The sequence below is a fragment of the Salinarimonas soli genome, assembly GCF_008386575.1.
Lineage (GTDB): Bacteria > Pseudomonadota > Alphaproteobacteria > Rhizobiales > Beijerinckiaceae > Salinarimonas_A > Salinarimonas_A soli.
The window spans coordinates 1-55,747 of record NZ_VUOA01000035.1; the positions used below are offsets into that span (position 1 = coordinate 1).

54 protein-coding genes and 1 pseudogene (1 of these 55 cut by a window edge) are annotated in these 55,747 nt (G+C 71.5%); 35 read left to right on the top strand and 20 right to left on the bottom strand.

What is annotated here, in order from left to right; all coding sequences use genetic code 11:
* From F0L46_RS19455 to F0L46_RS19500, 10 genes are all read left to right on the top strand, one after another.
* Window positions 1-312, top strand: a 312-nt coding sequence (locus F0L46_RS19455; RefSeq protein ID WP_149820651.1) for an ATP-binding cassette domain-containing protein, incomplete at its 5' end; no start/stop codon positions are given.
* A gap of 113 nt (window positions 313-425) precedes the next feature.
* The gene (locus tag F0L46_RS19460) at window positions 426-2,456 is read left to right on the top strand and encodes a hydantoinase/oxoprolinase family protein (protein WP_188312049.1); all 2,031 of its coding nucleotides are present in this window, start codon (window positions 426-428) and stop codon (window positions 2,454-2,456) included.
* 11 nt (window positions 2,457-2,467) lie between these two features.
* On the top strand, window positions 2,468-4,153 hold the full coding sequence (locus tag F0L46_RS19465; RefSeq protein ID WP_149820653.1) for a hydantoinase B/oxoprolinase family protein: 1,686 nt from the start codon (window positions 2,468-2,470) through the stop codon (window positions 4,151-4,153).
* The gene (locus F0L46_RS19470; RefSeq protein WP_149820655.1) at window positions 4,153-5,007 is read left to right on the top strand and encodes an FAD binding domain-containing protein; all 855 of its coding nucleotides are present in this window, start codon (window positions 4,153-4,155) and stop codon (window positions 5,005-5,007) included. Before F0L46_RS19465 ends, F0L46_RS19470 begins: the two co-directional genes overlap by 1 nt.
* A 270-nt stretch (window positions 5,008-5,277) precedes the next feature.
* Window positions 5,278-8,022: a molybdopterin-dependent oxidoreductase gene (locus F0L46_RS19475; RefSeq protein ID WP_149820657.1), complete on the top strand. Its 2,745-nt coding sequence runs from the start codon at window positions 5,278-5,280 to the stop codon at window positions 8,020-8,022.
* 259 nt (window positions 8,023-8,281) lie between these two features.
* Complete coding sequence (locus F0L46_RS19480) at window positions 8,282-9,784, top strand: 6-hydroxynicotinate reductase (RefSeq protein ID WP_149820659.1); 1,503 nt, start codon at window positions 8,282-8,284, stop codon at window positions 9,782-9,784.
* Complete coding sequence (locus tag F0L46_RS19485; RefSeq protein ID WP_149820661.1) at window positions 9,781-10,248, top strand: MarR family winged helix-turn-helix transcriptional regulator; 468 nt, start codon at window positions 9,781-9,783, stop codon at window positions 10,246-10,248. Before F0L46_RS19480 ends, F0L46_RS19485 begins: the two co-directional genes overlap by 4 nt.
* Before the next feature lie 187 nt (window positions 10,249-10,435).
* Window positions 10,436-11,311 carry a UPF0280 family protein gene (locus tag F0L46_RS19490; protein ID WP_149820663.1) on the top strand — a complete coding sequence of 292 codons (876 nt, stop codon included), beginning with the start codon at window positions 10,436-10,438 and terminating at the stop codon, window positions 11,309-11,311.
* Window positions 11,308-11,889: an amino acid synthesis family protein gene (locus F0L46_RS19495; RefSeq protein WP_149820665.1), complete on the top strand. Its 582-nt coding sequence runs from the start codon at window positions 11,308-11,310 to the stop codon at window positions 11,887-11,889. Before F0L46_RS19490 ends, F0L46_RS19495 begins: the two co-directional genes overlap by 4 nt.
* 80 nt (window positions 11,890-11,969) lie before the next feature.
* A complete protein-coding gene (locus tag F0L46_RS19500; RefSeq protein ID WP_149820667.1) occupies window positions 11,970-12,296 on the top strand; it encodes a hypothetical protein in 327 nt (108 codons plus the stop codon).
* A gap of 9 nt (window positions 12,297-12,305) precedes the next feature.
* Here the strand turns inward: F0L46_RS19500 and F0L46_RS19505 are convergent, their stop codons facing one another.
* The gene (locus F0L46_RS19505) at window positions 12,306-12,551 is read right to left on the bottom strand and encodes a glutaredoxin family protein (RefSeq protein ID WP_149820669.1); all 246 of its coding nucleotides are present in this window, start codon (window positions 12,549-12,551) and stop codon (window positions 12,306-12,308) included.
* Window positions 12,552-12,770: 219 nt separating this feature from the next.
* Between F0L46_RS19505 and F0L46_RS19510 the strand changes: the two genes are divergently transcribed.
* Window positions 12,771-13,040, top strand: coding sequence for a hypothetical protein (locus F0L46_RS19510; protein WP_149820671.1), 270 nt, complete (start codon window positions 12,771-12,773; stop codon window positions 13,038-13,040).
* A 254-nt stretch (window positions 13,041-13,294) separates the two neighbouring features.
* Here F0L46_RS19510 and F0L46_RS19515 read toward each other — a convergent pair whose 3' ends face one another.
* The 3 genes from F0L46_RS19515 to F0L46_RS19525 all read right to left on the bottom strand — a co-directional run bounded on the left by F0L46_RS19515 (window position 13,295) and on the right by F0L46_RS19525 (window position 15,262).
* Complete coding sequence (locus F0L46_RS19515) at window positions 13,295-13,504, bottom strand: NepR family anti-sigma factor (RefSeq protein ID WP_149820673.1); 210 nt, start codon at window positions 13,502-13,504, stop codon at window positions 13,295-13,297.
* A 126-nt stretch (window positions 13,505-13,630) separates the two neighbouring features.
* A complete protein-coding gene (locus F0L46_RS19520) occupies window positions 13,631-14,413 on the bottom strand; it encodes a hypothetical protein (RefSeq protein ID WP_149820674.1) in 783 nt (260 codons plus the stop codon).
* Window positions 14,414-14,659: 246 nt separating this feature from the next.
* Entirely contained in the window at window positions 14,660-15,262 is a 603-nt protein-coding gene (locus tag F0L46_RS19525; RefSeq protein ID WP_149820676.1) for a hypothetical protein, read from the bottom strand.
* 332 nt (window positions 15,263-15,594) lie between these two features.
* On the opposite strand from F0L46_RS19525, the gene F0L46_RS19530 reads away from it, so the two are divergent.
* Window positions 15,595-16,335, top strand: a complete 741-nt coding sequence (locus F0L46_RS19530) for a class I SAM-dependent methyltransferase (RefSeq protein WP_149820678.1) — start codon at window positions 15,595-15,597, stop codon at window positions 16,333-16,335.
* 242 nt (window positions 16,336-16,577) lie between these two features.
* Here F0L46_RS19530 and F0L46_RS19535 read toward each other — a convergent pair whose 3' ends face one another.
* Both F0L46_RS19535 and ampC read right to left on the bottom strand, forming a co-directional pair.
* Entirely contained in the window at window positions 16,578-18,110 is a 1,533-nt protein-coding gene (locus tag F0L46_RS19535; protein ID WP_188312050.1) for a phospholipase D-like domain-containing protein, read from the bottom strand.
* 132 nt (window positions 18,111-18,242) lie between these two features.
* The gene (gene ampC, locus F0L46_RS19540) at window positions 18,243-19,418 is read right to left on the bottom strand and encodes a class C beta-lactamase (protein WP_149820680.1); all 1,176 of its coding nucleotides are present in this window, start codon (window positions 19,416-19,418) and stop codon (window positions 18,243-18,245) included.
* A gap of 99 nt (window positions 19,419-19,517) precedes the next feature.
* On the opposite strand from ampC, the gene F0L46_RS19545 reads away from it, so the two are divergent.
* Together F0L46_RS19545 and F0L46_RS19550 are read left to right on the top strand one after the other, a co-directional pair.
* Window positions 19,518-20,396 (top strand): LysR family transcriptional regulator, encoded by an 879-nt coding sequence (locus F0L46_RS19545; protein ID WP_149820682.1) that lies wholly within the window; start codon window positions 19,518-19,520, stop codon window positions 20,394-20,396.
* A gap of 66 nt (window positions 20,397-20,462) precedes the next feature.
* Window positions 20,463-21,044 carry an LOG family protein gene (locus F0L46_RS19550; protein WP_149820684.1) on the top strand — a complete coding sequence of 194 codons (582 nt, stop codon included), beginning with the start codon at window positions 20,463-20,465 and terminating at the stop codon, window positions 21,042-21,044.
* Between the two features lie 196 nt (window positions 21,045-21,240).
* On the opposite strand, the gene F0L46_RS19555 is transcribed toward F0L46_RS19550, so the two are convergent.
* The 8 genes from F0L46_RS19555 to F0L46_RS19590 all read right to left on the bottom strand — a co-directional run bounded on the left by F0L46_RS19555 (window position 21,241) and on the right by F0L46_RS19590 (window position 29,992).
* Window positions 21,241-22,302, bottom strand: a complete 1,062-nt coding sequence (locus F0L46_RS19555) for an alcohol dehydrogenase (protein ID WP_188312051.1) — start codon at window positions 22,300-22,302, stop codon at window positions 21,241-21,243.
* Between the two features lie 154 nt (window positions 22,303-22,456).
* Entirely contained in the window at window positions 22,457-23,347 is an 891-nt protein-coding gene (locus F0L46_RS19560) for a glycine betaine ABC transporter substrate-binding protein (RefSeq protein WP_240540070.1), read from the bottom strand.
* 159 nt (window positions 23,348-23,506) lie between these two features.
* Window positions 23,507-24,706 (bottom strand): Na+/H+ antiporter NhaA, encoded by a 1,200-nt coding sequence (nhaA, locus tag F0L46_RS19565; protein ID WP_149820793.1) that lies wholly within the window; start codon window positions 24,704-24,706, stop codon window positions 23,507-23,509.
* Window positions 24,707-24,861: 155 nt separating this feature from the next.
* Complete coding sequence (locus F0L46_RS19570; protein ID WP_149820688.1) at window positions 24,862-26,505, bottom strand: MFS transporter; 1,644 nt, start codon at window positions 26,503-26,505, stop codon at window positions 24,862-24,864.
* Complete coding sequence (locus F0L46_RS19575; RefSeq protein ID WP_149820690.1) at window positions 26,502-26,960, bottom strand: DoxX family protein; 459 nt, start codon at window positions 26,958-26,960, stop codon at window positions 26,502-26,504. Before F0L46_RS19575 ends, F0L46_RS19570 begins: the two co-directional genes overlap by 4 nt.
* A 24-nt stretch (window positions 26,961-26,984) precedes the next feature.
* Window positions 26,985-28,979, bottom strand: a complete 1,995-nt coding sequence (locus tag F0L46_RS19580) for an amidohydrolase (RefSeq protein ID WP_438646696.1) — start codon at window positions 28,977-28,979, stop codon at window positions 26,985-26,987.
* On the bottom strand, window positions 28,976-29,236 hold the full coding sequence (locus F0L46_RS19585; protein ID WP_149820692.1) for a DUF1427 family protein: 261 nt from the start codon (window positions 29,234-29,236) through the stop codon (window positions 28,976-28,978). Before F0L46_RS19585 ends, F0L46_RS19580 begins: the two co-directional genes overlap by 4 nt.
* Before the next feature lie 87 nt (window positions 29,237-29,323).
* Entirely contained in the window at window positions 29,324-29,992 is a 669-nt protein-coding gene (locus tag F0L46_RS19590; protein ID WP_240540071.1) for a hydrolase, read from the bottom strand.
* 382 nt (window positions 29,993-30,374) lie between these two features.
* On the opposite strand from F0L46_RS19590, the gene F0L46_RS19595 reads away from it, so the two are divergent.
* From F0L46_RS19595 to zwf, 6 genes are all read left to right on the top strand, one after another.
* Entirely contained in the window at window positions 30,375-30,632 is a 258-nt protein-coding gene (locus F0L46_RS19595) for a DUF2171 domain-containing protein (protein ID WP_149820694.1), read from the top strand.
* Between the two features lie 269 nt (window positions 30,633-30,901).
* Window positions 30,902-31,864, top strand: a complete 963-nt coding sequence (locus F0L46_RS19600; RefSeq protein WP_149820696.1) for an alpha/beta fold hydrolase — start codon at window positions 30,902-30,904, stop codon at window positions 31,862-31,864.
* Between the two features lie 196 nt (window positions 31,865-32,060).
* Window positions 32,061-34,127 carry a transketolase gene (gene tkt, locus F0L46_RS19605; protein ID WP_149820698.1) on the top strand — a complete coding sequence of 689 codons (2,067 nt, stop codon included), beginning with the start codon at window positions 32,061-32,063 and terminating at the stop codon, window positions 34,125-34,127.
* Window positions 34,124-34,261 carry a hypothetical protein gene (locus F0L46_RS26280; RefSeq protein WP_188312053.1) on the top strand — a complete coding sequence of 46 codons (138 nt, stop codon included), beginning with the start codon at window positions 34,124-34,126 and terminating at the stop codon, window positions 34,259-34,261. The genes tkt and F0L46_RS26280 overlap by 4 nt, the downstream gene beginning before the upstream one ends.
* A 14-nt stretch (window positions 34,262-34,275) precedes the next feature.
* On the top strand, window positions 34,276-35,256 hold the full coding sequence (gene gnd / locus F0L46_RS19610) for a phosphogluconate dehydrogenase (NAD(+)-dependent, decarboxylating) (RefSeq protein WP_149820700.1): 981 nt from the start codon (window positions 34,276-34,278) through the stop codon (window positions 35,254-35,256).
* Between the two features lie 53 nt (window positions 35,257-35,309).
* Window positions 35,310-36,857: a glucose-6-phosphate dehydrogenase gene (zwf, locus tag F0L46_RS19615; protein WP_149820709.1), complete on the top strand. Its 1,548-nt coding sequence runs from the start codon at window positions 35,310-35,312 to the stop codon at window positions 36,855-36,857.
* A 67-nt stretch (window positions 36,858-36,924) separates the two neighbouring features.
* Here zwf and F0L46_RS19620 read toward each other — a convergent pair whose 3' ends face one another.
* The 6 genes from F0L46_RS19620 to F0L46_RS19645 all read right to left on the bottom strand — a co-directional run bounded on the left by F0L46_RS19620 (window position 36,925) and on the right by F0L46_RS19645 (window position 42,930).
* On the bottom strand, window positions 36,925-37,992 hold the full coding sequence (locus F0L46_RS19620) for a DUF5996 family protein (protein WP_306461779.1): 1,068 nt from the start codon (window positions 37,990-37,992) through the stop codon (window positions 36,925-36,927).
* A 601-nt stretch (window positions 37,993-38,593) separates the two neighbouring features.
* Window positions 38,594-39,394, bottom strand: coding sequence for a DUF1932 domain-containing protein (locus F0L46_RS19625; RefSeq protein ID WP_188312054.1), 801 nt, complete (start codon window positions 39,392-39,394; stop codon window positions 38,594-38,596).
* A gap of 4 nt (window positions 39,395-39,398) precedes the next feature.
* Window positions 39,399-40,091: a 4-carboxy-4-hydroxy-2-oxoadipate aldolase/oxaloacetate decarboxylase gene (locus tag F0L46_RS19630; RefSeq protein ID WP_149820713.1), complete on the bottom strand. Its 693-nt coding sequence runs from the start codon at window positions 40,089-40,091 to the stop codon at window positions 39,399-39,401.
* Entirely contained in the window at window positions 40,088-40,804 is a 717-nt protein-coding gene (locus tag F0L46_RS19635; protein WP_149820715.1) for a PIG-L deacetylase family protein, read from the bottom strand. The genes F0L46_RS19630 and F0L46_RS19635 overlap by 4 nt, the downstream gene beginning before the upstream one ends.
* Before the next feature lie 26 nt (window positions 40,805-40,830).
* The gene (locus F0L46_RS19640; protein WP_149820718.1) at window positions 40,831-41,886 is read right to left on the bottom strand and encodes a 4-oxalomesaconate tautomerase; all 1,056 of its coding nucleotides are present in this window, start codon (window positions 41,884-41,886) and stop codon (window positions 40,831-40,833) included.
* Window positions 41,887-42,024: 138 nt separating this feature from the next.
* Entirely contained in the window at window positions 42,025-42,930 is a 906-nt protein-coding gene (locus F0L46_RS19645; protein WP_149820720.1) for a LysR family transcriptional regulator, read from the bottom strand.
* 123 nt (window positions 42,931-43,053) lie between these two features.
* Here F0L46_RS19645 and F0L46_RS26945 point away from each other — a divergent pair, with 123 nt between their 5' ends.
* The 15 genes and pseudogenes from F0L46_RS26945 to F0L46_RS19720 form a co-directional block, all read left to right on the top strand.
* Window positions 43,054-44,103: an alpha/beta fold hydrolase gene (locus F0L46_RS26945; RefSeq protein WP_240540072.1), complete on the top strand. Its 1,050-nt coding sequence runs from the start codon at window positions 43,054-43,056 to the stop codon at window positions 44,101-44,103.
* The gene (locus F0L46_RS19655) at window positions 44,104-44,970 is read left to right on the top strand and encodes a class III extradiol dioxygenase family protein (RefSeq protein ID WP_149820723.1); all 867 of its coding nucleotides are present in this window, start codon (window positions 44,104-44,106) and stop codon (window positions 44,968-44,970) included.
* A 4-nt stretch (window positions 44,971-44,974) separates the two neighbouring features.
* Window positions 44,975-45,319: a YciI family protein gene (locus F0L46_RS19660; protein WP_149820725.1), complete on the top strand. Its 345-nt coding sequence runs from the start codon at window positions 44,975-44,977 to the stop codon at window positions 45,317-45,319.
* 107 nt (window positions 45,320-45,426) lie between these two features.
* The gene (locus F0L46_RS19665) at window positions 45,427-46,503 is read left to right on the top strand and encodes an aromatic ring-hydroxylating dioxygenase subunit alpha (RefSeq protein WP_149820727.1); all 1,077 of its coding nucleotides are present in this window, start codon (window positions 45,427-45,429) and stop codon (window positions 46,501-46,503) included.
* A gap of 6 nt (window positions 46,504-46,509) precedes the next feature.
* Window positions 46,510-47,484, top strand: coding sequence for a PDR/VanB family oxidoreductase (locus F0L46_RS19670; RefSeq protein WP_149820728.1), 975 nt, complete (start codon window positions 46,510-46,512; stop codon window positions 47,482-47,484).
* On the top strand, window positions 47,481-48,254 hold the full coding sequence (locus F0L46_RS19675) for a GntR family transcriptional regulator (RefSeq protein WP_149820729.1): 774 nt from the start codon (window positions 47,481-47,483) through the stop codon (window positions 48,252-48,254). The genes F0L46_RS19670 and F0L46_RS19675 overlap by 4 nt, the downstream gene beginning before the upstream one ends.
* Window positions 48,255-48,295: 41 nt before the next feature.
* Window positions 48,296-49,477, top strand: a complete 1,182-nt coding sequence (locus tag F0L46_RS19680) for an ABC transporter substrate-binding protein (RefSeq protein ID WP_149820731.1) — start codon at window positions 48,296-48,298, stop codon at window positions 49,475-49,477.
* Between the two features lie 73 nt (window positions 49,478-49,550).
* A complete protein-coding gene (locus tag F0L46_RS19685; RefSeq protein WP_149820733.1) occupies window positions 49,551-50,405 on the top strand; it encodes a branched-chain amino acid ABC transporter permease in 855 nt (284 codons plus the stop codon).
* Window positions 50,406-50,416: 11 nt separating this feature from the next.
* Complete coding sequence (locus F0L46_RS19690; protein ID WP_149820735.1) at window positions 50,417-51,448, top strand: branched-chain amino acid ABC transporter permease; 1,032 nt, start codon at window positions 50,417-50,419, stop codon at window positions 51,446-51,448.
* A gap of 1 nt (window position 51,449) precedes the next feature.
* On the top strand, window positions 51,450-52,202 hold the full coding sequence (locus tag F0L46_RS19695; RefSeq protein WP_149820736.1) for an ABC transporter ATP-binding protein: 753 nt from the start codon (window positions 51,450-51,452) through the stop codon (window positions 52,200-52,202).
* The gene (locus F0L46_RS19700) at window positions 52,195-52,917 is read left to right on the top strand and encodes an ABC transporter ATP-binding protein (RefSeq protein WP_149820738.1); all 723 of its coding nucleotides are present in this window, start codon (window positions 52,195-52,197) and stop codon (window positions 52,915-52,917) included. The genes F0L46_RS19695 and F0L46_RS19700 overlap by 8 nt, the downstream gene beginning before the upstream one ends.
* 19 nt (window positions 52,918-52,936) lie before the next feature.
* Window positions 52,937-54,076 (top strand): 5-methyltetrahydropteroyltriglutamate--homocysteine S-methyltransferase, encoded by a 1,140-nt coding sequence (locus F0L46_RS19705; RefSeq protein WP_149820740.1) that lies wholly within the window; start codon window positions 52,937-52,939, stop codon window positions 54,074-54,076.
* A gap of 62 nt (window positions 54,077-54,138) precedes the next feature.
* Window positions 54,139-54,864, top strand: a complete 726-nt coding sequence (gene pcaH / locus F0L46_RS19710; protein ID WP_149820742.1) for a protocatechuate 3,4-dioxygenase subunit beta — start codon at window positions 54,139-54,141, stop codon at window positions 54,862-54,864.
* Window positions 54,865-54,868: 4 nt separating this feature from the next.
* Window positions 54,869-55,486, top strand: coding sequence for a protocatechuate 3,4-dioxygenase subunit alpha (gene pcaG / locus F0L46_RS19715; protein ID WP_149820744.1), 618 nt, complete (start codon window positions 54,869-54,871; stop codon window positions 55,484-55,486).
* Window positions 55,487-55,494: 8 nt separating this feature from the next.
* Window positions 55,495-55,747: pseudogene (locus tag F0L46_RS19720) on the top strand (3-keto-5-aminohexanoate cleavage protein) (its annotated part continues 149 nt past the right edge of the window); the annotation flags it as partial.

Below are 55,747 nucleotides of genomic sequence, written 5' to 3' on the forward strand. Positions count from 1 at the left end.
GCCTCGGCCATGTCGGGGGGCGAGCAGCAGATGCTCACCATCGCCCGCACCCTCATGGGCAACCCCCACGCCGTGCTCCTCGACGAGCCCTCGGAGGGGCTCGCCCCCGTCATCGTCGAGCAGATGGCGGAGGCGGTGCTGCGCATGAAGACCGAGGGCATCGCGGTGCTCCTCTCCGAGCAGAACCTCTACTTCGCCTCCGCCGTCTCCGACCGCGCCTACGTCATCGAGAAGGGCGTCATCCGCTACGAGGGCACGACGGCGGAGCTGGAGGAGAACGACGAGGTGCGGGAGACCTACCTGACGGTCTAGGCCCCCTCTCCCTTGCGGGGAGGGGAAACGGCCTTGCCGCCTGCCTCAAACTCCTCTTCACAAGCGCGCCGTTTCGACGGAGACTGTTCGTAGACGAACGATCGGAGTCGACCGTGCGGCGCGTGGCGGGGATCGACGTGGGCGGGACCTTCACCGACCTGCTCCTCACGGAGACGGGGCCGGAGGGCGTCGCGGTTCGCTTCGCCAAGGTGCCGACCACGATCGCCAACCAGGCGCACGGCGTCGTGGCGGCGATCGAGGCCGCCGGCATCGCGCCCGCCGATCTCGACCTCGTCATCCACGGCACCACGGCCACCACGAACGCCGTGCTGGAGCGAAAGGTCGCCCGGGTCGGGCTGATCACGACGGAGGGCTTCCGCGACGTCCTGGAGCTCGGCCGCCGCACCCGCCCGAACGCCTATGGTCTGTTCGGCACCTTCGACCCCCTGATCCCCCGCGAGCTGCGCCGCGAGGTGCCTGAGCGCATGACCGCCGCCGGCACCGTGCGCACGTCCCTCGACGAGGGCGCCGTGGAGGCGGCCGTGCGGGCGCTCGTCGAGGACGGGTGCGAGGCGCTGGTCATCCACTTCCTGCATTCTTATGCCAACCCGGCGCACGAGATCCGGGCGGGCGAGATCGCCCGGGCGCTGTGGCCCAACGACTACGTCACGCTGGGCCACGCCCTCCTCTCCGAGTTCCGGGAATACGAGCGCGGCACCACGGCCGCCGTGAACGCCGCCGTCCAGCCCATCCTCGACCGCTACGTGCGCCGGCTCCAGGCCGACCTCAGCGCCAGGGGCTTCGCCCGCGACCTCCTCGTCATGAACGGCAACGGCGGCACGGTGCCGGCGGGCCATGTGGCGCAGGAGGCGGCGAAGACCGTGATGTCCGGCCCCGCCTCGGGCGTGATGGCCGCAGCCGCGACGCTCGCCCAATCGGGCCTGACCAACGCCATCACGTACGACATGGGCGGCACCTCGACCGACGTGGCGCTGATCGCGGGCGGCATCCCGGAGGTCTCCGCGGAGCTCACCCTTGCCTATGGCCTGCCGATCCACCTGCCCATGGTGGATGTCCGCACGGTGGGCGCCGGCGGCGGCTCCATCGCGGGCGTCGACCGGGCCGGCATGCTGCGCGTCGGCCCCGAGAGCGCGGGCTCCGAGCCCGGCCCCATCGGCTATGGCCGGGGCGGCACCCGCCCCACCATCACGGACGCCAACCTGATGCTCGGCCGCCTCGACCCGGCCCGCCTCAACGCCGTGACGGCGGGGGTGGGTCTCGACACCATCCGCGAGGCCTTCACCCGCGACATCGCGGGGCCCCTGGGGCTCACGGTCGAGGAGGCGGCGGCCGCCGTGATCCGGCTCGGCAACGTGCACATGAGCGGGGCGATCCGCATGGTATCCCTGTCGCGGGGCTACGATCCGCGCGATTTCGTGCTCTTCGCCTTCGGCGGCGCCGGCCCGCTCCACGCGGTGGCGCTCGCCCGCGAGCTCGGCATCCCGGAGGTCCTGGTGCCGGCGCGCCCAGGGCTCACGAACGCGCTGGGCTGCCTCGTCGCGGACCTGCGCCAGGACCGGGTCAACACGGTGAACCGCTCCCTCGACGGGCTCGACATGGAATCGGTCCACGCGCTGCTCGGCGCGCAGGCCGAGAGCGCGCTGGCCGTGGTGAGCGAGGAGCGGGCGGAGATCGAGGAGGTCGCCGTCATCCAGGGCGCCGACATGCAGTTTCGCGGCCAGACCCACCTCATCCGCGTCGCCCTCCCCCACGCGCGGGTGAGCCGCGAGGAGCTGCAGGCCCTGTTCGAGGCGGCCTATTTCAAGCGCTTTCAGGTGCGGCTGCCGGAGATCCGGGCGGTGCTCGTGAATCTCGTCACCTCCGTGATCGGCCGGCGCAAGCCCTTCCCGCTCGCGGCCCTCCTCGAGCCCGGCCCGGATCTGGACGCCGCGCGGCTCGGCACCCGGCAGGTCTACGCTGACGGCATCTGGCACGACGCCGCGATCTTCTCCCGCGAGGCGCTGCCCATCGGCGCCCGCATCGAGGGCCCCGCGGTGGTGCAGCAGCTCGACGCCACGACATTGATCGAGCCCGGCGCGGTGGCAACCGTGGACGCGATCGGGAACCTGAGGGTGCGGGTATGAGGAGCGCACCCATGACCCTCGATCCCATCACGCTGGCCGTCATCGGAGCGGGCCTGCAGCAGGTCTGCAACGAGATGGACATCGCGTTCTCCCGCTCGGCCTTCTCCCCCGTGATCGCCGAGGCCGACGACCGCTCGGACGGGATCTACGACCGCGAGACGGGCGCGCTCATCGCGCAAGGCGAGCTCGGCCTTCCCGTCTTCGTCGGCACGATGCAATATTCCACGGGCGAGCTCATCCGCCTCATCAGCGAGGGGCGGGCCGGGGCGCCCGAGCCCGGCGACGTCTACATCGTCAACGATCCGTATCTTGGCGGCACGCACCTCATGGACGTGCGCTTCGTGAAGCCCGTCTTCGTCGAGGGCGAGCTGTTCTGCTGGCTCCAGAACACCGGCCACTGGCCCGATATCGGCGGCATGGTGCCGGGCGGCTTCTCGGCGCACGCCACGGAGGTGGAGCAGGAGGGCCTGCGGCTGCCGCCGGTGAAGCTGTTCAAGCGCGGCGTGCTCGACGCGGAAATCCTCGCGATCATCCAGTCCAACATCCGCGTTGCCGACCAGCGCATCGGGGACATCAAGGCGCAAGGAGCGGCGCTTGCCATCGGCGAGAGCCGGCTCATGGACATGATCGCGCGCTATGGCCGCGAGACCCTGGACGCCGCCATCGCCGAGATCCGCGCCCGCTCGGCCGAGCGCATGCGCGCCGAGATCCGCACCCTGCCGGACGGCGTCTACCACTCGGAAGCCTTTGTCGACTCGGACGGCGTGGTGGACGAGCCCCTGCGCATCGCGCTCACCGTCACGAAGGCCGGCGACGGGCTCACCTTCGACTTCACGGGCTCCTCACCCCCCTGCCGGGGCCCGATGAACTCGGTGGTCGCGACCACCTATTCGGCGGTCTACCTCGCCGTGAAGCACATCTTCCCCGACGTGCCGATCAACGCGGGCACCTTCGAGCCGCTCACCATCCTGCGCCCCGAGGGCACCTTCCTCGACGCGCGCTATCCCCGGCCCGTCTCGGGCTGCGCCGCGGAGGTGAGCCAGCGCATCGCGGAGGCCGTGTTCCTCGCCCTCGTCGAGGCGGCGCCCGACCGCGTGACGGCGGCGCCTGCCGGCACCTCGGGCAACTTCGCGCTCGGCGGCTTCGACCCGGAGCGGGGCACGTCTTATGTCATGTACCAGATCACCGGCGGCGGCTATGGCGGCAACGCCAGCCACGACGGCCTCACCAACGGCTGCTCCACCATCGGCATCTCCAAGACCGCGCCCGTGGAGGTGATGGAACAGTACTACCCCGTCCTGTTCCGGCGCTTCGCCCTGCGCGAGGGCTCGGGGGGCGCGGGCGAGCATCGGGGCGGGTTCGGCGTGCACTACGAGGTGGAGCTCCTGCGCGGCGAGGCGCGCGCCTCCTTCGTCATGGACCACGGGCGCTTCGGGCCGCCAGGCGTGCTCGGCGGGTGTGAGGGCGCGCGCAACGTGGTGCGCATCCACCGCGACGGCGAGAGCTTCACCCCGCCCCATCTGTCGAAGGACCAGAACATCGCGATCCGCGCCGGCGACCGGGTCGAGGTCATGACGCCCGGCGGCGGCGGCTACGGCGATCCGGCCCGGCGCGACGAGGCCGCCATCGCCCGCGATCTCAAGCGCGGCTACTACACGCCGGACGCGGCCGGGACATTGTGGGGGACGCGGGCCTGATGCGCTATTTCCAGCCCGCCACCCTCGACGAAGCCCTCGCCATCCGCCGCGGGAATGACGTCGTGCCCCTGGCCGGGGCCACGGACGTCTACCCGGCCCGCGCCGGCCGGCGCGCCTGGGGCGACCCGACCCACAAGGACGTGCTCGACCTCTCCCGCATTGAGGCCCTGCGCGGCATCGAGGACCGGGGCGACCACGTCCGCATCGGGGCGCTCGCCACCTGGACGGACCTGATCCGCGCCGATCTCCCGCCCCTGTTCGACGGCATGAAGCGCGCCGCGCGCGAGGTGGGCGGGGTGCAGGTGCAGAACCGGGGCACGGTGGTGGGCAACGCCTGCACGGCCTCCCCCGCCGGCGACGGCATCCCCAACCTCCTCGCGCTCGACGCCGCCTTCGAGATCGAGGGCCCCTCTCCTCGCCTCGTTCCGGCGGAGGCGTTCTTCACGGGCTACCGCGCCACGGCCTGCGGCCCCCACGACATCGTCGCCGCCATCCGCATCCCCAAGCGCGAGGGCCGGGGCCATTTCGTGAAGCTCGGCGCCCGGCGCTACCTCGTGATCTCCATCGCCATGGTGGCGGCGGCGCTCGAGACCGACGCCGCCGGCCGCATCGTAAGCGCGCGCATCGCGGTGGGCGCCTGCTCGGCCGCGGCCGGGCGGCTGCCGCTCCTCGAAGCCGCGCTGCCGGGCGCGCCCCTCACCGACGCGCCGGCCCTCGTCGAGCCGCGCCACCTGGCGCACCTCACCCCCATCGACGACATCCGCGCCAGCGCCGGCTACCGCATGGCCGCCGCGTTGGCGCTGGTGGGCGACGCGCTCGCCGACCTGAGCCGCCCCGCCGCGAGGGTTGCCTGATGGGCTCGCCGGTCGCCGCCCCCGGACGCTCGAGCGCCCTCCTCTCCCCGCCTGCGGGGAGAGGGCCTCAAGCCCCCTTGCCGGGGCTTGAGGCGAGCGCAGCGAAGGTGAGGGGGTCTCCCCGCGATCGCTCGACCGTCCAGACCCCCTCACCCCCGCTCCGCCTTCGGCTCCGCTCGCCGCGCCTGCCGGTCCGCAGGCGCGGCCCTCTCCCCGCCCGGCGGGGAGAGGTGACGGGCGCCCCGTCACGCCAACGATGAGCGCCGCCCCATGACCCGGACCCTCACCCTCATCGTCAACGGCGAGCCCCGCACGCTCCAGGCCGCCCCCTTCGCGAGCCTTGCCGACACCTTGCGCGAGGGCCTGCACCTCACCGGCACCAAGGTGGGCTGCGACGCGGGCGATTGCGGCGCCTGCACGGTGCTCCTCGACGGGGAGCAGGTCTGCGCCTGCCTCGTGCCCACCGCTCAGGCCGAGGGACGGGCGATCACCACCATCGAGGGCGCGGGGCCGGCGGGCCTCGTCGACCGGCTGCGCGAGAGCTTTCTCGCCCACGGCGCGGCCCAGTGCGGCATCTGCACGCCTGGCATGATCATGGCGGCCGCGGACGTGCTCGCGCGCGATCCCCGCGCCGGCCGCGCGGAGATCGAGGACGGCTTAGGGGGCGTGCTCTGCCGCTGCACCGGCTACGTGAAGATCGTTGAGGCGGTGCTCGACGTGGCGCGCGGCGCCAATGCCTTCGCGGCGAAAGCGGATGCGGGCGCGGCGGTGGGCGCCCGCCTCGCCCGGGTCGACGGGCGCCCGAAGGTCGAGGGCACGGACCACTTCGGCGCCGACCACCAGCCCGAGGGCGCCCTGTGGCTGCGGCTGATCCGCTCGCCCCATGCGAGCGCGCGCTTCGCACTGGGCGATCTCGCCCCCGTGCTCGCCCGCCATCCGGGCCTCGCCCGTATCCTCACGGCCCGTGACATCCCGGGGGAGAACGCGTTCGGCATCTTCCCCACGATCAAGGATCAGCCCGTGCTCGCCGACGGCCTCGTGCGCATGCGCGGCGACCCGGTGGCGGCGCTGGTGGGCACCCGCGCGGCGGTGGAGGGCTTCCCCGACGCCGACCTGCCGATCACCTGGGAGGTCTTGCCGGCCCTGCACGGTGCCGCCGCCGCCCTGGCCGAGGGCGCACCCGCCCTTCATCGCGCGGTGCCCGACAACGTCCTGACCCGGGGCCGGCTGGAGCGCGGCGACGTTGCGGAAGGCCATGCGGCGGGGGCGGCGACGGCCTCGGTCGCCTTCGAGACGGCGTTCGTCGAGCACGCCTATATCGAGCCCGAGGCGGGCTATGCCCGTCGGGTCGGCGACCGGATCGAGGTCACGGCCTGCACGCAGGCGCCCGTCATGGACCAGGAGGAGGTGGCGCGGGTGCTGGGGGTACCCATGCACGCGGTGCGCATCGTCCCCACCGCCTGCGGCGGGGGCTTCGGCGGCAAGCTCGACGTCTCGATCCAGCCGATCCTCGCCGTGGCCGCCTGGGTCACGGGGCAGCCGGTGCGGATCGTCTATTCCCGCATCGAGAGCATGGCCTCCACCACGAAGCGCCACCCGGCGTCGATCCGCGCCCGCATGTCGGCGGACGGGGACGGCCGCTTCACCGCCTTCGAGATGGAGGGCGACTTCAACACCGGCGCCTACGCCTCCTGGGGGCCCACCGTCGCCAACCGCGTGCCCGTCCACGCGCCGGGCCCCTACCGGGTGCCCCATGTCCGCAACCGCACCCGCGCCGTCTACACGAACGACACGCCCGCCGGCGCCTTCCGGGGTTTCGGCGTGCCCCAAGCGACGCTCGCCGCCGAGACCCTCATCGACGACCTCGCGGAAGGATTAGGGCTCGACCGCTGGACCATCCGCCGCCGCAACGCCCTCGACCACGGCGACACCACCGCCTCGGGCCAGGTGCTCCACGCCTCCGCCGGCCTGCCCCAGTGCCTCGATGCCCTGCGCGACGATTTCCTGAGGGCGCAGGCCGACGCGGAAGCCTTCAACCGGACGAGCGGGCGGGTGAAGCGCGGCGCCGGCATCGCCTGCATGTGGTACGGCTGCGGCAACACCTCGATGTCGAACCCCTCGACCATGCGCATCGCGCTGCGCCCCGACGGGACGCTCACCTTCTTCAACGGCGCGGTCGATATCGGCCAGGGCTCCACCACGGTGCTCCTCCAGATCGCCGCCGACGCCCTCGGGCTGGCGCCGGACGCCTTCGAGAGCGTCGTCGGCGACACGGACCTCACCCCCGATGCCGGCAAGACCTCCGCCTCTCGCCAGACCTTCGTCTCCGGCAACGCCGCGCGGCTCGCGGGCGAGGATCTGCGCCGCGCCATCTTGAGCCTCGCCAATGCCGGCCCCGACGCACGCCTGCGGCTCGAGGGCGCGTGCCTGCACGTGGAGAACGGCCCCGCGAGCCGGGTCATCGACCTCACGACGCTTTCCCCCGACGAGACCGGCGCGGTGCTCTCAGGAGAAGGCCGCTACGACCCGCCGACCACGGCTCTCGACGCCAACGGCCAGGGCGTTCCTTACGCGACCTACGGCTTCGCCGCCCAGGCCGCCGAGGTGGAGGTCGACACCGTGCTCGGAACCGTGCGGGTCACCCGCATCGTCGCAGCGCACGACGTCGGGCGCGCGGTGAACCCGACCCTCGTCGAGGGCCAGATCCATGGCGGCATCGCGCAAGGGTTGGGGCTCGCGCTCATGGAGGAGTTCATCCCCGGGCGCACGGAGAACCTGCACGACTACCTCATCCCCACGGTGGGCGACATGCCGGAGATCGTCGTGCACCTCATCGAGGATCCGGAGCCCGAGGGGCCGTTCGGCGCCAAGGGCGTCGGCGAGCCGGCCCTCGTCGCCACGGCGCCAGCCATCCTCTCCGCCATCCGCCACGCCACCGGCGCCCGCCTCACCAGGGTCCCCGTCCTGCCGCACCGGCTCCACGCGGCGCTCCATGCCAGGGAGGCGGCGGAATGAGAGACGCAACGCGCTCCCCTCTCCCGGATGGGAGAGGGATGCACGGAGTGCCATGGGGTGAGGGTGGCAAGCTAGGTGAGTTCGCTCGGCCGTCTCCGCTTGTCATGGCCGGGCTTGACCCGGCCATCCAGGCGGCACCGTGGTTCTGGGTCCCCGGGTCAGGCCCGGGGATGACCGGGTGTGGTGCCCAACGAACCTCCCGGCGTGGTACCCCCTCACCCCCGGCCCCTCTCCCCCTGGGAGAGGGGAGGAGCGCGTCATGACCGCTGACCCCCTCTCCACCGCCGCCCGCTCGGCGAAGCTCGGGGCGTCGGAGGGCGACGGCATCGTGCGGTGCGATGCCTGTCCCGTGCTCTGCCGCATTCGCCCCGGCCGGGCGGGCGCGTGCTCGCGCTATGCCAACGAGGACGGCCATCTCGTGCGCACCGACCCTGTGGTGCTCCTGCAGCGCGCCGTGAAGGAGGGCGCGCCCCTGGTGCCGTTCGGCGCGGACGAATGGGACGGGGCGATCCTCGATCCCGCCCGCACCTTCGTCACCGGCATCGGGTCGGGCACCACCTATCCGGACTACAAGCCCGCTCCCTTCATCGTCTCGTCCGAGCATGCGGGCGTCGATACGGTCACGGTCGTGACGGAGGGGATCTTCAGCTATTGCGGCGTGAAGGTGAAAATCGACACCGACCGCCATCTGGGCCCGGAGCGGGCGGCGGTCCGGGTGGACGGCGAGGAGGTGGGCCACGTCACCACCGCCGAATATGGCTCGCAGATGCTCTCCATCGGCGGCGTGCGCCATCTCACCGGCGGCTCGAAGAGGGAGGGCAACGTCACCTGCGACACGCTCCTGCGCCTGTGCGCGGCCGAAGCGGTGACCATGACCATCGACGGCGGCCACGAGGTCGTCGTCCAGGCGGGGCGGGCGCCGATCGTCGACGGGACCCCTGAGGCCCGGATGCGGGTGGGCTGCGGCTCGGCGACGGTGGGGATCTTCGCCAGGCAATGGCTCGGCCACGCCGACGAGGTGATCGTGGTCGACGACCACATCACGGGCGTGCTCACCGAGCACCAGGCGGGCCGGGTTCTGGGCATGCGCCCCTCCGGCATCCGGGTGCGGGGCCGCAAGTCCACGCCGGGGCGCTATTTCCAGGTCGCCAATCCCGGCATCGGCTGGGGCGGGACCGACATCGAGGACCCGCTCGACATCATCCAAAAGATCGATCCGGCCGTCGCATGGCCCGGCCTTCGCCTGCTCATGACCTCGACCACGGGGGAGCATGCCCTCTGGCTCGTCCTCGACGACGAGCTTCGCCCCATGCCGGCGCCCATGCCCGCCCCCGTGCGCGCGGTGGTCGAGCGCATCGGCGAGAACTGCGAGCCCTCGGTCTGCACCGTGCTGTTCATGGCGGGCGCGGGCGGGAGCCTCCGGGCGGGAGTGACGGAAAATCCCGTCCTGCTCACGCGCTCCGTCGCGGCGGGCGAGACCCGGGTCACCATGGGCGGCGCGCCGGTCTATCTGTGGCCGGGGGGCGGCATCACCGTCATGGCCGACGTGCTGCGCCTGCCCCGCAACGCCTTCGGCTCGGTGCCCACCCCGGCCCTCGTCGCCCCCATCGAGTTCACCCTGCCGCGTGCCCTCTACGCCCGGCTCGGCGGCCACATGGCGGACGTGGTGTCGATCGGGGACATCCTGCGCGACGTGGCGCCGGAGGCGCGCGTCGAGCCCTGGCGCGGGGAGAATCCGTGGCCCATGGAGCCCATCCGGTGAGCGCGGCCCGCGACGGCCTCGACGCGCCGCCGGTCGATCCGGACGCTGTCGCGGCCTACCGGCTGGAGGACCAGATCGGATACCTGATCCGCCGCGCCCACCAGCGCGCCTCCGCGATCTTCGAGGCGGTGATGGGCGAGTTCGAGGTGACGCCCGTGCAGTTCGCGGCCCTCGCCAAGCTTCACGATCTCGGCCCCACCTCGCAGAACCTGCTCGGACGGGGCGTCGGCATCGACCCCGCCACCATGTTCGGCGTCGCCGGGCGCCTCGCGAAGCGCGGCTTCGTCCACGCCACCCCCGATCCCGCCGACGCCCGCCTCGTCCTCCTCGACCTCACCCCCGAGGGCCGCGCCGTCGTGGAGGCCATGAAGGCGCGCGGCGCCGAGGTGAGCGCCCGGACGCTGGCGCCGTTGACCGCGGACGAGGCGCAGACGCTGGTGCGGCTGATGGGGAGGCTCGGGTGAGCGCGGCGGCAGACAATCCCCCTCCCCCTTGCGGGGAGGGGCTCGGGGTGGGGGTCGGGACGCCACCCCCCGTCGGTCCAGGATTAAGCTTGTACGGACGTGCGTGCTCCAAGCCCGTTCCCGCCAGCTCCGACTTTCCGACCCCCACCCCTAACCCCTCCCCGCAAGGGGGAGGGGGATCGCGTCCATGACCCCCGCGTGGTCCGAGCCCACGCTCCAGCCGCTCACCGGCGAGCGGCTGCACCTCCAGCACGGCCCCATCGACGTGGTGCTGCGGGCCTGGGGCGCGGGGGCGGCCGTGCGGGTGTCCTATGAGGCGGCCTGGGAGCGGTTTCGCGCGATCCTCCCCGAGCTCGCGGGCGAGCTCCACGAGCTACGCCGCCCCGTCGCCGAGCGCCCCCGCGTCGACGGCGCGGTCGCCCGGCGGATGGTGGCGGCGTGCCGGCCCTATCGGGAATTCGTGACCCCCATGGCCGCCGTGGCGGGCGCGGTCGCCGACGAGATCCTCGCCGCGATGACCGACGCCGCGCCCCTCGACCGGGCCTTCGTGAACGACGGCGGCGACATCGCCGTGCATCTGACCGAAGGCGAGACCTTCACGATCGCGCTCGCCGCCGATTTCGCGCGTGGGCCGGTGCCGGCCGTGAACGGGCAGCTCACGCTGCGCTTCGACGATCGCATCGGCGGCATCGCCACCTCGGGCACGCAGGGGCGCTCGTTCTCCCTCGGCATCGCCGATTCGGTGACGGTGCTCGCCCGCGACGCCGCCGCGGCGGACGCTGCCGCGACCCTCATCGCCAACGCCGTCGACCTGCCCGGCCACCCCGCGATCCGGCGCGAGCCGGCCTGCGATCTCGATCCCGATTCCGATCTCGGCGACCGCCCCGTCACCACGGCCGTCGGCGCGCTGGATGCCGCCGAGATCGAGGCCGCGCTTCAAGCGGGGCTTGCCCGCGCGGCGGCCTATCGCGCCGCAGGCCTCATCCGTGATGCCGCGCTCACCCTGCGCGGCCGAACCCTCGTTCTCGGGCACCTCGCCCGCCTTCAGGAGACCCTCCCATGACCATCGCGGTCCGCAAGCTCGTCGTCGCCGTCGAGGAGGTCCGTCACGACGGCGGACCGCCGCTGGCGGCGCCGATCCTCAAGGGCTGGGTGGCCTGCGTGCTGGCGAACCCCTTCGCCGGACGCCACGAGCCCGACATCGCGCCCATGATGGACGCCCTGAAACCCTTAGGCCTGGAGTGCTCGACGAAGCTTCTTGCGGCCATGGGCGGCGATCCGGGGCGGATCGAGGCCTACGGCAAGGCTTCCCTCGTGGGAGCGGCGGGCGAGCTGGAGCACGGGGCGCTCTGGCATGTGCCCGGGGGCTACGCCATGCGCGAGATGCTGGGGCAGGCGCTCGCCATCGTGCCCTCGATGACGAAGGTCGGGCCGATGGGCGCTTCCCTCGACGTGCCGATTCACCACAAGGACGCGGCCTATGTCCGCTCGCATTTCGACGGCATCACCGTGACGGTCGCCGACGCGCCGCGCGCCGACGAGATCATGTTCGTGCTCGCCATGACCACGGGCGGGCGCCCCCATGCCCGGGTCGGCGGGCTCACGAAGGAGGCCATCGCGAAGTGGGACGGCCAGCGCTGAGGCCCGCCCGTCCGGGTCGGCCCCGGCTTGGAGGGCGCCCGGCTTTCCCATAAGGTAGCCCTGTCAAGCACGGGCCGCCCATGAGCACCTTTTCCAGCGCCTTCCCCGATTCGATGGACGACAAGCGCGCCGCCGTCCTGGAGGCGATCGCCCGGATCGAGGACGGCGGGCCGGCGGACCTTCAGGGCCTGCGGGAGGATCTCGTGGTCATCACGAGCCTGATTCGCCGCAATCCCGGGATCGAGGCGGCCACCGAGGATCTCTACGAGGCCGCGGCGGCGGTGCACGCCACGGGCAGCGACGATGCGGACGGGGCCCGGCGCCTGCGGCTCCTGCGCGAGGCCGCCGCCCGCTGGACCGAGCGGCTCGGCCAGGCGCAGCCGCCGGACGCGGCGCCGGAGGGGTGAGCCCCGGCGTCAGGCCTTGACGAGGTTGTCGTCGAGCCAGGCCACGATGTCGGCGCTCTCAAGGATCGGCTTGCCGTCCACCACGAGGCAGGGCACCTGCCCGCGCCCGGTCAGCGCCTGCAGATCGCTCTCGGCGCCTGGGGCCTCGGAGAGCTCGAGATAGTCGATGCGCTCCTTGAGCCCGTTGGCGTCGACGAAGTCGCGCACGCGCGCCGAATAGGGGCAGCGCCAGCGGTGGTAGAGCTGGATCGTCATCGGGGCATCCCTGTCAAGGGGCCGGCACCACGCCGCCCGCGAACGACAACGCGCCCGGGCGCGCCCGGATCGCCCGCCCGCGACGTGCGGTCCGTCACCGGGCAAATCTTAAAAGTCCGTTAACGCTGGGACGTGACAGGAGGCCCGAGGCGTCGTCACATCGTCGCGTTGTTGCGTCATGATTCGTTTCAAGGAATTCATTGGGAGGCTTGAATGGCCATGAGCTCGCCTGCCGACAACGGCGCGTCCTACAATCTCTTCCGTCGGCGCTGCGCCCCCGATCTCTACTGCGCGGTGGCGCAGGCCCACCCGGTTCCGGGCTTCATCGACGGGGAGAGCTGGGAGTTCGCGGGCGCGGCCCAGGACGAGCGGGACGCCCCCGACGGCTTCCAGGTGCGGGAAGCGCGTCTCGGCACGCGCCTCAACGGCTTCTACGTGTTCCTCGCCTATCGGAAGGCGATGCCGATGCGCGAGCGCCGGGCCGCCTGAGGGAGGGCTCGGGAGGAGCCGCGTCTGCCACTCTGACCCCCGTCTCTGCCTTCGCGGGGGCGGATCTGAGAAACTGGCTCATAGGTACGGCCCACCCTCTGTCCTCGTCCTGAGGTGCCCTGCCGAGCAGGGCCTCGAAGGGCGCTCCAGGGATCTCCGGAGGGCTGTGGAACCGTCGTGCGTGCTTCGAGACGGCCTGCCACGCAGGCCTCCTCAGCATGAGGGGGGTTGGAGGGCGCGAAGCGGCCGGGCCTCTAACGCCCGCCTTTCTCCCGGGCGGCGAGGGTCTGGAGCATCTCGGCGATGCGGTCCGGCACGGGTTCCTGAATCATCGGTTCGTAGGCCTCGCGCATGCGCCGGCCGATGAAGGCGGTGAGCTCCGGCTGAAGACGGTCCGATCCGTAGGGGCCGTTTACGCGGGGGCTCGGCGCCCGGCCCGGCCGTCTCTCGTCGTTGGTTGCCATCAGCGTCCTACTCCCGGTGCCGGCGACGGGCACCCCAGGTTCGAGCTTGGTCCGATCGCCGCCCCAGGGACGGGGCGACGTCGCCTGCGCACGTTTTGGCCCCCCGGCCCGTTCCGTGATCCGGCGTCATCCGGCCCGGCGGGCCGGCAGCAGGCGGGCGAGGTCGGAGAGACCCCGCCCGGTTCGCTCCCCGCTCCGCTCCACCTCGACACGGGTGGAGCGCGCGGCGTCGCGAGCCTCGTCCAAGCCCGCGCGCTCGGCGGCGTCGGCCGGCTCCGTCGCGGGCTCACCGTCGGGCTCCCCTCCGGAGGGCAGCTCTGCGGCGCTCTCGGCATCGGCGAGGGGCACGTCCACGGCGTCGCTCGCGCCGTCGGCCGCGGGCGCCGCGTTGCGCGGATCCTCGAGCACGTCGAGGAGGGCCTCGACCGCCCGGTTGTCGGGGGTCACGTCGCTGTCGTCGGGGATGCCCTGGAGGCCCAGCGCGCCGGGCTCGTAGGGGGCCTGCGCCGTGATGTCGGGGCCGAACCAGGGCGGCGCCTCGAACGCCGCAGCGGCGGCCTCGTCGACGAAGGCGACGGTGATCGTGTCGAGCCGTCCTGGGCGGGTGAAGCGGTCGAGGAGCGCCGCCTCGCCTCCGGGCAGGGTCAGCGCGGTGCGCCCGAAGCCGACGAGGCCGCCCGTCGCCGCGATCAGCGCCTCGGCATGGCGCCTCGGGATGTCGAAGCGCTCCTCGGAGGGCTCCCCGCCCATGACGAGGGTCAGGTACGCGGCGGCGGTCTCGATCCGCACGGTCTGGCGCCGGTCGGCCTGCGGCGGGAAGAAGCCCTCGACGATCTCGTCGTGCCGTCCGCGCTGCCGCTCGATCAGGCGGGCGAGGGATGAGGCGACCAGGAAGCGCCGAACGGCCATGATGAACTCCATACTCAGACGACTCACAGCGCCGACTAACGCTGGGTGAGGCGGTCGGTTCCAGCAATGTTGATGAAAATTTTAGAGGAAAGATCCAGACGATCCCGCAGGGGCGAGAGTCGTCGGGATCATCTACTTGGAACGCGGCGCGCCGGGGACTCGCGATCGACTCGCGCCGACACGCCTCGCATGGATCAAGACGTGGCCGAGGCCCGCGCCGGCCGCGGCTTCATGACTCGACTACGTTCAGCGCAGCGCCACGACCTGGCCCGAGCTGTCGAGGCGGCACGAGACGCGGGCGCGGCGGACATGGGTCTTCGCCCCGCCGCGATACTCGACGACCGCGTTGAGCGGCACCGTCAGGGCACCGTCCTTGAGGCGGGTCGGCGCGCCGGCCGGCGAGACGTCCACGCGCACGGCGCCGTGGCGGCGCGAGACCGCCGTCAGGGAGCTGCCGCAGGTGGCAAGAGCGGCGGGCGGGGCCGCAGCCGGAGGGGCTACGTCCGGCTTTCGCCGCTCGCGCGCGGCCTCGACCCGGCGCGCGGGCGGGGCCGGAACGGCTCTGGGCCGCACGGGCGCGCTCAGCGATGCCGGCCGCTCGCGCGGGAGCCGGCGCGGCGCGACGACCTCGATCTCCTCCTCGTCGTCGTCGAAGGGCTCCGGCGCCACCACGTAGACCTCGCGAGTCCCGGCGCGGCCCGCGGCCGAAAAGGCGCCCGCCGCGATGGAGCCGGCGATCAGGCCCGGCAGGAGGCCGCGGAAGTCGCGCGCCTCGACGGGGGTCGCGAGGAGGGCCCCGCCGAGGGCGAGGGCCGAGAGGGCAGTCCCGATGCTGTGCCGAGCGGTCATGAGCGGGGTCCTCGGGTGTCGCGGGAGGGACGGCGCCATCGGCGCGGCCGGTCCTGCGGGGATCGCGGGCAGGACGGATCGAGCGACGCCCGCGGGTCACCTCGATCGTGGTCGGTGTCGTGGAAGCCCGGAGGCGGCCTGTTGTCGGCGGCATCGGGGCGATACGTCCCCGGCATCAACAACCTCTTCCCTGGATGTGGCGACCCGCCCAACGTCTTTCAAGACCGCCCGTTCCCGGCCACGGGCGCAGGGCCGCGTTGTCGCGGGGCCGAACCGGCCCGGAAACCTGCCGTTGTGCCCTCGACACCCTGCCGCCCGAGGAGACACGTGCCATGACGCGGACCATCCCTGCCTGGTGCCTTGGCCTGGCGCTGGCCCTGCCCCTCCCCGCGCCCGCGCAGGAGATCGTGCCGCTCGCGCCGCCGGGCGCGCCCGCCTCCGCCTTCCCGCGGCCCGACCGGCCGATCGCGGAGATCGTCAGCCCCATCTGGGCCGACGAGGCGAGCCGGGACGCCATCGACGAGGCAGGCCAGCTCGCGCGCCGCCTCGCCGTGCGCCCCGGCATGACGGTGGCCGACATCGGCGCGGGCAGCGGCTACCACACGGTCCGGTTCTCGAAGATGGTGGGGCCGGAGGGGCGGATCCTCGCCCAGGACGTCACCCCGGCCTATCTCGCCGATCTCGCCCGCCGGGTGCGCTCGGAGAAGCTCTCCAACGTCACGCTCGCGCTCGGCGAACCGCACGATCCGCGCCTCCCGCCGGGCTCGGTCGACGTGGCGATCCTCGTCCACATGTATCACGAGATCGCCCAGCCCTTCGCCTTCCTCCACAACCTCGTCCCGGCGCTCAAGCCGGGCGCCAGGGTCGGCATCGTGGACCTCGCCCGGCCCACCTGGCAGCACGGCACGCCGCCCGATCTCCTGCGCTGCGAGGTCGAGGCGGTGGGCTACCGGCAGGTGGCGCTCGGCCCGCTCCAGGGGAATCTCGGCTATCTCGCGATCTTCGAGCCCCCGGCCGAAGGCGCCCGCGTCGATCCCGCCGCCATCCGGCCCTGCCCTGTCGGAAAGCCCTGAAAGGCTGGCCCGGAACACCTGTGCGCTCCCCCTTTCATGCTGAGGTGCCCTGCGGAGCCCGGCCTCGAGGCACGCACCTCGCTGCCGACGCCGTCCGGAGACCTCTGGAGCGTCCTTCGAGGCCCGCCTGCGGCGGGCCTCGAAGGACGAGGGTGGTGGGTGGACCGTCCTTATGGGCGGGCCTCTCAGGACGAGGGTGGAGCGTGGGAGCTCCTCGTGGGCAGGCCTCTGAGCACGCCCGGTCACTCCTGGCGCTTGGACCTCAGGGCGAGGCCCGCGGCGGCGGCGCCCGCGACGAGGCCCACGGCGAGCGCCGTCCCGAGCCCCGCCTTGGCGGCGACCTTCGACATCGCCTCCGGCCGGTCGGGATCGAGGAGATGGCTTCGCGCCATCGCCTCCTCGGCGGCGTTCAGCTCGGGCGCCTCGAAGGGCACGAGGCTGCGGCCGTGCGGGCGGCGCAGGCCGTCGATGGCCCTGACCAGCGACCCGCCCTCCCGGTCGAGAGCCGCCTCGACGGCCTCCCGCTCGACGCCGAGATGCTCGGCGAGAAGCCGGGTGCGGATCGCTGCGATGGAGACGCGGACCCCGTCGTGATCGGGCGTCCCGGGCTGCGCCTCGACGACGAGGTCGCATTCCGTGTCGAGGCCCATCGAGCGGTTGTTCACGTTCGACGAGCCGATGCGCAGGAGCCGATCGTCCACGATCACCACCTTGGCATGGACATAGATGTCGGCCCCGCCCTCGGTGACGGGCGTGTAGAGGCGGAAGCGCCCGTGGGCGTCCGCCGCGCGCACGTCCCTCAGCAGGACCGCGCGGGCCGAGCCCATGGCCTCCTCCTCGAGCCAGCCCACGCTCGTCTTCGGGTTGATCACCACGATCTCGGGGCCGTCGGGCTCGGCGAGGCGCCGGATCATGGCCGAGACGATCCGGTGCGAGGCGAAATATTGCGTCTCGATGTAGAGGCTGCGGCGCGCGGCGGCGACGGCGTCGAGATAGAGGGCCTCGATCTCGCGCACCTCGGGCTGCGCGTCGCCATAGGCCGGCTGGGTGCGCGCGACGGCGATGTCGACATCCGTGAAGTCGGGGGCGAGCTCCTCCGGCCAGGAGGGGATGCAGGGCGGCGCCGGCGGAATCTCCTCCCCCGTCGCCCGACGCCAGCGCTCGCGGGCAAGCTCGCCTAAGGTGCGCGCCGCGTCGCCGTCCACGCAGGTGGTCGCGTCGTGCCAGGGCCCGTAGACATCGCCGCCCGCCTCGACGCGGTAGGGCTCGTCGTCCGCATGGGCCGGGGTGTCCCAGCGGTGCAGGGTCATGTCGATCCCGCCGCAGAAGGCGAGGGCATCGTCGATCACCACGATCTTCTGGTGATGGCACGCGCCCATCGGGTGCTCGTGGTCGGCCCTCAGGTCGAGGCGCCGGCCCGCCATCCAGTCGAGGATCTTCAGGGGGATCGCGGCGCGAAACGGGAACTTGAGGAAGGAGAGATCCCAGCGCAGGACGAAGATGCGCAGGTCCGGCCGGTTGTCGACCACATGGGTGAGGAAGCCCCCGAGGTCGTCGGGCACGCCCGGCATGGGATCGCGCCGCTCCAGCCCGATGCGCCAGTCGAAGTCCCAGCCGATCAGGAAGACCGTGTGCCGGGCCTTGAGGATCGCGGCCTTGGCCGCCGCGAAATAATCGGCGGCATCGACGATCACCGCGACATGGTCGGCCCGGGCGAGGCGCCAGCAGTTCCGCCCGGGGCGCATGAGGCGTCGATCGTCGCTCGTGGTCTCCATGCCGGCGGCTCCGTTCCTGGCTGAGCGCCGCGGGCGAGCGCGGCCGTGGGGGACGAACGCCGATCGGGCCGCATTGGTTACAGCCCCGGCTCAAGAAAGCGCCACGCTTGGGCAGCGGCGCCTTGCCGCCCGTCAGCGGGCGCCCGCGAGAGCCGTCATGATGTCGTGGGCGGCCGTGACCCGAGCGGCATTGGGGTAGTTCTTGTTGGCGAGCATGACGATGCCGAAGCGCCGGGCCGGCACGTATGCCGCATAGGCGCCGAACCCCAGCGTCGCCCCCGTCTTGTGGAACCAGACCTCGCCCGCGGGCTGGCGCGGCGGATCAAGGCGCTCGACCCGCGCGGGCTTGAGGGCGAACTCGGGCGACGTGGCGTCGACGAGCTGCCGGAGGGTCGGCTCGGCGAGCATCTCCCATCCGAGCCCCTGCATCATCGGGCCGACCCTATCGTAGGCCAGATGCGTGTCGTCGATGGCGCGCCGCAGCGTGCCGTCGAGGCGCGAGGGGTCGATGTTGGCCTCGACGAAGCGGATCAGGTCGGCCGCGCTCGTCTTGATGCCATAGGCCTCCGAGGCGAAGACCCCCGGATTGACCCGCACGGGCCGCCCCTCCCCCGTATAGCCCTGGGCGTAGTCGCCCATGCGGGCCTTCGGGACCTTGAGGAACGTGCCGGTGAGGCCCAGCAGGGGCAGGAGCCGGCCCTCCATCAGCCCGTCGAAGGATCCGCCCATGCCGCGGGCCGCGAGATTCCCGAACAAGCCGAGGCTCGGGTTCGAGTAGAGGCGGTAGGTGCCGGGCGCATAGGCCGGCTGCCAGGCCTTGAAGTAGGTGATCATGGTGGCCTCGTCCTTCACCTCCCTCGGGAACTGCAGGGGCAGGCCGCCCGCCGTGTAGGTGCCGAGATCCAGCAGGCTGATCTCGTCGAAGCGGCTGCCGCTCAAGGCGGGCATGTGCCGGCTCGCCTTGTCGGAGAGCCGCAGCGCGCCGCTCGCCGCGCCATAGGCCGCGAGCGTCGCCGCGAAGGTCTTGCTGACGGAGCCGATCTCGAACAGCGTGGACTCGGTGACCGGCCGCCCGCTCTCCCGCGAGGCGACCCCGTAGCCGAAGACGTGGCGCTGCCCGTCGATCGTGACCGCGACGGCCATGCCCGGCAGGCTGTGGGCCTCCATCACGGGGCGGATCGCCTCGGCGACGACCCGCTCGATCCGGTCGCGGCCGGGCCCGTCGGCGGCATGGGCGCCCGTGGCGAGGGCGGCGAGGATCAGGCCGGCGAGCGGGCGGGCGGCGAGCGGCGGCTGGCGTGCGTTCATCGGGTCGGCCTCCATCGAGGCGCGGACCTTGACCAATCGCCCGGCCCGGCACAAACGAGCGTTTCTCGACGCAGCCATGAGAAAAGCTGGGCCTTCCCCATGACGAGGCGGCACCTTCCCCTCAACGGATTGAGGGCATTCGAGGCATCGGCCCGGCATCTGAGCTTCACCCGGGCCGGCCTGGAGCTGCGGGTCACCCAGGCCGCGATCAGCCACCAGGTGAAGGGCCTGGAGGAGGTGCTCGGCGTCGCGCTGTTCCGCCGCCTGCCCCGGGGGCTGGCGCTCACCGACGAGGGCCAGGCGCTCGTGCCGGTGCTCACGGACGCCTTCGGCCGGATCGGCGCGAGCCTCGATCGGCTCCAGCACGGGCATATCGAGGAGGTGGTCACGCTGGGCTGCAACAGCACCTTCGCGAGCGGCTGGCTCCTGCGGCACCTGGAGGAGTTCCGGGCGCGGCACCCGCTCATCGACCTGCGCCTCCTCATCAACAACAACCGCGTCGACATGGCGGGCGACGGCCTCGACCTCGCCCTGCGCTTCGGCAACGGGTCCTGGCACGGGACGGAGGCCGTCCATCTCGTGGCGGCTCCCCTCTCCCCGGTCTGCTCGCCGCCGACGGCCGCGCGCCTGCGCCACCCGGCGGACCTCGCCCGCGAGACGCTGCTTCGCTCCTACCGCGTCGAGGAATGGCCTCTCTGGTTCGGGGTGACCGACGTCCCCTGCCCGACGATCCGCGGGCCGATGTTCGACAGCTCCGTCACCATGGCGCAGGCCGCCGCGGAGGGCATCGGCGTCGCCCTCGTGCCCGTGCGCATGTTCGAGCCCGATCTCACGACCGGCCGGCTCGTCCAGCCCTTCACTGCTGCGGTGCCGGCGGGCTCCTACTGGCTCACCTGGCTCAAGTCGAAGCCCGTCACGCCAGGCATGGAGGCGGTGCGGGGCTGGCTTCTCTCACGGCTCGCCGGCGTCCAAGCCTAGCGGCGGCTTGCGGGCGGGCGCGGCCGTGATATCCGGGGAGCGAAGGACGATCGACGGGAGAGATCCATGCGCATCTGCGTCTTCTGCGGCTCGAGCGACGGGTTCGATCCGATCCACCGCGAGGCGGCGACGGCGCTCGGGCGGACCCTGGCGCGCGAGGGCGTCGGGCTCGTCTATGGCGGCGGCAAGGTGGGCCTCATGGGGGCCGTGGCGGATGCCGTGCTCGGCGCGGGGGGCGAGGCGATCGGCGTCATCCCGCGCGCCCTGATGGACAAGGAGGTGGGCCATGCGGGCCTCACCGAGCTCCACGTCGTCGGCTCCATGCACGAGCGCAAGGCGATGATGTCGGATCTCGCGGACGGGGGCTACATCGCCCTTCCCGGAGGTCTCGGCACCTTCGAGGAGCTGTTAGAGGTCTGGACCTGGGGCCAGCTCGGCTACCACCCCAAGCCTGTGGCGCTGATGAATGTCGGCGGTTTCTACGACGGCCTGCTCGGCTTCCTCGACGGCGTGGTGGAGGGGGGCTTCGTCCGCCGGCAGCACCGGGACATGCTGCTCGTGGGCACCGAGCCCGACGCCATGCTCGCGGCGCTTCGCGCCTACGCGCCCCCGAGCCTGCCCAAATGGATTTCCGGCCGCGAGCGGTGAGGCGGGTTCTCCCATCCTCCCCCTCGTCCCCCGCCTTCGCGGGGGCAGGCTCTGAGGCGCCCACGGAGTGGGCATTGAGGGGCGCTTCAGATATCTCCCTCCGGCTCACGCGCGTGGTGCGTGCTTCGAGACGGCCCCCGCCGCAAGCCTCCTCAGCATGAGGGGGTGGGGAGGATAGCCCAACCCGCGCCGCCGCTCACGGCACGAGGACGGTGCGGCCGACCACCCGGCCCGCGCGCAGGTCGTCGAGGGCGGCGTTGGCCTCGTCGAGGGGCCGCGGCGTGATCGGCAGCGGATAGGCGCCCCGGGTCCGCAGCACGTCGATGAGTTCCTTCAGCTCGTCGAGCGACCCGACATAGGAGCCCTGGAGCATGATCGTGCGCACCGCCAGGAGCGGCAGCGCCACCTCCACCGACCCGCCCACGAGGCCCACGCTCACGAGCCGCCCGCCGCGCCGCAGGAGGGACATGCCGAACTCCGCCGTGCTCTGGGTGCCCACGAAATCGATGACGGCGGCGAACCCGCCCTCCGTGCGCTCCAGGAGGCGCCGCGCGATCCCCTCCTCGCCGGGGTCGACGGCAAGGCTCGCCCCAGCGGCCTGGGCCGCCGCCCGCTTGGCCGGGTCGATGTCCGCCACCACGGGATCGGCCCGCAGCAGGAGATGGGCCAGGTACACGCAGGCGAGCCCCACCCCGCCCGCCCCGATGAGCAGCAGGCTGTCGTCCGACACCGCGAGGGAGACCTTGCGCAGCGCGCTGTAGGCCGTGAGCCCGGAACAGGCGCAGGTGCACGCGACATGCTCGGGGATGCCCGAGAAATCCACGAGGTAGCGGGGATGGGGCACCAGGACGTGGGTGGAGAAGCCGCCGTCCATCCGCACGCCGAGGCTGCGGGACCTGGAGCAGTAATTGTCGAGGCCCGAGCGGCACATCCGGCAGGTGCCGCAGCCGATCCAGGGATAGACGAGCCGCCGCGCCCCCACCGGAACGCCCGCCGCCTGGGGTCCCGCCGCCACCACCTCGCCCACGATCTCGTGGCCGAGGACCCGGGGCGGACCGACATGGGAGAGCTCCAGCCGGCGCCCCTGGCCCAGATCGAAGTGGCCGTCCACGAAATGCAGGTCGCTGTGGCACAGGCCGCAGGCGCTCACCCGCACGAGCACCTCCGTGCCCTGCGGCACCGGCACCGGCTCGACGACCTCGCACAGGGGCGCCCCGAAGCGCTCCAGGCGGAAGCTGCGCATCATCCCGAGGCTCATCGGGCCCCTCCCCATATGAGGGTGGCCCGCAGGGGCAGGCATGAGGCGCCGCTGCGCGGCGGGGCCTTGCGCCGCGGGCGCACCTTGTTCCCCCTCGGCGGTCCGGACCGGCAGGGCTTTCTCGTCGGAAAGGCGGGGTGGGGGATCATGGGCATCAGGGCAGGAGCCCTTCCTTCTCGAGGAATTGACGCGCCACCTCCTCGATGCGTCGGCCGCTCACGTCGACGGAGGCGTTGAGCGCACGGATCACGGCGTTGTCGAGCCGGGCCGCGAGGCTCTCGAGGAGGGAGGCCAGGGTGGGATGCCGCTCGAGCGCTGCGCGGCGCACGACGGGGGCAAGGCGGTAGCTCGGGAAGAAGCCGCGATCGTCCCGCAGGGTCTGGAGGTCGAACGCCGCGATCCTGCCGTCCGTGGCGAAGACGAGCCCGACATCGACGGCGTCGCCCCGGCGCAGGTTCCCATAGATCGCGTCGGCCTCCATGCGCACGACGCTGCCCGGCGCGAACTCGAAGCCGTAGGCGCGCTGGAGCGGCATGAGGCCGTCGGGCCGGACGAAGAACTCCGTGTTGGAGGCCATCCGGATCGGGGCTCCCCCGCGCACGAGGGCGGCGAGATCGGAGATCGTCGCGAGTCCCCTCGCCTCCATGTCGCTCCGCCGCATGGCGAGCGCATAGGTGTTGTCGACGGCGGAGGGCTTGAGCCAGATCAGGCCCTTGCGGGCGTCGAGCATCTTGACCCGGGCATAGGTCTCGTCGGGGCTCGGCCGGGCCGTGACCCCGTTATGGGCGAGCAGCGACGTGCCCGTATATTCCCAATACAGGTCCACGAGCCCCGCCTCCTGCTCGCGGCGCACGCCGCTCGACGACAGGCCGACCCGCGTGCGCACCGCGTAACCCCGGCCGGCCAGCAATTGCCTGGTCATCTCGGCGAGGATGTACTGCTCCGTGAAGTCCTTGGCCCCGACCACGAGGCCCTGGGCGCCGGCCGCGCGCGGGAGGGCGGCGCAGATCAGCGCAAGGCACAGGCAGGCGCACGCACGCCGCACCGCCCGCCCGCTCCAACGCCCCATGCCGACACCCCGCCCCGCCATTCTCCGGCGCAGCATAAGGCCAGCTTCGCCGGGCGCAACGCCGGGCGAGGCGTGAGGAGGGCGCGGATCGCTTCAGTCCGGCGCACCCCCCGCCGGCCCGGGGGGCGGGCGACCTCACGCGGCTCTCGCCAGGCCCGCCACCTCCGTCGGCACGAAGCGCAGAACCGCGGCGCCCACGATTGCGGACAGGACCGAGCCCATGAGGACGCCGATCTTCACGGCATCCTGCATCGCCGGATCGGTCGGGAAGGCGAGGAGGCCGATGAACAGGCTCATCGTGAAGCCGATGCCGCACAGGAGCGACACCCCGTAGAGCTGGGCCCAGGTGGCGTGAGCCGGCATGTCGACGAGGCGCGTCTTGATCGCGACCGCCGCGAAGCCGAACACGCCGATCTGCTTGCCGACGAACAGGCCGAGCGCGATCCCGAGCGGGACGGGGCTCAGCACGGTGGCGAGCGACACGCCGGAGAGCGACACGCCCGCATTCGCGAAGCCGAAGACCGGGACGACGAGGAAGGCGACCCACGAGTGCAGGGCGTGCTCCAGCCGGTGCAGGGGCGAATGCGGATCGTCGGGCCGGCCGGGAGCGCGCCGCACGGGGATCGTCAGGGCGAGGGCCACGCCGGCGATGGTCGCGTGGACGCCGGACTTCAGCACGAGGAACCACAGGAGCGCGCCGATCACGAGGTAGGGGGCGAGGTTCGACACCCGGGCGCGGTTGAGCACGACGAGGACCCCGAGCGCGCCCGCCGCCGCGCCGAGCATCGGCAGGGAGAGGTTCGCGGTGTAGAACAGGGCGATGATGATGACGGCCCCGAGGTCGTCCATGATCGCGAGCGCCGCGAGGAACACCTTGAGGGAGACGGGCACCCGCGAGCCGAGAAGCGCGAGCACGCCGAGCGCGAAGGCGATGTCGGTCGCGGCCGGGATCGCCCAGCCGCGCAGGCCCGTGGCGTCTCCCATGGTGAAGGCCGAGTAGATCAGGGCCGGCGCGATCATGCCCCCTGCCGCCGCGATGCCGGGCAGGAGGCGGCGGGGCCAGGTGGAGAGCTGGCCGTCCACGAACTCGCGCTTGATCTCGAGGCCGACGAGCAGGAAGAACACCGCCATCAGGGCGTCGTTGACCCAGTGCAGGACCGAGAGGCCGCCGACATAGGCTTTCAGCCCGCCGAAATAGGCGGGGGCGAGAGGCGAGTTCGCGACCACGAGCGCGACGGCCGCGACGGCCATCAGGACGACGCCGCCCGCCGCCTCGCTGTCCAGAAGCGAGCGCAGGGCCGAGAGGGGGCGGGGCCGGGTGGTCACGTGAGGGATCTCCTGTGCCAGGCGTCGGGACACCAACCGGATCGCGCCCGAAAGGCGGCTCTCAGGATGGCGTCATCGTAGTCCTGGCGGAGATCCAGAGCTGGTTCAACACCCCCGTCACCGATGGGTCGCGGCCGCCCGGCCGTCCCGGCGGCGATCGTGCGTCAGGCCGGCGGGGCGGACGCTTCCCGCTCGACGCCGAGGAAGTGCTCGACCCTCGGAGGCTCGTCGTCCATGTGGAAGCGCCGCGCCGCCTGCTGCAGATCGGCGTCGGCGTGCGACACGCGGTGGTGCTGGCGCAGGTGCTCCGCCCAGGACTCCACGAAGAACCACTCCATCAGGCGCTCCGGGTCGGCCGCGTCCTCGCTCACGCCCCAGGCATAGGCCCCGTCGCGCCGGCGCTCGGGTGCGAGGCGGTTGAGGGCGTCGAGGAACGCGGGCCGGTCGGACGGTCGCACGCGGTAGGTGACCGTCACCAGCACCGGCCCGCGATCGCCGGCGACTGGCTGCGAGACGAGGGGCTCGGGCCAATGGCGCGACGATCCGAGATCGGCCTCGCCCGCGGGCAGTTTCAGGCGGCCCGCGATCAGCGCCGTCAGGGCGAGGCCCGCGGCGCCGGCCAGCAGGGTGGCGGGCACGCCCACGGCCCCCGCGAGGGCTCCCCATCCGATGCTGCCCGCCGCCGACGCGCCGTTGAACACCATGAGGTAGATCGCCAGGCCCCGGCCGCGAACCCAGTTCGGGAGGACGGCCTGCGTCGTGGCGTTGAGCGTGGTGAGCACCGCGATCCAGGCGGCCCCGAGGCAGAGGCTGAGGACGATGGCGAGAGCTTGCGGCGGACCGAGCGCCAGGCCGGCCGCGACGCCGGCGGTGGTGAGCGAGGCCGCGAGAACGAGCCCGTCCGTGTCGAGATGTCCCCGCAGGCGCGGCATGAGGACGGCGCCGACGATGGCGCCCGCGCCGACGCCGCCGAGCAGGAAGCCATAGAAGCCTGGGCCGCCGCCCAGGAGGTCGCGCGCCACGATCGGCAGAAGCGCCCAGAGCACGCTCGCGAAGGTGAAGAAGAGAAAGGCCCTGAACAGGATCCGGCGCAGGTCCGGCGCGGCGCGCGCATAGCGCAGGGCGGCCCGGAGCGCGCCGCCGAAATGCTCCGACAGCTCGTCCCGGGGCGTCGCCGCCCGAGGCCACCAGAGCAGCGCCCCGGCCACGACCGCGTAGGTCAGGACGTCGAAGCCGTAGGCCGCGGCGGCCCCGAAGGCCGCCAGGATGAGCCCGCCCGCCGCGGGCCCGACGGCCCGCGCGATGTTGATGCCGAGCGAGTTGAGCGCGACGGCCGCCTTCACCTCGCCCCGCGGGACGAGCTCGGGCACGATGGCCTGCCAGGCCGGCATGGACAAGGCGGCCCCGATCCCGCCGAGCGCGGTGAGCCCGACGATGCTCGCCACCGAGTGCCCGCCGAACCAGGCGAGGAGGGCCAGCGCGGTGCTCACGGCGCCCAGGCCGACCTGAACCGCGAGCAGGAGGTGCCGGCGGTCGAGAATGTCCGACAGGACGCCGGCCGGGATCGCGAGAAGGAAGATCGGCAGGGTCGCCGCCGCCTGGACGAGGGCCACGGCCGTGGCCGAGTCCGACAGCTCGACGACGAGCCAGGCGCTGGCGACGTCGCGCATGAACGTGCCGAGATTGCCGAAGATCGTGGCGAGCCAGATGACCGCGAAGACCCGGTTGCGCAGGGGCGCGAAGGCGCCGGGCTGGGGGACGGCCTCGGCCGCGGGCGCCGCCGCGCCGCCGGGCCCCGCCCCGTTCAACGCGCTGTCTCCCCGCGATGCGCCAGGAGCGCCGCCGCGGCGAGCCCGCCTATGATCGCGACGTGCTCCAGGAACGTGGCGGTCTGCCGTCCGCGATCGGGGCCGTCGAAGGTCCAGAACGGATGGGCGATCAGGGTCGCGAGCAGCGTGAAGCCCGCGAGGATCCCGGCCCCGAGCCAGCACCAGCGCCGGCTCAGGAAGAGCGCCGCTCCGCCAAGCTGCGTCAGGATCACGGCCGCGGCGACGGCAGCCGGCATGCCGAGGCCCAGGGCCGCGGCCTCGGCCCGCGCGCCCCCGAAATCGAGGAGCTTCATGATCCCGCTGACCAGGAACGGAGCGGCAAGCGCCAGGCGCGCGCCGATCTCGACGCCGGGGAGCGCCAGGAGGGCGCGGATCGGGGCGGGCGGCCGTGCGTCAGCGATCGGGGTCAGGGCGGCAAGCGGTTTCGTGGTCATCGCGTCAGCCTCCTCGTATCACCGTCAGACGGCCCAGCAGGCGCAGCCGAAGACCCCCCAGAACGTCCGTGCGTCGCCGGCGGGCGCCGCCGAGGCCCAGGCGCTCGCATGGGCGTGCCCGTGCACGCCGCAGGCGGTCCCGCAGCCGCACGCGGCGGACGCGAGCACGGCCTCGGCGGGCTCGGCCCGGAACGGCCCCGAGGCGTGCCTGCGGTAGCCGCCGAAGGTCTTGACGGGCGACCAGTCGGGCAGGACAGGCAGGGGCGGCGGCGCGAGGCCCGCGAACGCTCCCGCCCCGTAGACCGGGCGGCCCCCGAGCAGGGTCAGCACGGCCTCGATGCCGGAGATCTCGGCCTCGGGCACGGACAGGTAATCGGCCGAGAGCACGGCGAGGTCGGCGAGCTGGCCCACGGCGATCCGCCCCTTCTTGCCCTCCTCGGTCGAGAACCACGTATTGGCGTCCGTCCAGAGGCGCAAAGCCTCCTCCCGGCCGAGGCGGTTTTCCTGCGGGTAGAGGGTCAGGCCGCCCACGGTGCGCCCGGTCACGAGCCAGGCGAGGGAGACCCAGGGATTGTAGGACGCGACCCGGGTCGCGTCCGTGCCCGCCCCGACCTTCACGCCCGCGGCCAGCATGCGCGCGACCGGCGGCGTCGCCTCGGCGGCCTTGCCGCCGTAGCGCTCGACGAAGGCCTCGCCCTGGTAGGCCATGCGGTGCTGGACGGCGATGCCGCCGCCCAGGGCGGCGACGCGGTCGATGTTGCGCGCCGAGATCGTCTCGCAATGATCGAAGAACCAATGGAGATCGCCGATCGGCATGTCGCGGTTCACCCGCTCGAACACGTCGAGGGCGCGGGTGACGGTCTCGTCGTAGGTCGCGTGCAGCCGCCAGGGCCAGCGGTTCTCGACGAGCAGGCGCACGACCGCCTCGAGCTCCCCCTCCATCTCGGGCCCGAGCTCCGGGCGCGGCTCGCGGAAGTCCTCGAAATCGGCCGCCGAGAACACCAGCATCTCGCCCGCGCCGTTGTGCCGGAAGGTGTCGTCGCCCTGGCCGGGCTTGACGATGCCGGCCCAGCGGCCGAAATCGGAGAGCTCCTCGCCCTTCTTCTGGGTGAAGAGGTTGTACGCGATCCGCAGCGTCAGCTCGCCGTCGGCATGCAGCTTCTCGATGATGGCGTAGTCGTCCGGGTAGTTCTGGAAGCCGCCGCCGGCATCGATCACCCCCGTGACGCCGAGCCGGTTCATCTCGCGCATGAAATGGCGCGTGGAATTGAGCTGCTGCTCGGGCGGCAGCGCCGGGCCCCTGGCGAGGGTCGCGTAGAGGATCAGGGCGTTGGGCTTGGCCAGCAGCAGGCCGGTCGGGTCGCCGTTGCCGTCGCGCTGGATCTCTCCGCCAGGCGGGTTGGGCGTCGCGCGGTCGTAGCCGACCGCCCGCAGGGCCGCCCGGTTGAGGAGGGCGCGGTCGTAGAGATGGAGGATGAAGACGGGGGTGTCGGGCGCGGCGGCGTTGAGCTCGTCCAGGGTCGGCAGGCGCCTTTCCGCGAACTGGTGCTCCGTGAAGCCGCCCACCACCCGCACCCATTGGCCTGGCGGCGTGACCTGCGCCTGGCGCTTGAGCATGGCCATCGCGTCGGCGAGCGAGGGCGCGCCGTCCCAGCGCAGCTCGAGATTGTAGTTGAGGCCGCCGCGGATGATGTGCATGTGGCTGTCGATCAGCCCGGGGACGCAGCGGCGGCCGCCCAGGTCGACGATCCGCGTCCCCGGCCCCGCGGAGGGCATGATGTCGCGCGCGGAGCCCACCGCCGAGAACCGCCCGTCCGTGATCGCGACGGCCTCCGGGTCCGGGTTGGCGCGGTCCAGGGTGGTGAAGCGGCCGTTGGTGAGGATCAGATCCGGGGCGGCCGCGGCAGGGCTCATGGTCTGGGATCCCGCTGGCCTGGAGACGAGGCCGGCCGCCGCGGCGGCGATGCTCCCCAGGACGGGGCGGCGGGTGAGGCCGCGGGGGGCGGTCGGATCGCTCATGAGTCCAGACCCGCCGGAGGCTTGAGGGAGGCGTTCAGCGGCAGGGGGCCGCGCTCGGGCGGCGAGAACGTCTTGGAATGGACGAAGGAGACGATCGCGTCCGGGTGCCCGCGCAGGTAGGACACCAGCATCTCGCCCGCCAGCATGCCGAGCAGCCCGAGGAGCGCGATGGCCGGAGGCGCGGGGGACCGCACGCCCAGAAGCCCGTAGGCCACCCCGACGGCGAGCCCGACGAGGAGGGAGAGGAGATAAGGCACGGCGTGGCCCTCCGGTGGGCGGGAGCGACGAGCGGGGCATCCCGTGAGCGGCGACGGGGGGAGCGCCGCCCACGTCACGCGAGGCGGCTACTCGGCGGCGATCGCGGCGGCGCCGGCCTCGGAGGCATGGGCGCCCAGCGCCCATTTCGAGAACCGGACCTGCTGGCCGTAGGGCGTGAAGCCCTTGAGGATGTCCTGCACGCCGTCATAGGTCTGCGACCGGGCCCAGTCCTGCTGGAGCTCGAAGGTGAACTGGAGCGTGGTGATCGGCGAGACGCCGGCCTGCACCATGCGCTGGACGGCGCGCTCGTGGGCCTCGCGGCTGGTGTCGCCGCACGCATCGGCGACGAAGAACACCTCGTAGCCCTCGTCGAGGAGCGAGAAGGCGGGGAAGTTCACGCAGGCGGAGGTCCAGAGCCCGCCGAGCACGATGCGCTTGCGCCCGGTGGCGCGCACCGCCTCCTGAAAGTTCGGATCGACCCAGGCGTTGATCGACGTCCGGTCGATCACGGGGTGGCCCGGGTACACCGCCTGCGCCACCTCGGGCAGGAAATGGCCCGCGAAGGACTCGGACGCGACGGTGGAGAGCACGGTGGGGATCTCGAAGAGTTTCGCCGTGCGGGCGAGGATCTGGACGTTGTCGATGATCACCTTGCGGTCGTGGCTCTGCACGCCGAAGAACATGGCCGGCTGGTAGTCGATGAGGCACAGGGTGCAATCGGCGGGCGCAAGCATGCGATGAAACGTCTGGGCCATCTCGTCCTCCGTTCAGGCGATGACAGGGAGGGTAGGCCCGGGTGGGGCAGGTCGATCCGAAGAAACGCTCAGCCATTGTCTGAGATTGCTGCGAAGTCGGGGGCCGCCCTGCCCCATGGGGCGGGCCGGTGCGGCGCCGCGCGCAGGGGGCGCCCTCATGGCCCTATGTCTTCCCCCTCCCCGAGGCCGCGGTGCGTCGACGGTCGGGGATGGACCCTCTCGCGGGCGCCGGACGTTGTTCCAGGGCGACGGCTGCGGTCCAGGCACCCAGATCCGGGATGCCGTTCCACCCGCGAGGCCAGGCCCCCGCCCGAACGCGACCGGCGCGGGAGGCCCCCTCCCCGAGCGCACCACCTCGAAACGATCCCCACAGGAGAAGCAGATGACCGACATGGCTGGAATTCGGGAGCATATGAGCATCATCGGCGCCGACGGCGTCCACGTCGGCACGGTGGACCGGGTCGAGGGCAAGCGGATCAAGCTCACCAAGGCCGATAGCGGGCAGGGGTCCCACCAGGGGCATCACCATTATGTCCCGCTCTCCCTCGTCGCCGAGGTCGAAGGCGACAAGGTGCGCCTCTCGGCGAACGGCGCCGTCGCGGTCACGTTCGAGGAGGAGGCCGACGGCACGGCCGGGTAGGCCTGTTCTCCTGGCCGCCCGACGCTCACCGGCTCCTCCCCAGGGAGGAGCCGACGCCGGACCAGGCGCCGCGACGGCTCGGCCGGATCGCATCGGCGACGCCCCGGCCTGGTGCGGTGAGCAAAGGCCAGGACGCTGCGGACCCCCGACGTGACCTCGTGCGAGCTCCCCTGACGGCAAGGTCACCACCGTCGGGCGCTAAAGGGAGCACGGAACGACAAGAGCGTGTTCTCCTGATCGTCAAGGCTGACTCGAAACAGGAGTCCCCGATGAGCGCACTCGCGTCGGCCGCTCGAGCCGGCATCCTGGCGGGCCTCTCGACGGCCACGTTGACGGGCCCCGTCCTCGCCGCCGACGGAGCGCAGCCGGTCTACAAGACGGTGGACGTGGCGGGCGTTCAGATCTTCTACCGCGAGGCGGGACCGCCGGACGCGCCGGTCGTCCTGCTTCTGCATGGCTTCCCGACCTCGTCTCACATGTTCCGCGACCTCATCCCCCGCCTCGCGATCCGGTACCGCGTCATCGCGCCGGACTATCCGGGTTACGGCTACAGCGATGCGCCCTCGCCCACCGCCTTCACCTACACCTTCGACCACCTGGCCGAGGTCATGGAGCGCTTCACGCAAGCGGTGGGAGCGACCCGCTACACCCTGTATGCTCAAGACTTCGGCGGGCCGGTCGGCTTTCGGCTCGCGGCGCGCCATCCGGAGCGGATCGCCGGCCTCGTCGTTCAGAACGCCGTCGCCCACGAGGAAGGCCTCGCCCCGTCCATGGACGCCGCGCGACCGTATTGGCGGGAACGGACACCCGCGACCGAAGCGCCGATGCGCGCCTTCCTGACCCTCGAGACCACCCGTTTCCAGTACCTGCACGGTGCCCGGGACCCGAACCGGGTCAGCCCCGATTCCTGGACCCATGCGCAGTCGCGAATGGACCGGCCGGGGAACGCCGAGATCCAGCTGGCCATGCTCGCCGATTACGGGAGCAACCTGCGCCGCTATGGTGAGTGGCAGGCCTATTTTCGGGCCCGCCAGCCGCCCACCCTCGTGGTCTGGGGCAAGAACGATCCCTTCTTCACGGTCGAGGGCGCGCAGGCCTATGCGCGGGATATGCCGGCCACCGAGACGCACCTGCTCGACACCGGGCATTTCGCCCTCGAGGAGGAGGCTCCCCGCATCGCGAACCTGATGCTCGACTTCCTCGACCGGCGCGCGTTCGGGCGCGCGCAATGACCGCGGACGCCGCGCCGCCCGACGGGCGGATCGGCAAAGGCGGGCGGAACGCGGCCGTCGATGCCAAATTGACGGATGGCAGCTTGGAAACGCCTGCCGGCGACCGGGCTCGAGCCGGAGCCCGACCTCGGCGGACGTCGTTCCCCCCGGCGGTGACACATGGTCCCCGGGCCATATCTGGAAGAGAGATCGCTTCATGGCCCAGCGCCCCCCCGACCTCGACCGGCTTGCCATCGACACGATCCGAACGCTGGCCATCGACGCGGTCGAGCGGGCGGCCTCGGGCCATGCCGGGGCCCCGATGGCCCTGGCGCCCATCGTCTACCGCCTCTGGCACCGCCACCTGCGGACCGATCCCGCGGACCCGACCTGGCCGAACCGCGACCGGTTCGTCCTCTCGGCAGGGCACGCCTCGATGCTGCTCTATGCCATGCTGCACCTGGCGGGCGTCTCCTCGCGCGAGCCCGACGGCAGCGCCCGCCCTGCCGTGAGCCTCGACGACATCAAGGCCTTCCGGCAGCTCGGCAGCCGCACCCCGGGCCATCCCGAGTTCGGCCTGACCCCCGGCGTGGAGACCACGACGGGCCCGCTCGGACAGGGTTGCGGCAACTCCGTGGGCATGGCCATGGCGGCGCGCTGGCTCGGCGCACGCTTCAACCGTCCCGGCCTCACCCTGTTCGATTACGACGTCTACGTCGTTGCGAGCGACGGCGACCTCATGGAGGGTGTGGCGAGCGAGGCCGCCTCGCTCGCGGGCCATCTCGGGCTGTCGAACCTGTGCTGGATCTACGACAGCAACACGATCACCATCGAGGGCCACACCGACCTCGCCTTCGGCGAGGACGTGGCGGCGCGGTTCACGGCCTATGGCTGGAACGTGGTCCACGTCGACGACGCCAACGACGTCGATGCGTTCAGCCGCGCCGTCGAGGGCTTTCGCGCCACGTGGGACCGCCCGACCCTGATCGTCGTGCGGAGCGTGATCGGCTACGGCTCGCCCCACAAGCAGAACACCGCCAAGGCCCATTCCGACCCGCTCGGCGCCGAGGAGGTGAGGCTCACGAAGCGCGCCTATGGCTGGCCCGAGGACGCGCAGTTCCTGGTGCCCGATGGCGTCTACGAGCATGTTCGCGGCACGATCCAGGGCCGGGGCGGGGCGCTGCATGCGGCCTGGCGCGAGCGCGTCGAGGAGCTGCGCCGCACCGACGGAGAGGCGGCGCGCCTGCTGAAGCGGCTCCTCTCCCGGGAGCTCCCCGACGATTGGGACGCGGACCTGCCGGTCTTTCCCGCCGACCCGAAGGGCGTCGCCACCCGCGAGGCCTCGGGCCAGGTGCTCAACGCCCTGGCGGCGCGCATCCCCTGGCTTCTCGGCGGCTCGGCGGACCTCGCCCCCTCCACCAAGACGGCGCTTACCGGCGAGGGCATGGGGGCGCTCGGACCCGGCTCGCCCGGCGGGCGCAATCTCCATTTCGGCGTGCGCGAGCACGCCATGGGGGCGGTGGTGAACGGCCTCGGCCTTTCGGGACTGCGCGCCTTCGGGGCGACCTTCCTCGTCTTCAGCGACTACATGCGCCCGCCGATCCGGCTCGCCGCCCTCATGGAACTGCCCGTCTTCCATGTGTTCACCCACGATTCCATCGGGGTGGGCGAGGACGGGCCGACGCACCAGCCGGTCGAGCAGATCGCCTCGTTGCGCGCCGTGCCGGGCCTCGTCGTGCTGCGCCCCGCCGACGCCAACGAGGTCGCGGAGGCTTATCGCGTGATCATGGGGCTCACCCGCCAGCCCGCCTGCCTCGTGCTCTCCCGGCAGGCCCTGCCGACCCTCGACAGAACCCGCTACGCCCCCGCCTCGGGCTTGTCGCGCGGCGCTTACGTGCTCGCCGATGCCGGCGGGGCGCCGGAGGTGATCCTCATGGCCACGGGCAGCGAGGTGCGCCTGTGCGTCGAGGCCTACGAGCGGCTCGCCGCCGAGGGCGTGCGGGCGCGCGTGGTGAGCATGCCCTCCTGGAGCCTGTTCGAGCAGCAGGACGAGGCCTATCGCGAGAGCGTGCTGCCTGATGCCGTCGCGGCGCGCGTCGCCGTGGAGCAGGGCGCCGTCATCGGCTGGGACCGCTATGCGGGCCGGCACGGCACGGTGATCGGCATGCACACGTTCGGCACCTCGGCGCCGCTCAAGGACCTGCTCGTCAAATTCGGCTTCACGCCCGACGCGGTCTACGAGGCCGCCAAGGCGCAGCTTGCGCGGGGGCGCGGCACGGCATGAACCCGCGGCCGGGCGGCGAGTTCGTGGTCCGGTCCGAGCGCGGGCGTCGAGCGCCGCGCGTCCATATGACCGGCGGCGACGTCGCGGCGGGGCTCGCCCGCCCCGACGCATCGATCCGCCGAGCCCTGGCCTGAACGAGGAGCTTCCGATGCAGCTTGCGATGATCGGCCTGGGGCGCATGGGCGGCAACATCGTGCGCCGCCTCATGCGCCACGGCCATGACTGCGTGGTCTACGACCGCAGCCCCGCCGCCGTCGAGGCGCTGGCCGGAGAGGGCGCCACGGGCGTCGCCGGCCTCGAGGCCCTCGTCGCCGCGCTCAGCCCGCCCCGTGCCGTCTGGGTCATGCTGCCCGCCGGGGACGCGACGGAGGAGGCCGTCATGCGGCTCGCCGCCCTGATGCAACCGGGCGACACGATCATCGACGGCGGCAATTCCTTCTACAAGGACGACATCCGCCGCGCCGCAGCCCTGCGCGAGCGGGGCCTGCACTACGTCGACGTCGGCACGTCCGGCGGCGTCTGGGGCCTGGACCGGGGCTATTGCATGATGATCGGCGGCGACCGCGACGCGGTCGCGCGCCTCGACCCGATCTTCGCGGCGCTTGCCCCGGGCATCGGCGACATCCCCCGCACGCCCGGCCGCGCCGGCCGCGACCCCCGCGTCGAGCAGGGCTACGTCCATGCCGGCCCGAGCGGCGCGGGCCACTTCGTGAAGATGATCCACAACGGCATCGAGTACGGCCTGATGCAGGCCTACGCGGAGGGCTTCGAGATCCTGCACCGGAAGGGATCGGACGAGCTGCCGGAGGCCGAACGCTTCGACCTCGACGTCGCCGACATCGCCGAGGTGTGGCGCCGCGGCAGCGTGGTCTCGTCCTGGCTGCTCGACCTCACGGCCTCGGCGCTCGCCGCCGATCCGGGCCTCGACGGCTTCTCCGGCTACGTGCAGGACTCGGGCGAGGGGCGCTGGACCATCGACGCCGCCATCGAGCAGGCCGTCCCCGCGAACGTCCTCTCGGCAGCCCTCTTCGCCCGCTTCCGCTCCCGGCAGGACGACACCTTCGCCGAGAAGATCCTCTCCGCCATGCGCAAGGGCTTCGGCGGCCACCAGGAACCGGGGAAGACGTGATCCCCCCCGGGCGAGAGCCGCGACGGCGCCCGTGTCCCGACCAGGAGCCCCCGATGAGAACCATCGCCGACCCTCAGACCGTCCACCGCCGCACGCAGGCCCCTCCGGCGCCGCCCTGCACGCTCGTGGTCTTTGGCGTGACGGGGGACCTCGCCCATCGGCTCCTGACCCCGGCGCTCTACAACCTGTCGCGCTGGAACCTGCTCCCCGACGACTTCGCCCTGATCGGCGTCGGCCGCAACGAGGAGGGGACGACGCAGGCGCTTCGCGACGACCTGACGGCCGCGGCCCGCGCCCATGCGGCGCAGAAGGACGACGGCTTCGACGAGGGCGCGTGGCAGCGCCTCGCGGGCGCCGTGAGCTATCTCGTGGGCGACCTGGAGGACGACGCGACCTATGCGCGCCTGGCCGAGCGCATCGAGCAAGGCCGGGGCGGCCGGGGGGCGCACGGCGGCGTCCTGTTCTACCTGGCCGTGGGGGCAGGCCTGTTCGGCCCGGTCATCCGGCGGCTCGCCGCCGCCGGGCTCGCCCGGGAGGAGGGCGATGCCTGGCGTCGCGTGATCGTCGAGAAGCCGTTCGGGCATGATCTCGCGAGCGCCCGCGCCCTCAACCGCACGATCCTGGAGGTGCTCGACGAAGCCCAGGTCTACCGGATCGACCACTTCCTCGGCAAGGAGACGGTGCAGAACATCATGGCCTTCCGGTTCGGCAACGGCTTCTTCGAGCCGATCTGGAACCGCGATCACATCGACCATGTCCAGATCACGGTGGCCGAGACGGTCGGCGTCGAGAAGCGCGGCCGCTTCTACGAGCCCACGGGCGCGCTGCGCGACATGGTGCCCAACCATCTCTTCCAGCTCCTCGCGCTCACCGCCATGGAGCCGCCGACCTCGTTCGCGGCCGACGCCGTGCGGGGCCGGAAGCAGGACGCGCTCGCCGCGGTTCGCCCGTTGAGCGGGGAGGACGTCGCCGAAAACGCGGTCCGGGCGCAGTACCGCGCCGGCATGGCGGGCGGGCGCGCGCTCCCGGCCTACCGCGGGGAACCGGGCGTCGCGCCCGATTCGAGCACCGAGACCTACGTCGCCATGCGCCTGACGATCGACAACTGGCGCTGGGCCGGGGTGCCGTTCTTCCTGCGCACCGGCAAGGCGCTGGCGCGTCGCGACACGGAGATCGCCATCCGCTTCAAGCAGGCGCCGCTCGCGCTCTTTCGCGGCACGGGAGTGCAGCACTGCCAGCCCAACTGGCTCGTGCTGCAGATCCAGCCGGACGAGGGCATCTCCCTGCAGTTCGGCGCCAAGGTCCCCGGGCCGAACATCGAACTCGCCCCCGTCGAGATGAGGTTCTCCTACGCCGACTACTTCAACGTGAAGGCGTCGACGGGGTACGAGACCCTCATCTACGACGCGATGATCGGCGATGCCACGCTCTACCAGCGCGCCGACACCATCGAGGCCGGCTGGGAGGTGGTTCAGCCCATCCTGGACGCGTTCGCCGCCGAGGCCGTCCCGCTCGCCACATACCCGGCCGGCAGCGCCGGTCCGGCGGAGGCCGACGCGCTCCTGGCGGACCAGGGCTGCGGCTGGCGGCCGCTCGCATGAGCGCCGCTTCAGCTCTCCGGCTCTCAGTCCCTTCCCCGGGGTCCTAAGCCCGGCTGAGCGGGGCGGGCTAGCCTCGCGGCGGGATATCGCGGGGGTGACCCGGGAGACCCTCCGCGATGTCGAGCGCCGCGCGATCCCATCCGGCAAGATCGGCGGCTGCATCGTAGGTGCTTTGCAGGAAGCCGAGGAGAGCCGCGTCCGGGTCCGGCGCGCGGCGGACGGCATCGTAGGGCAGCAGAAACTCGCCCAGCTTCGGATCGAAATAGGCGGCGGAGGGCTCGACCTCCGCCTCGGCGAACCCGGCCGGCGTGGGATAGGCGTAGGAGTAGAAGGCGGCCTCCTCGGCCCCTGGAGATCCTGGCCAGAACCCCGCGCTGGACACCTCGTGCGAATAGGCTTCGCGGGTGACCCGATCGGGCAGATGCGGGACGCCCCCGGGATGCAACGGCGCAGGCCGGCCCGAGAAGCGCGTGACCGCCAGATCGAAGCTGCCCCAGAACAGGTGGGTCGGGCTGCACTTGCCGATGAAGCGGGAGCGAAAGCGGGTAAACACCCGGTCCACCTGCAGCAGGGCCTGCCAGTACACCCGGGCGGCCTGGGGGTCGTAGGCCCGTTCAGCGAAGTCCTGGGAGAACGGAACAGGGTCCGGGACCTCGTTGGGAAGGTCGTTGATCGAAACCGGCACGCCGAGAGCGGCCAAAGCCTCGAGCAGCCCGGAGCGGAAATCCGCCACGCGACCGCCCGTGAGCTCTATCCGGCGCTCGCCGCCGTCGGTGACCCGGACCCAGAGCGCCCCGGCAAGAACGTCGAATTCGAGGTCGAACGCGACCCTGTCATGGGGAATCAGCCCCGTCCTCAGCCCGCGCACGGACGGCAGGAGGGTGACCTGCCATCCATGATTGATCCAAGGCGTCCTGGCCAGCCTCACCTTCCCGGCGATCTGCGTCCAGAGATGCAGCGTTTCCAGCGTCGGACGCAGGTCTGCGTAGGGCAGCGCAGGCCAAGCTTGGGGCGAATCGATCATTCGCTTCTCCTGATCGCCGTCGCGGCTCTTGCGGCGAGGTCCCAAGATGCGCAGCGACAGTGAAATTGACGAGACGAAATCGCCTGGGACATCCGCGACGCGCAACAACACGGTCCGATCGAACAATTGCGCACGAAAATCACCCTGCTATGGCTGGGATGTCGCGATGAAAACGAGCGCGATCTCCTGCACCGAGGCGTCGAGCGCCTGGTCTTGAGCCGGATGCCTTGAACCGTTTGACGAAACCGGGTCCGGCGCGTTCGAGAGGGCATGAGCAGGCCCCTTGTCACCGACGCGCCGTGGGGTAGCGGAGGAGGGACACGCTACCGGAAGCCCCGTAACCCCCTGTGAATCCACGAACAGGTGCGTACCCGGATCCGGTGGTGATACTTACACCAATCACCTCCGCCGTACCATGACCAGTGGCACAGGTCGAGCGACCCAAGGCAGCAGCCCGCTCGGAGCGGGGCCACGCGGGGGAGCTTCCGCTTCGAGGAGCATGGATGGGCGCTCGTTTCGCCCTCGCTGCCTCGCGCTTCGCAATTCATGGCAGCGCAGAGCGACCCCGCCGCTGCGCACCGGCTCGGCCTTAGGGGCCGATGCGATCTGAGGCGTCAATAAAGTCGGAGTGGGCGGGGTTAAGGCCGCGCGCCGATTCACATACTGATGTTCAAGCGCAGCAAGCCCCGAAACCTCCAACTACCCTAGGGGGTCACGATCCCGCGAAGCGCTCGTGCCGCCGCGCGATGGCTTCGGCGAGGTCTCCGCTGAGACCCGCCTCCTCCAGCATGCGCCCGACCTCCCGCATCTCGGCGGCGCGGCGGACGCCGTGGCGCCGCACGCGGCCTGGCATGGTGGCGACGAGCGCCTCCCAGTCCATGCCCGGATAGGACGCCTGAAGGCTCGCCAGCACCGCGGGCAGCACGCCGTTGGCGGCCGTCACGAGCGAGAGGTCGACCATGAGGGCTTCCATGCCCTTGATCACGATGCTGCGGCACAGCTTGGTCGCCGACGCGACGCCGATCTGGACCGAGACCGGCGTCACGTCCATGCCGAGCGGGCGCAGAAAATCCGCGACTGTCTCGGCATCCTCACCGCCCGCGAGGATCGGGACGGCGAGACCGGGCCCCGCGACGGGCGCCATGACGGCGAACTCGATGAAGCCGGCGTCGCTCCCCGCGATCGCGGCCGCGACCTCCGCCTTGGTGGCCGGGGAGACGGAGTTGAGGTCGATATAGGTCTGGTTCGCGGTCAGGGCGGGCGCCGCCGCGCGGGCGGCCGCGACCGCCTGGTCGGCCGTGACGGCCGAGATCACCAGGCGCGCGCCCCGGCAGGCCTCGGCAACGCTCGCGGCCGCGAACGCCCCCGCCCGGTCGCGCAGGGCGGGACCGCGCGCCGCGTCGTCGAACAGGGTGTCGTAGGCCGCGACCGCGACATCGGGCCGTTGCGAGAGCTGCTCGCAGAAGAGCTGCCCGACCTCGCCGAAGCCGATGAAGGCGATGCGCAAAGGCATGGTCTCACTCCTCATCCCGGTATTCGACGTAGCGCAGGCCCGCCTGGGCGAGGGGCTCGCGCATCCGGTATAGGTCGAGGCCCAGGACCCCGGAGGCCAGGGTCGCGCGCTTCTCGTCCTCGTTGGCGACGCGCGCCGCGCCGGCCTGCGCGACGCCGAGCGCCTCCTTGCGCGGCACCACGAGGACGCCGTCGTCGTCCGCCACGATCACGTCGCCGGGCTTCACCAGGGCGCCGGCGCAGACGACGGGCACGTTGACCGAGCCCAGCGTCGCCTTGACGGTTCCCTTGGCCGAGATCGCCCGGGACCAGACGGGGAAGCGCATCTCGGTCAGCGCCCGCACGTCGCGCACGCCGGCGTCGATCACCAGGCCCGCGACGCCCCGCGCCTGCAGCGAGGTCGCGAGCAGGTCGCCGAACATGCCGTCGGTGTTGTCGGTCGTGACCGCGACGACCAGCACGTCGCCAGGCCGGCACTGCTCGACCGCGACATGGATCATCCAGTTGTCGCCGGGCTGGGCCAGCACGGTGACGGCACTGCCGGCGATGCCGGCACCGGCCCAGACCGGGCGCATATAGGGCTTCATGAGGCCCGAGCGCCCCATGGCCTCGTGGGCGGTGGCGACACCGAGGTCGGCGAGGCGGGCGCACAGATCCGCCTCGACGCGGGGCGTGCCGGTGACGACGACGGGCGTCATGCCAGCTCCTCCACGATTTGCGGGAAGATGCGCTGGTAGGCCTCGCCATAGGTCATGGCCCGCCCCGAGTTGCGCCCTCCCTGGACGCCGCGGTTGAGGGCGACGCGGGTGTAGTAGTCCCACAGGTGCTTTTGCGCGGCGAGCACCTCGAAAGCCCGGCGCTTCGTCTCCCAGGCGTCATCGATGTTGAGGATGACGTTGGGCTTGAAGTTGCACTGCTCGGGCTGGTGCGGCTCGAACAGGAAGACGGGCGGGGCCGCGTAGGCGCGGTCCGGATCGGGCTTGTGGCCGGCGGCCTGGGCGACGATCCGGGCTTCCTGGGCGAAACGCGTCGCCTCCGGGTGGTCGACGTTGTAGGGGTCCTCGAGCGAGTGCGTGAGGACGAAAGCGGGCTTGAGCTCGCGGTAGATGTCGATCAGCCGGTCGAGCATGTCGGGCGTGGTGCGCAGCGGATAGTCGCCCGCGTCGAAGAACTCGATCTCGGCGCCCAGGATCGCGGCGGCGCGCTCGGCCTCGCCGCGGCGCTGGTTCTTCACCTCGGCGAGCGACACGCCCGCCTGCTTCCAGGCCCACTGGCTCTCGCCGCGCTCCCCGAAGGAGAGGCAGACGATGCGCATGCGGTAGCCCTTGGCGGCATGGAGCGCGATCGCACCCCCCGCGCGCCAGACGAAGTCGCCTGGATGGGCCGTGACGACGAGACCGGTCTTCTGCATGGCGTACCTCGGCGGATGGGATGGGGTCAGAGGCCCTCGCGGGCGAAGGCGACGCCGTCGAAGAGAAGGCGGGCGGTGCGCAAGAGCCCGGCGCGCTCGATCACGGGCGCGTCCGGCGTGCCCCCGACGCCGAGCACGACGCTGAACTCGCCCGTCGGGTGCTCGATCGAGAGCGTCTTTTCCGGGCCGTCCGGCACGCGCGCGACGCGCGCCGCGGGTGAGCCCGGCAAGATGCAGGCGGTGGCGACCGTGACGGCGGCGAAGACGCCGATCGAGGCGTGGCACTCATGCGGGATGAAGCTGCGAGTGCAGACCGACCCGCCGGCGGCCGGCGGCGCCACGAGGGCCATCTTCGGCACTACCTTGGCCCTGACGTCGCCAAGCCCCATGAGGCGCCCTGCCTTCAGGCGGATCTCCTCCAGGCGGCGCTTCAGCTCCGCGTCGCCATCGAGCACGTCGCGGGGCTCGTAGCCCGTGCGGCTGACGCTCTCGGCTGCCAGCACCACAACCGGCATGCCATTGTCGATCAGCGTCGCGTCGACGCCTGCGACCCGGTCGACCGTGTTACCGGTGGGCAGGAGCCTGCCGCAGACCGAGCCCGCCGCGTCCATGAAGGCGACGGCGATCGGCGCCGCCGTGCCGGGCACCCCGTCGATGCGTGCCTCGCCGCCGTAGCGCACGCGCCCGCCCGGCGTCTGCACGGCGAGCTCGGCGATCGTGCCCGTGTTGAGGGTTCGCACCCGGACGCGGGTCACGGGATCGGTCGCCGGCACGAGGCCGCGCTCGATCGCGAAGGGGCCGATGCCGGCGAGGATGTTGCCGCAATTGGGCGTGACGTCGATCCGCGGCTCGGCCACGAGCACCTGCCCGAACAGGAAATCCACGTCGCAGCCGGGCTGCGGCGAGGGCGAGACGATCGCGACCTTGCTGGTGAGCGGGTGTGCGCCCCCGAGCCCGTCGACCTGGCGCGAGTCGGGCGAGCCCATGATCGACAGGATCAGCCGGTCGCGGGCCTCGGCGTCAGGGGGCAAGTCGGATGCCAGGAAGTAGGCGCCCTTCGAAGTCCCGCCTCGGATCATCATGCACGGAACGCGCGGTTGAATGGCGGGCCTCCCTAGACTGGCGCGAACAGGTTGTGGCCAGGAGGAGCTAATGCAGCAAATGCTTTGTTTGCGCGATTTGATGAGGCAGATTCAGGAATGAGGTTCAGCGGTGGTTCCTTACTCCTCCTCTCCCATCACCGCGAACACGTCGATCACGTACCGCTTCAGCTCCTCGCCGAGGGGCGAGAGCGGGGCGCTGCAGCGCGAGACGATGCCGAGGGGGCGGCTGACGCCGGGGTTGCGCAGGGAGAGGACGCGAAGGCCCGTGGCGTCGGTGGATTCGAGTGCGAGCCGCGGGACCACGGTCATGCCGAGGCCTGCGCGCACGAGCGCGATGGCGGTGCTGACATGCTGCACCTCGTAGCGCCAGCTCAGGGCCTCGCGCCGGGACCCCAGCGCGTCGTCGATGAGCATCCGGTTGCCCGTATGCGGGCTGATGCGGATGAGGGGAAGGCCCTGCAGCTCCGTCCAGCTCGCCGCGCCCCCGGGCGGGAGCGCCGCGTCGTCGCGGGCCACGAGCACGAAAGGCTCGCGGGCGAGCAGCGTCGTGTCGAAATCCCAGCGATGGCTCGCCACGAGCGTCACGCCGAACTCGATGATGCCGGACGCCACGTGCTCGGCGATCTCGGTCGCCGAGTTGTCGTAGACGCGCAGGTTCACGTCCGGGTGCGCCCGGCGGAATCGCTCCAGGGCGGCGGGCAGGCGTCCGGCCGCAATGGTGGGCAAGCAGCCGATGGCGAGGCGCTCCTGGCGGGCGCGGCCCTGGAGACGCAGGGCGTCGAGCGACGCCGACAGATCGTCGATCATGGCCTTCACCTTCGGGAGCAGGTCGAGCCCTGCCGGGGTCAGCGCCACCTCGCGGGTGGTGCGAGCGAGCAGCCGCACGCCGAGATCGTCTTCCAACTTGCGCATGCGATGGCTGAGCGCCGTCTGCGACAGATTGAGGTGCGCCGCCGCCTGCTGGAAGCTTCCCCGCTCCGCGATGGCGACGAAGGCATGGAGGCCGAGGAAGTCGATGCGCATGGCGGGAGGGCTCCGGGCTTTGCATGAAATCTATTCATAAGAAGCGCAAAAGAAACCATTTGCTTCATGTCTTCCCCCGCCCCCATCGTGTGGCCCTCGTCCCGAGCGACAGGTGCCGGCGCCTTGCAGATCGTTCTTCTCCCTGGGCTTTTGTGCGACGAGAGCGTGTTCGCGCATCAGGTCGAGGCCCTGCGGCCGTACGCCAATGCCGTCGTGGCCAACCTGTCGGAGGACGATTCAATCACCGGCATGGCGGAGCGCGCGCTTGCCCTGCGCGACGGCCCCCTCGTGGTGATCGGCCATTCCATGGGCGCGCGGGCGGCGCTGGAGATGGCGCGGCTCGCGCCGCAGCGAGTCGCGCGCCTCGTCCTCATGGACACCGGCGCCCACCCTCGCCGGGAGGGCGAGGAGGTTAAGCGCCAGGCGTTGATCGACCTCGCCGATCGCGAGGGCATGGCGGCCCTGGCCGAGCGCTGGCTCCCTCCGATGGTCCACGAGGACCGCGTCGGTGACGATGCGCTGATGGCGCCGCTTCGCGCCATGGTGATGCGCGCGACCCCCGCCCAGCATGCCCGCCAGATCCGCGCGCTGCTGAACCGGCCTGACGCCCGCCCGCTCCTGCCGGCGATCGAATGCCCGACCCTCGTCATGGTCGGCCGGCAAGACCGCTGGAGCCCGCTCGCCCAGCACGAGGAGATTGCCGCGGCCATCCCCGACGCGACCCTCGTCGTGATCGAGGACAGCGGCCACATGGCCCCGGTCGAGCAGCCGCGGGCCGTCACCGACGCCTTGCTGGCCTGGCTCGGCTTCCCCGACGCGAAGGACCGCCCGATGGACGCGCCCGACCGCATTCCCGACATCCCCCTCTTCGACCGCCAGCGCCAGCTGAAAGGTTATCGCCTCAACAAGATGGCGATGGGCCTGGCCAAGCCTGAGAACCGCGACGCCTTCCGCGCCGACGAGGGCGCCTATCTCGACCGCTTCGGCCTGACGCCGGAGGAGAAGCGCGCCGTCATGGCCCGTGACTGGCGGGAGATGGTCCGTCTTGGCGGAAACGTGTTCTTCATCCTCAAGATCTCGGCCATCGATCCGGCCCGCATGACCGAGATCGGCGCCCATCAGGCCGGCATGGACCACGACGCGTTCCTGCGCGAGCGGCTGGGGAAACGATAGATGGCGAAGCTCATCGGAGGCCTGGGAACCTCGCATGTCCCCTCGATCGCCATGGCGATCGACAAGGGCCTGCGCGACACGCCCGACTGGAAGCCCTTCTTCGACGGCTACGTCCCCGGCCAGGACTGGGTGCGCGAGAACCGGCCCGACGTCGCCGTCGTGATCTTCAACGACCATGGCAACTCGTTCTTCCTCGACCGGGTGCCGACATTCGCGGTAGGCTGCGCCGAGGAGTACCGCCCCGCCGACGAGGGCTGGGGCCCGCGGCCGATCCCGCCCTTCAAGGGCGCCGTCGACCTCTCCTGGCACCTGATCGACACGCTCGTCGAGAACCGCTTCGACCCGATGATCTGCCAAGAGATCGACGTCGACCACGGCATCCAGGTGCCGATGGAGCTGTTCTTCGGTCGGCCCGAGGCCTGGCCCGTGCGGGTGGTGCCGATCTTCGTCAACGTGATCCAGTACCCGATCCCGCTTCCAAGCCGCTGCTACGAGATGGGACGCGTGCTGCGCCGCGCGATCGAGAGCTTCCGCGGCGACGAGCGAGTGGTCGTGATCGGCACCGGCGGCCTGTCGCACCAACTCCAGGGCGCCCGCGCCGGCTTCGTCAACCCGGAGGCCGACCGCGCCTTCCTGCGCGACATCGCCGCCGATCCGGGGCGCCTCGCCGCCATGTCGCGGGAGCAATATGTCGAGACCTTCGGCAGCGAGGGGGCGGAGCTGATGATGTGGCTCGTGATGCGCGGCGCCATGAACGCCGAGGTCGAGGTGCGTCACAGCCATTACTTCGTGCCCGCCTCCATGACCGGCGCCGGCATGATCGTCCTCGAGAACAAGCCGGCCGACGCCGGTCGCGCGGCGGCTTAAGGCCATGGCCTACTGGCTCATGATCTGCCGCCACCGCCCCGGAATGGCGGACCTGCGCGCGCAGGTCCGCGACGACCACCGAATGCATGTCGCCTCCGGCGGCGGAGGCCTCGCTCGCGTCCTCACCGGCAGCGCGCTCACGCAAGACGACGGAGAGACCGCAATCGGCAATTTCGGCGTGCTCGAGGCCGAGAGCCGCGAGAAGGCCCAAGCCTTCGCGGAGGCCGACCCATATGCCCGCGCCGGCCTCGTCGAGACGATCGAGATCGTCGCGCTCGCCTCGCGCTTCCAGGCGGACCGTATCGATCCGCTCACACGTCCCACGGACGTGAATACAGGAATCGCCTGAAAGCCGGCTCGACGGGCCACTTCGTTGCGCCGCACAGAGACTCGACGCAAGAAACTGTTTGCCTACTGACGTAAGCTGTATACAGATTGAAGACAGGGAGGACAACGATGGCCGATCAGAAGCCGTTTCCCCTGAACGCATGGTACGCCGCCGCCTGGTGCCACGAGATCCGGCACGAGCTGGCCGCACGCACCATCTGCGGGAAGGACGTCGTGCTCTACCGGAAGTCCACCGGGGAGGTCGCGGCGCTGGAGGATGCCTGCTGGCACCGCCTCCTGCCCTTGTCCCTCGGACGTCTCCAGGGCGACGAGGTGGTCTGCGGCTACCATGGGCTCGTCTTCAACGCCGACGGGCGCTGCACCTACATGCCGGCCCAGAAGACCATCAACCCGTCGGCCTGCGTGCGCGCCTTTCCCGCGGCGGAGAAGCACCGCCTCGTCTGGCTCTGGCCCGGCGACCCGGCGCTCGCCGACCCGGCCCTCATCCCGGACTTCCACTGGAACGACGGCACGGAGTGGGTCGGCGAGGGCGGCACGTTCTACAGCCTTCAATGCGACTACCGCCTCGTGATCGACAACCTCATGGACCTCACGCACGAGACCTACGTGCACGCGGGGTCCATCGGCGACGAGGCGATCACGAGCGCGCCCTTCGAGGTGACCCACACGGGCCGCACCGCCACCGTCACCCGCTGGATGATCGACATCGAGCCGCCGCCCTTCTGGAAGAAGCAGCTCGGGCGCGAGGGCCATGTCGACCGCTGGCAGCTCATCTACTTCCAGGCGCCCTCGACGGTGGTGGGCGATGTGGGCGTGGCGCTCACCGGCACCGGCGCGCCGAAGGGCGACCGCTCGCAGGGCGTGAACGGCGCGTTCCTTGCCGCGATCACCCCCGAGAGCGAGACGAGCTGCCACTATTTCTGGAACTTCGTGCGAACCTTCCGCCGCGACGACGAGCAGCTCACGCGGGACATCCAGCGCGCCCACGTCAATGACGGAAAGGGCGTCTACGACCAGGACCATGCGGTGCTGGAGGCGCAGCAGAAGGCGCTCCTGCGCCATCCGCGCCTGCCCTTCTACAACCTGAACATCGATGCCGGCGCGCTCTGGGCCCGGCGCCTCATCGACGGGATGCTGGCCCGCGAGGGAGCGCCTCGCCCGCCCCGCGTCGAAGCCGCGGAGTAGCGCGCCATGCCCGCCGCTCCCGATTGGCGGCGCGCGCGCATCGCCGCGACGCAGGACCTGACCCCGGACATCCGGCTCCTCGCCGTCGAGCCGGAGGGCGCCTTCGTGGCCCCGACCCCGGGGAGCCACATCCAGGTCGGCGTACAGGTCGAGGAGCGCGCCGACACCCGCTCCTACTCGGTCGTCGACGCCGGCCGCGACGGGCTCTACCGGATCGCCGTGAAGCGCCTGCCGACCAGCCGCGGCGGCTCGCGCTACATGTGGAGCCTCGCGGCCGGCGCGCGGCTCACCGTCTCGGCACCCGCGAACCACTTCGAGCTGGCGCTCGGCCGCTCCCATTACACGCTCGTGGCCGGCGGCATCGGCATCACCCCGATCCGCTCCATGGCCCTGGCGCTTGCCGAGGCCGGGGCGGACCTGCGCCTGATCTACGCCGCCCGCACCCGCGCCGACCTCGCCTTCGCGGACGAGCTGTCCACGCTGCTCGGCGAGCGCCTCCAGCTCGTCGTGAGCGAGGAGGGCGAGCGGATCGATCTCGACGCAACGGTCGCCACCATGCCGGCTTGCGGAGAACTCTATCTGTGCGGCCCCATCGGCCTCATCGAGGCGGGCAAGCGCGTCTGGGCGAAGGCTGGCCGCCCGGCCGCGAGTCTGCGCTTCGAGACCTTCGGCTCCAGCGGCCGCTACGCCACCCTGCCCTTCACGGTGCGGATCCCGCGGCTCGGCCTCGAGATCCCGGTTCCTGAGAACCGCACCATGCTGGACGCCATGGAAGACGCGGGCGTCGCCATGATCCACGACTGTCGCCGCGGTGAATGCGGGCTGTGCGCGGTACACATCCTCGACGCCGCCGGGCCCGTCGACCACCGCGACGTGTTCTTCAGCGACGAGGAGAAGGCCGCGAACGCGAAGCTCTGCACCTGCGTGTCGCGCCTTCCGGGCGGGGTGCTGACAATCGACACGGCGGATCGGGCGGCATGACGAACGGCCTTCTCACCCATGCCGCCGATCCCGACGAGGCCCGGGGCCCAAGCCAGACGGTGCGAGCCCAGATCGAGCTGCGCAAGCTCGTCCTCTCGGGCGAGCTTGCGCCCGGCGAGCGCGTGTCCGAACTGCCCATGGTCGAGCGCCTGGGCGTCTCGCGCACGCCCCTGCGCATGGCTCTCGTGCGGCTGGAGGAGGAGGGCCTCTTGGAGGCCATCCCCTCCGGGGGCTTCGCCGTTAAGGCGTTCTCGGAGCGCGAGGTCTTCGAGGCGATCGAGATCCGCGGCACGCTGGAGGGCCTCGCCGCGCGGCTCGCCGCCGAGCGCGGCGCCGAGCGGGCCCAGCTCGAGCGCGCGGCCCGCTGCCTGGAGGCCCTCGACGAGGTGGTGCGCCCGCTCGACTCCGCCATCGACCTGTCGCGCTATGTCGAGCTGAACGCGCTCTTCCATGACATCCTGCTGGACCTCGCCGGCAGCGAGGCGCTGGCCCGGCAGATCCAGCGCGCCAGCGCCCTGCCCTTCGCCTCACCCAGTGCCCTGGTCTCCGTTCAGTCGGCTCCAGGCGGCAACCGCAGCCTGCTCGCCGTCGCCCAGGATCAGCACCGCTGCGTGCTGTCGGCCATCGAGCGGCGCGAGGGGGCGCGGGCGGAAGCTATTATGCGCGAGCATGCCCGCATCGCGCATCGCAACCTGGAACACGCCCTGGCGAACCAGGGCATGCATCTCGTACCGGGATCGGCGCTCATCAGAAGGCGCCTCGGGAAGTGAGCCGGAGGGCTCGGACCAGAACTGACAAGGGAGGACAGACCATGCTTCGCAGAACGTTCCTGACGCTCGCCGGCGCCACCGGCCTGATGCTCGCCGCGAGCGCCGGCGCGCTCGCCCAGGAGGCCATCCGCATCGGCCTCATCCTGCCGATGACCGGGCCCTTCGCCTCGACGGGCCGGCAGATCGAGGCGGCGACGCGCCTCTACATGCAGCAGAACGGCGACACGGTCGGGGGCCGCAAGGTCGAGATCGTGCTGCGCGACGACACCGGCGTCGCCGACGTGACCCGCCGCCTCGCGCAGGAGCTGATCGTCAACCAGAAGGTCACGGTGCTGGCCGGCTTCGGCCTCACGCCCCTGGCGCTCGCCACGGCGCCCCTCTCGACCCAGGCCAAGACGCCCCAGGTCGTCATGGCGGCCGCGACCTCGATCATCACCGAGCAGTCGCCCTTCATCGTGCGCACGAGCTTCACGGCCCCGCAGGTGACGGTGCCGCTCGCCGAGTGGGCGGCCAAGCAGGGCATGAAGAAGGCCATGACCCTCGTCTCCGACTACGGCCCGGGCCACGACACGGAGCGCGCCTTCACCGAGACCTTCAGCAAGGCCGGCGGCCAGGTCGACAACCTGCGGGTTCCCCTCGCCAACCCCGACTTCGCCCCCTTCCTCCAGCGCGTGGCCGACGCCAAGCCCGACGCGCTCATGGTCTTCGTGCCGTCCGGCGTCGGCTCGCAGTTCATGAAGCAATATGTCGAGCGCGGCCTCGACAAGAGCGGCATCCGGCTCCTGGCCGAGGGCAGCGTCACGGACGACGACATCCTCAACGGCATGGGCGACGTGGCGCTCGGCGCCATCACGGCCCACCATTATTCCGCGGCCCACGACAGCCCGGAGAACAAGACCTTCGTCGACGCCTTCCAGAAGGCCAACAAGGGCATGCGCCCGAACTTCATGGCGATGGGCGGCTATGACGGCATGCACCTCATCTACGAGGGCCTGAAGAAGACGAACGCCCAGGGCGGCGAGGCCCTCGTCAATGCCATGAAGGGCCTCTCCTGGACGAGTCCGCGCGGGCCGATGTCCATCGACCCCCAGACCCGCGACGTCGTCCAGACGGTCTACATCCGCAAGGTCGAGCGCGTGAACGGCGAGCTCTACAATGTCGAGTTCGCCTCCGTCCCGAACGTGAAGGACCCGGTCAAGGCCGCGAAGAGCGGCTCGAACTGAGACCGGCTCGAACCGACGCGAAGGCCCCTGCGGACGCGCCTCCGGCGCGTCCGCCTCCTCCCGGAGCCCGCCCGTGCTCACCATCCTCTTCGACGGCATCGCCTACGGGATGCTGCTCTTCGTCCTGGCCTGCGGTCTCGCCGTGACGCTGGGGCTGATGAACTTCGTCAACCTCGCCCACGGCGCCTTCGCCATGGCGGGCGGCTACGTCACGTCGATCCTGACGATGCGCATGGGCGTGCCCTTTCTCGCGACCCTGCCCATCGCCTTCGCGGCGCCCGCGCTGCTGGGCCTCGTCCTGGAGCGCACGCTCTACCGGCACCTCTACAGCCGCAGCCACCTCGACCAGGTGCTCTTCTGCATCGGCCTCGTCTTCATGGCGGTGGCGGCCGTCGACTACACGATGGGCTCCCAGCAGCAATTCGTGGCGATCCCCGCCTGGCTCCAGGGCCGCGTGGAGGTGCTCGGCATCCAGATGGGCGTCTATCGCAGCTTCATCATCCTGGTCTGCGGCGTGCTCGCCCTGGCGCTCCAGCTCGTCCTGACCCGCACCCGCTTCGGCAGCCGTCTGCGCGCGGCGGTGGACGATCCCCGGGTGGCGCGGGGCCTCGGCATCAATGTCGGCGCGATATTCGCCGTGACCTTCGCGGTGGGATCGGGGCTCGCGGGCTTCGGCGGTGCGCTCGGCGCCGAGTTGCTCGGCCTCGACCCGACCTTCCCGCTCAAGTTCATGATCTACTTCCTGATCGTGGTCACGGTCGGGGGCACCACGAGCATCACGGGTCCCTTCCTCGCCTCGCTGCTGCTCGGCGTCGCGGACGTGGCCGGCAAGTATTACGTGCCGGGTTTCGGCGCCTTCGTCATCTATACCCTGATGATCGCCGTGCTGGTCGTGCGCCCGCAGGGCCTCTTCGCCCGGGCGCGCTAGGAGCCGCATCCATGATCAGAACCAGCCAAGAGGCGGCGGCACGGCTCACCCGGCGGGGCCGATGGAGCCTGCCCGAGGTCGTCTTCTGGGCGGCGGCGGCGGCGAGCGTCGTCCTGCTTCCGGACCGCTATCTGCTCCTCAACGAGATCGTCGTCATCGGGCTCTTCGCCCTCTCCCTCGACCTCATCCTCGGCTATGCCGGAATCGTGTCGCTGGGGCACGCGGCCTTTTTCGGGCTCGGGGCCTACGTGGCGGGGCTGCTCGCCAAGCACGGCGTCGCAGACCCGTTCCTGGGCCTGGGGCTGGCTGCGGCGCTCGCGGCGGCGCTGGGGCTCGCGACGAGCTTCTTCGTCCTGCGCGGCACGGACCTCACCAAGCTCATGGTGACGCTCGGCTTCGCCCTCGTGCTGGCCGAGATCGCCAACCAGGCCGCCTGGCTCACCGGCGGGGCCGACGGGCTTCAGGGCGTCGTCATGGGCCCGGTGCTCGGCTTCTTCGAGTTCGACATCTTCGGGCGCACGGCCTACGTCTACAGCCTCGCCGTGACCTTCGCGCTCTTCGTCGTGGCGCGGCGGATCGTCGTCTCGCCTTTCGGCCTCTCCCTCAAGGCGATCCGCGACAATCCCCTGCGGGCCCGCGCGGTCGGCATCCCCGTGAACCGCCGCCTCGTCGCGGTCTACACCCTCTCGGCGGCTTATGCAGGCGTTGCGGGCGCGCTGCTTGCGCAGACGACCCAGTTCGTCTCGCTCGACGTGCTCGCCTTCCACCGATCGGCCGACGTGCTCCTCGTCCTCGTCATCGGCGGGGTCGGCTACCTCTATGGCGGCCTCGTCGGCGCGGTGCTGTTCAAGGTGCTCCAGGACAACCTCGCGGCCATCACGCCGCAATATTGGCACTTCTGGATCGGCGTGCTCCTCGTGATCCTCGTCCTCGTCGGCCGCGACCGCGTCGCCGCCGCGCCCCAGGCCGTCTGGGGCCGCCTCACCGGACGGCGCTCCGCCGCCCCCTTGCGGCTCGATCCGAAGCCCGTCGAGGACGCCTGACATGGACACCGCCCTCGAGACCGTCGGCCTTGCCAAGCGCTTCGGCGGCATCGTCGCCACCGACGACGTCTCCTTCCGCCTGGAGCGCGGCGCCCGCCACGCCCTGATCGGCCCGAACGGCGCCGGCAAAACGACGTTCGTGAACCTGCTCACGGGGGTGCTGCCGCCCTCCGCCGGCCGCATCCTGCTGGGAGGCGAGGACATCACGTCCCTCACGGCCGAGGCCCGCGTCCGCCGGGGTCTCGCCCGGACCTTCCAGATCAACCAGCTCTTCCCGGCCCTCACGCCCCTGGAGACGCTGGGCCTCGCGGTCTCCGAGCGCCACGGCGGCGGCAGGGACTGGTGGCGCGTGGTGGGGGGCCGGCGCGAGATCGCGGACGAGATCGTCGAGATCGCCGGCCGCTTCCGCCTCCTCGACGTGCTCGACGAGCGCACCTCGAACCTCGCTTACGGCAAGCAGCGCCTCCTGGAGATCGCGGTCGCCTTCGCGTGCCGCCCGCGCGTCCTCCTCCTCGACGAGCCTGCCGCCGGCGTCCCGGAGGCGGAGCGCCGCGAGCTTCTCGACACCGTGGCGGCCCTGCCGCGGGACGTGTCGGTGCTTCTCATCGAGCACGACATGGACCTCGTCTTCTCCTTCGCCGATCGGATCTCGGTCCTCGTCGACGGCGCGCTCCTCACGCAAGGAACGCCCGCCGAGATCGCCGCCGATCCCCGCGTGCGCGCGGTCTATCTGGGGACCTCCGTCGATGGCTGAGCTTCTTGCGGTCCGCGGCCTTCGCGCCGGCTACGGCCCGGCCGTCGTCATCGACGGAATCGACCTGGCGCTCGCCGAGGGTCAATCCATGGCGGTGCTCGGGCGCAACGGCACGGGCAAGACCACCCTCCTCAACACGATCATCGGCGTCACCCGCCATCACGGCGGCACCATCGCGCTCAAGGGCCGCGATGTCACCGCCTTCTCGCCCGACCGGCGCGCCGTGTCCGGCATCGGCTGGGTGCCCCAGGAGCGCAATGTCTTCCGCTCGCTCAGCGTCGAGGAGAACCTGACCGCCGTGGCCCGTCCTGGCCTCTGGACCGTGGCCCGGGTCTTCGAGCTGTTCCCCCGCTTGGCGCAGCGCCGGACCAATCTCGGCAACCAGCTCTCCGGCGGCGAGCAGCAGATGCTCGCCATCGGCCGCGCCCTGATCCTCAACCCGAGCCTGATCCTTCTCGACGAGCCCACCGAGGGGCTCGCGCCCATCATCATCGAGGAGCTGCTCGCCGCGCTTGCGCGCCTCACCCGCGAGGAGGGCCTGTCCGCCCTCATCGTCGAGCAGCACGCCCAGAAGATCCTCGCCGTCACGGACCGCGCGATCATCCTCGACCGGGGCACCATCGTGCACGAGGGCACCAGCCGCGCGCTCATCGACGATCCCGAGCCGCTCGAGCGCCATCTCGGCGTGGGCAGCCGAACTCCTCACGCCGCCTAATCCCACGGAGCCAAGATCCATGAACCGCACCCGCCCGCCCTTCCGCGCCGACCAGGTCGGCAGCCTTCTGCGCAGCGCGCCCTTGAAGGAGGCACGCGAGAAGCGCGCCGCCGGGCAGATCGAAGCTGCCGCCCTGAAAGAGGTGGAGGATGCCGAGATCCGCAAGATCATCGCCCGCCAGGAAGCCACCGGGCTGAAGGGCATCACCGACGGCGAGTTTCGCCGAGCCTATTGGCACTTCGACTTCCTGGAGCAGCTCGACGGCGTCACCTCGGTCGATGCGGATTCGGGCATGAACTTCAAGGGCGGCGTCGGCATTGCCAAAGCCCTGCGCATCACCGGCAAGGTCGGCTTCTCGGGCCACCCGATGATCGACCACTTCCGGTTCCTTAAGGAGAACGTCTCGGCGGGCTCGACCCCGAAGATGACGATCCCGGGCCCGAGCATGCTCCACTACCGGGGCGGCCGGAAGATGATCAACATGGGGCTCTACCCGGAGATGGACGCCTTCTACGCCGACGTCGGCGCGGCTTACGGCAAGGCGGTCCACGCCTTCTACGACGCGGGCTGCCGCTACCTCCAGCTCGACGACATCTCCTTCGCCTATCTGTGCGATCCCGAGCAGCGCGAGATGCTGCGCTCGCGCGGCGACGATCCCGAGCGCCAGCCCGACATCTATGCCGGCATGGTGCGGAAGGCGCTGGAGAACAAGCCCGACGACCTCGCGATCACCATGCACCTGTGCCGGGGCAACTTCCGCTCGACCTTCATCGCGTCGGGCGGCTACGAGCCGGTGGCCGAGGTGCTGTTCAACGCCATGCCCGTCGACGGCTACTTCATGGAGTGGGACACCGACCGCGCCGGCGGCTTCGAGCCCCTGCGCTTCCTGCCCAAGGGCAAGCACGTGGTGCTCGGCCTCGTCACGTCGAAGACGGGCGTGCTGGAGGCCAAGGACGACGTGAAGCGGCGCATCGACGAGGCGACGAAGTATGTCGACCTCGACCAGCTCTGCCTCTCGCCGCAATGCGGTTTCGCCTCCACGCAGGAGGGCAATACGCTGGCCGAGGACGAGCAGTGGGCGAAGCTCGCCATGATCGTCGAGATCGCGCAGGAGGTCTGGGGTGCCCAGGCCGCCCAGTCCGTCGCGAAGGCGTCCTGACCTGTCCAGCCGGGGCCCCGCAAAGGTGCGGGGCCCCCCTTCTTGAAACGAGGATCAGGCCGATGGCCCTCGACGACGAGTTCCTGCAGCGCGACCTGTCGCAGCATCCGCCGGCGCTGACGCCGGGCTACCGATCCAGCGTGCTGCGTGCGCCCCGCGCACCGCTCCTCTCCCTCGACGCCACCCTCTCCGAGGTCACGGGCCCCGTGTTCCGCGCGGACGAGCTGGGTCCCCTCGACCACGACCTCATCCGCAACTACGCGCATGGCGGGGAGCCGATCGGGGAGCGCATCATCGTCCATGGCCGTGTCATGGACGAGAATGGGCGCGGCGTGCCCCATACCCTCCTCGAGGTCTGGCAGGCCAATGCGGGCGGGCGCTACCGCCACGTCAACGACCGCTATCTCGCCCCCGTCGATCCGAATTTCGGCGGCTGCGGGCGCTGCCTCACGGACGAGACGGGCGCCTACGTCTTCCGGACCGTGAAGCCCGGCGCCTATCCGTTCCGCAACCAGATCAATTCCTGGCGCCCGGCCCATATCCACTTCTCGCTCTTCGGCTCAGGTCTCGCGCAGCGCCTCATCACCCAGATGTATTTCGAGGGCGACCCGCTCATCCGCAACGACGCCATCGCGGGCACCATCCCCGACGCGAGCGCTGTCGACCGACTGGTCGCGCGCCTCGACATGAACGCCGCCGTACCCCTCGACTGCCTCGCCTATCGCTTCGACATCGTCCTGCGCGGGCGCCGCCAGACGCTGTTCGAGAACAAGCTCCAGGGAGCCTGAACCCATGTCCTCCTTCCGGGAAACTCCCTCCCAGACCGCCGGCCCCTATGTCCATATCGGGCTCATCCCCCGGCAGGCGGGCTTTGCGATCTACGAGCGCGAGCTCGGCAACGTGCTGGTATCCCCCACGACCCGGGGTGAGCGCATCCGCATCGAGGGCCGGGTGCTCGACGGGATCGGCGCGCCGGCCCGCGACGCTCTCGTCGAGCTGTGGCAGGCCAACGCCGACGGCCGCTATGCCCATCCCGCCGACAAGCAGGAGAGCAAGGCGCAGGACCTGCAATTTCGCGGCTTCGGGCGCGCGGGCACGCATTTCGAGACCGGCCTGTTCGTGTTCGAGACGATCAAGCCGGGGCCGGTCGCGGGCCGGGCCGGGCAGCCGCCCATGGCGCCGCACGTGAACCTCTGGCTCGTGGCGCGGGGCATCAATCTCGGCCTCGCGACACGCATGTATTTTGCGGACGAGGAAGCGGCCAATGCCCGTGATCCCGTCCTCGCGCTGGTCGAGCCCATGCGCCGCCCCACCTTGATCGCACGGCGCGAGGACCGCGCCGAGGGTCCGGCCTATGTCTTCGACATCCGCCTCCAGGGCGAGGCCGAAACCGTGTTCTTCGACGTGTGAGGGCGGCCATGAAAACTGTCGTCGTCGCGGTCGCGATCACCGGCTCGGTGCCGCGCAAGAAGGACAACCCGGCCGTTCAGATCCTGCCGCCCGAGCAGGTCGAATCGACCCGTCAGGCCTACGAGGCGGGCGCGACGCTGGTTCATCTCCACGTGCGAAACGACGACGAGCCCCCTCCTCTGACCCGGAACGCTTCCGGGCCGTGCGGGAGGGCGTGCACGCCGCCTGTCCCGGCATGATCATGCAGTTCTCCACCGGCGG

Bases quoted from the DNA above. Each gene is read 5' to 3' on its own strand.
- F0L46_RS19465 (WP_149820653.1), top strand. From the start codon at position 2,468: ATGACCCTCGATCCCATCACGCTGGCCGTCATCGGAGCGGGCCTGCAG.
- F0L46_RS19470 (WP_149820655.1), top strand. From the start codon at position 4,153: ATGCGCTATTTCCAGCCCGCCACCCTCGACGAAGCCCTCGCCATCCGC.
- F0L46_RS19475 (WP_149820657.1), top strand. From the start codon at position 5,278: ATGACCCGGACCCTCACCCTCATCGTCAACGGCGAGCCCCGCACGCTC.
- F0L46_RS19480 (WP_149820659.1), top strand. From the start codon at position 8,282: ATGACCGCTGACCCCCTCTCCACCGCCGCCCGCTCGGCGAAGCTCGGG.
- F0L46_RS19490 (WP_149820663.1), top strand. From the start codon at position 10,436: ATGACCCCCGCGTGGTCCGAGCCCACGCTCCAGCCGCTCACCGGCGAG.
- F0L46_RS19495 (WP_149820665.1), top strand. From the start codon at position 11,308: ATGACCATCGCGGTCCGCAAGCTCGTCGTCGCCGTCGAGGAGGTCCGT.
- F0L46_RS19500 (WP_149820667.1), top strand. From the start codon at position 11,970: ATGAGCACCTTTTCCAGCGCCTTCCCCGATTCGATGGACGACAAGCGC.
- F0L46_RS19505 (WP_149820669.1), bottom strand. From the start codon at position 12,551: ATGACGATCCAGCTCTACCACCGCTGGCGCTGCCCCTATTCGGCGCGC.
- F0L46_RS19510 (WP_149820671.1), top strand. From the start codon at position 12,771: ATGAGCTCGCCTGCCGACAACGGCGCGTCCTACAATCTCTTCCGTCGG.
- F0L46_RS19515 (WP_149820673.1), bottom strand. From the start codon at position 13,504: ATGGCAACCAACGACGAGAGACGGCCGGGCCGGGCGCCGAGCCCCCGC.
- F0L46_RS19520 (WP_149820674.1), bottom strand. From the start codon at position 14,413: ATGGCCGTTCGGCGCTTCCTGGTCGCCTCATCCCTCGCCCGCCTGATC.
- F0L46_RS19525 (WP_149820676.1), bottom strand. From the start codon at position 15,262: ATGACCGCTCGGCACAGCATCGGGACTGCCCTCTCGGCCCTCGCCCTC.
- F0L46_RS19530 (WP_149820678.1), top strand. From the start codon at position 15,595: ATGACGCGGACCATCCCTGCCTGGTGCCTTGGCCTGGCGCTGGCCCTG.
- F0L46_RS19535 (WP_188312050.1), bottom strand. From the start codon at position 18,110: ATGGAGACCACGAGCGACGATCGACGCCTCATGCGCCCCGGGCGGAAC.
- ampC (WP_149820680.1), bottom strand. From the start codon at position 19,418: ATGAACGCACGCCAGCCGCCGCTCGCCGCCCGCCCGCTCGCCGGCCTG.
- F0L46_RS19545 (WP_149820682.1), top strand. From the start codon at position 19,518: ATGACGAGGCGGCACCTTCCCCTCAACGGATTGAGGGCATTCGAGGCA.
- F0L46_RS19550 (WP_149820684.1), top strand. From the start codon at position 20,463: ATGCGCATCTGCGTCTTCTGCGGCTCGAGCGACGGGTTCGATCCGATC.
- F0L46_RS19555 (WP_188312051.1), bottom strand. From the start codon at position 22,302: ATGAGCCTCGGGATGATGCGCAGCTTCCGCCTGGAGCGCTTCGGGGCG.
- F0L46_RS19575 (WP_149820690.1), bottom strand. From the start codon at position 26,960: ATGACCACGAAACCGCTTGCCGCCCTGACCCCGATCGCTGACGCACGG.
- F0L46_RS19580 (WP_438646696.1), bottom strand. From the start codon at position 28,979: ATGAGCGATCCGACCGCCCCCCGCGGCCTCACCCGCCGCCCCGTCCTG.
- F0L46_RS19590 (WP_240540071.1), bottom strand. From the start codon at position 29,992: ATGGCCCAGACGTTTCATCGCATGCTTGCGCCCGCCGATTGCACCCTG.
- F0L46_RS19595 (WP_149820694.1), top strand. From the start codon at position 30,375: ATGACCGACATGGCTGGAATTCGGGAGCATATGAGCATCATCGGCGCC.
- F0L46_RS19600 (WP_149820696.1), top strand. From the start codon at position 30,902: ATGAGCGCACTCGCGTCGGCCGCTCGAGCCGGCATCCTGGCGGGCCTC.
- tkt (WP_149820698.1), top strand. From the start codon at position 32,061: ATGGCCCAGCGCCCCCCCGACCTCGACCGGCTTGCCATCGACACGATC.
- F0L46_RS26280 (WP_188312053.1), top strand. From the start codon at position 34,124: ATGAACCCGCGGCCGGGCGGCGAGTTCGTGGTCCGGTCCGAGCGCGGG.
- gnd (WP_149820700.1), top strand. From the start codon at position 34,276: ATGCAGCTTGCGATGATCGGCCTGGGGCGCATGGGCGGCAACATCGTG.
- zwf (WP_149820709.1), top strand. From the start codon at position 35,310: ATGAGAACCATCGCCGACCCTCAGACCGTCCACCGCCGCACGCAGGCC.
- F0L46_RS19625 (WP_188312054.1), bottom strand. From the start codon at position 39,394: ATGCCTTTGCGCATCGCCTTCATCGGCTTCGGCGAGGTCGGGCAGCTC.
- F0L46_RS19630 (WP_149820713.1), bottom strand. From the start codon at position 40,091: ATGACGCCCGTCGTCGTCACCGGCACGCCCCGCGTCGAGGCGGATCTG.
- F0L46_RS19635 (WP_149820715.1), bottom strand. From the start codon at position 40,804: ATGCAGAAGACCGGTCTCGTCGTCACGGCCCATCCAGGCGACTTCGTC.
- F0L46_RS19640 (WP_149820718.1), bottom strand. From the start codon at position 41,886: ATGATGATCCGAGGCGGGACTTCGAAGGGCGCCTACTTCCTGGCATCC.
- F0L46_RS19645 (WP_149820720.1), bottom strand. From the start codon at position 42,930: ATGCGCATCGACTTCCTCGGCCTCCATGCCTTCGTCGCCATCGCGGAG.
- F0L46_RS19655 (WP_149820723.1), top strand. From the start codon at position 44,104: ATGGCGAAGCTCATCGGAGGCCTGGGAACCTCGCATGTCCCCTCGATC.
- F0L46_RS19660 (WP_149820725.1), top strand. From the start codon at position 44,975: ATGGCCTACTGGCTCATGATCTGCCGCCACCGCCCCGGAATGGCGGAC.
- F0L46_RS19665 (WP_149820727.1), top strand. From the start codon at position 45,427: ATGGCCGATCAGAAGCCGTTTCCCCTGAACGCATGGTACGCCGCCGCC.
- F0L46_RS19670 (WP_149820728.1), top strand. From the start codon at position 46,510: ATGCCCGCCGCTCCCGATTGGCGGCGCGCGCGCATCGCCGCGACGCAG.
- F0L46_RS19675 (WP_149820729.1), top strand. From the start codon at position 47,481: ATGACGAACGGCCTTCTCACCCATGCCGCCGATCCCGACGAGGCCCGG.
- F0L46_RS19680 (WP_149820731.1), top strand. From the start codon at position 48,296: ATGCTTCGCAGAACGTTCCTGACGCTCGCCGGCGCCACCGGCCTGATG.
- F0L46_RS19690 (WP_149820735.1), top strand. From the start codon at position 50,417: ATGATCAGAACCAGCCAAGAGGCGGCGGCACGGCTCACCCGGCGGGGC.
- F0L46_RS19695 (WP_149820736.1), top strand. From the start codon at position 51,450: ATGGACACCGCCCTCGAGACCGTCGGCCTTGCCAAGCGCTTCGGCGGC.
- F0L46_RS19700 (WP_149820738.1), top strand. From the start codon at position 52,195: ATGGCTGAGCTTCTTGCGGTCCGCGGCCTTCGCGCCGGCTACGGCCCG.
- F0L46_RS19705 (WP_149820740.1), top strand. From the start codon at position 52,937: ATGAACCGCACCCGCCCGCCCTTCCGCGCCGACCAGGTCGGCAGCCTT.
- pcaH (WP_149820742.1), top strand. From the start codon at position 54,139: ATGGCCCTCGACGACGAGTTCCTGCAGCGCGACCTGTCGCAGCATCCG.
- pcaG (WP_149820744.1), top strand. From the start codon at position 54,869: ATGTCCTCCTTCCGGGAAACTCCCTCCCAGACCGCCGGCCCCTATGTC.